Source organism: Stenotrophomonas nitritireducens (assembly GCF_001700965.1).
Classification (GTDB): domain Bacteria; phylum Pseudomonadota; class Gammaproteobacteria; order Xanthomonadales; family Xanthomonadaceae; genus Stenotrophomonas; species Stenotrophomonas nitritireducens_A.
In genome coordinates, this window is sequence record NZ_CP016756.1 from 2,791,677 (window position 1) to 2,846,232 (window position 54,556).

The 54,556-nt window shown below is 65.1% G+C and carries 56 protein-coding genes, 3 tRNA genes and 1 pseudogene (2 of these 60 only partly in view); 28 read left to right on the forward strand and 32 right to left on the reverse strand.

The features are described from left to right. From BCV67_RS11745 to BCV67_RS11765, 5 genes are all read right to left on the reverse strand, one after another. Window positions 1-1,051: the 5' portion of a monovalent cation/H+ antiporter subunit D gene (locus BCV67_RS11745; RefSeq protein WP_062170171.1), read on the reverse strand. Its footprint begins 500 nt before the window's first position; 1,051 of the gene's 1,551 nt are visible here — the first part of the coding sequence; the start codon lies at window positions 1,049-1,051; its stop codon lies off the left edge, out of view. Then, entirely contained in the window at window positions 1,048-1,428 is a 381-nt protein-coding gene (locus BCV67_RS11750; protein ID WP_057626447.1) for a Na+/H+ antiporter subunit C, read from the reverse strand. Before BCV67_RS11750 ends, BCV67_RS11745 begins: the two co-directional genes overlap by 4 nt. Continuing rightward, window positions 1,428-4,256: a monovalent cation/H+ antiporter subunit A gene (locus BCV67_RS11755; protein WP_062170169.1), complete on the reverse strand. Its 2,829-nt coding sequence runs from the start codon at window positions 4,254-4,256 to the stop codon at window positions 1,428-1,430. The genes BCV67_RS11750 and BCV67_RS11755 overlap by 1 nt, the downstream gene beginning before the upstream one ends. A 714-nt stretch (window positions 4,257-4,970) precedes the next feature. After that, the gene (locus tag BCV67_RS11760; RefSeq protein WP_057626445.1) at window positions 4,971-5,444 is read right to left on the reverse strand and encodes a DUF962 domain-containing protein; all 474 of its coding nucleotides are present in this window, start codon (window positions 5,442-5,444) and stop codon (window positions 4,971-4,973) included. Between the two features lie 92 nt (window positions 5,445-5,536). Beyond that, window positions 5,537-6,463, reverse strand: a complete 927-nt coding sequence (locus tag BCV67_RS11765; protein ID WP_057626444.1) for a phosphoribosylaminoimidazolesuccinocarboxamide synthase — start codon at window positions 6,461-6,463, stop codon at window positions 5,537-5,539. Between the two features lie 165 nt (window positions 6,464-6,628). Between BCV67_RS11765 and BCV67_RS11770 the strand changes: the two genes are divergently transcribed. From BCV67_RS11770 to BCV67_RS11825, 12 genes are all read left to right on the forward strand, one after another. Beyond that, a complete protein-coding gene (locus BCV67_RS11770) occupies window positions 6,629-6,958 on the forward strand; it encodes a J domain-containing protein (protein ID WP_062170167.1) in 330 nt (109 codons plus the stop codon). Window positions 6,959-6,969: 11 nt separating this feature from the next. After that, complete coding sequence (gene rpe / locus BCV67_RS11775; RefSeq protein ID WP_062170166.1) at window positions 6,970-7,644, forward strand: ribulose-phosphate 3-epimerase; 675 nt, start codon at window positions 6,970-6,972, stop codon at window positions 7,642-7,644. A gap of 3 nt (window positions 7,645-7,647) precedes the next feature. Continuing rightward, window positions 7,648-8,139 carry a GNAT family N-acetyltransferase gene (locus BCV67_RS11780; protein ID WP_062170164.1) on the forward strand — a complete coding sequence of 164 codons (492 nt, stop codon included), beginning with the start codon at window positions 7,648-7,650 and terminating at the stop codon, window positions 8,137-8,139. Window positions 8,140-8,651: 512 nt separating this feature from the next. Next, a complete protein-coding gene (gene yegS, locus BCV67_RS11785) occupies window positions 8,652-9,581 on the forward strand; it encodes a lipid kinase YegS (RefSeq protein WP_062170162.1) in 930 nt (309 codons plus the stop codon). A gap of 185 nt (window positions 9,582-9,766) precedes the next feature. Further along, complete coding sequence (gene trpE / locus BCV67_RS11790) at window positions 9,767-11,257, forward strand: anthranilate synthase component I (RefSeq protein WP_057626440.1); 1,491 nt, start codon at window positions 9,767-9,769, stop codon at window positions 11,255-11,257. A 1-nt stretch (window position 11,258) separates the two neighbouring features. After that, the gene (locus BCV67_RS11795; protein WP_156455879.1) at window positions 11,259-12,026 is read left to right on the forward strand and encodes a hypothetical protein; all 768 of its coding nucleotides are present in this window, start codon (window positions 11,259-11,261) and stop codon (window positions 12,024-12,026) included. A gap of 13 nt (window positions 12,027-12,039) precedes the next feature. Next, window positions 12,040-12,624: an anthranilate synthase component II gene (locus BCV67_RS11800; RefSeq protein WP_062170157.1), complete on the forward strand. Its 585-nt coding sequence runs from the start codon at window positions 12,040-12,042 to the stop codon at window positions 12,622-12,624. Further along, on the forward strand, window positions 12,618-13,268 hold the full coding sequence (locus BCV67_RS11805; protein WP_062170156.1) for a LysE family translocator: 651 nt from the start codon (window positions 12,618-12,620) through the stop codon (window positions 13,266-13,268). Before BCV67_RS11800 ends, BCV67_RS11805 begins: the two co-directional genes overlap by 7 nt. Beyond that, on the forward strand, window positions 13,265-13,777 hold the full coding sequence (locus BCV67_RS11810; protein ID WP_062170153.1) for a DUF1543 domain-containing protein: 513 nt from the start codon (window positions 13,265-13,267) through the stop codon (window positions 13,775-13,777). Before BCV67_RS11805 ends, BCV67_RS11810 begins: the two co-directional genes overlap by 4 nt. A 14-nt stretch (window positions 13,778-13,791) precedes the next feature. Continuing rightward, on the forward strand, window positions 13,792-14,832 hold the full coding sequence (gene trpD, locus BCV67_RS11815) for an anthranilate phosphoribosyltransferase (RefSeq protein ID WP_062170151.1): 1,041 nt from the start codon (window positions 13,792-13,794) through the stop codon (window positions 14,830-14,832). A gap of 52 nt (window positions 14,833-14,884) precedes the next feature. Beyond that, window positions 14,885-15,679 carry an indole-3-glycerol phosphate synthase TrpC gene (gene trpC, locus BCV67_RS11820; RefSeq protein WP_062170149.1) on the forward strand — a complete coding sequence of 265 codons (795 nt, stop codon included), beginning with the start codon at window positions 14,885-14,887 and terminating at the stop codon, window positions 15,677-15,679. After that, window positions 15,676-16,398, forward strand: coding sequence for a haloacid dehalogenase-like hydrolase (locus tag BCV67_RS11825; RefSeq protein WP_062170147.1), 723 nt, complete (start codon window positions 15,676-15,678; stop codon window positions 16,396-16,398). Before trpC ends, BCV67_RS11825 begins: the two co-directional genes overlap by 4 nt. A 463-nt stretch (window positions 16,399-16,861) precedes the next feature. Here BCV67_RS11825 and BCV67_RS11830 read toward each other — a convergent pair whose 3' ends face one another. Both BCV67_RS11830 and crp read right to left on the reverse strand, forming a co-directional pair. Then, entirely contained in the window at window positions 16,862-17,623 is a 762-nt protein-coding gene (locus tag BCV67_RS11830; RefSeq protein WP_062170145.1) for a sulfite exporter TauE/SafE family protein, read from the reverse strand. A gap of 886 nt (window positions 17,624-18,509) precedes the next feature. After that, window positions 18,510-19,199: a cAMP-activated global transcriptional regulator CRP gene (gene crp / locus BCV67_RS11835; RefSeq protein WP_062171836.1), complete on the reverse strand. Its 690-nt coding sequence runs from the start codon at window positions 19,197-19,199 to the stop codon at window positions 18,510-18,512. A 150-nt stretch (window positions 19,200-19,349) separates the two neighbouring features. Here crp and speD point away from each other — a divergent pair, with 150 nt between their 5' ends. Both speD and BCV67_RS11845 read left to right on the forward strand, forming a co-directional pair. After that, window positions 19,350-20,144: an adenosylmethionine decarboxylase gene (gene speD, locus BCV67_RS11840; protein WP_057626430.1), complete on the forward strand. Its 795-nt coding sequence runs from the start codon at window positions 19,350-19,352 to the stop codon at window positions 20,142-20,144. A 140-nt stretch (window positions 20,145-20,284) separates the two neighbouring features. Continuing rightward, window positions 20,285-20,599 carry a DMT family transporter gene (locus BCV67_RS11845; protein ID WP_057626429.1) on the forward strand — a complete coding sequence of 105 codons (315 nt, stop codon included), beginning with the start codon at window positions 20,285-20,287 and terminating at the stop codon, window positions 20,597-20,599. Between the two features lie 228 nt (window positions 20,600-20,827). On the opposite strand, the gene coq7 is transcribed toward BCV67_RS11845, so the two are convergent. After that, window positions 20,828-21,472, reverse strand: coding sequence for a 2-polyprenyl-3-methyl-6-methoxy-1,4-benzoquinone monooxygenase (coq7, locus tag BCV67_RS11850; protein WP_062170143.1), 645 nt, complete (start codon window positions 21,470-21,472; stop codon window positions 20,828-20,830). Between the two features lie 206 nt (window positions 21,473-21,678). Here coq7 and rplM point away from each other — a divergent pair, with 206 nt between their 5' ends. Both rplM and rpsI read left to right on the forward strand, forming a co-directional pair. Beyond that, on the forward strand, window positions 21,679-22,107 hold the full coding sequence (rplM, locus tag BCV67_RS11855) for a 50S ribosomal protein L13 (protein ID WP_062170141.1): 429 nt from the start codon (window positions 21,679-21,681) through the stop codon (window positions 22,105-22,107). Between the two features lie 2 nt (window positions 22,108-22,109). Continuing rightward, a complete protein-coding gene (rpsI, locus tag BCV67_RS11860; RefSeq protein ID WP_062170138.1) occupies window positions 22,110-22,502 on the forward strand; it encodes a 30S ribosomal protein S9 in 393 nt (130 codons plus the stop codon). A 201-nt stretch (window positions 22,503-22,703) separates the two neighbouring features. Here the strand turns inward: rpsI and BCV67_RS11865 are convergent. From BCV67_RS11865 to BCV67_RS11875, 3 genes are all read right to left on the reverse strand, one after another. Next, a tRNA-Gln gene (locus BCV67_RS11865) sits at window positions 22,704-22,778 on the reverse strand. Between the two features lie 113 nt (window positions 22,779-22,891). Next, window positions 22,892-22,966: transfer RNA gene (locus BCV67_RS11870), tRNA-Gln, on the reverse strand. A gap of 26 nt (window positions 22,967-22,992) precedes the next feature. Beyond that, window positions 22,993-23,069, reverse strand: a tRNA-Met gene (locus tag BCV67_RS11875). A gap of 118 nt (window positions 23,070-23,187) precedes the next feature. Here BCV67_RS11875 and BCV67_RS11880 point away from each other — a divergent pair. From BCV67_RS11880 to bfr, 3 genes are all read left to right on the forward strand, one after another. Then, window positions 23,188-23,799: an RNA pyrophosphohydrolase gene (locus BCV67_RS11880; RefSeq protein ID WP_062170136.1), complete on the forward strand. Its 612-nt coding sequence runs from the start codon at window positions 23,188-23,190 to the stop codon at window positions 23,797-23,799. A gap of 79 nt (window positions 23,800-23,878) precedes the next feature. Then, complete coding sequence (locus BCV67_RS11885; protein ID WP_062170135.1) at window positions 23,879-24,079, forward strand: (2Fe-2S)-binding protein; 201 nt, start codon at window positions 23,879-23,881, stop codon at window positions 24,077-24,079. Window positions 24,080-24,192: 113 nt separating this feature from the next. Continuing rightward, window positions 24,193-24,663, forward strand: coding sequence for a bacterioferritin (gene bfr, locus BCV67_RS11890; RefSeq protein WP_062170132.1), 471 nt, complete (start codon window positions 24,193-24,195; stop codon window positions 24,661-24,663). 16 nt (window positions 24,664-24,679) lie between these two features. Here the strand turns inward: bfr and BCV67_RS11895 are convergent, their stop codons facing one another. The 3 genes from BCV67_RS11895 to BCV67_RS11905 are packed head-to-tail and all read right to left on the reverse strand — an operon-like array spanning window position 24,680 to window position 29,594. Then, window positions 24,680-27,115, reverse strand: a complete 2,436-nt coding sequence (locus tag BCV67_RS11895) for an ATP-binding protein (protein WP_062171834.1) — start codon at window positions 27,113-27,115, stop codon at window positions 24,680-24,682. Between the two features lie 2 nt (window positions 27,116-27,117). Further along, a complete protein-coding gene (locus BCV67_RS11900; RefSeq protein WP_062170130.1) occupies window positions 27,118-28,938 on the reverse strand; it encodes an EAL domain-containing protein in 1,821 nt (606 codons plus the stop codon). Window positions 28,939-28,952: 14 nt separating this feature from the next. Beyond that, the gene (locus BCV67_RS11905; RefSeq protein ID WP_057626420.1) at window positions 28,953-29,594 is read right to left on the reverse strand and encodes a DUF4126 domain-containing protein; all 642 of its coding nucleotides are present in this window, start codon (window positions 29,592-29,594) and stop codon (window positions 28,953-28,955) included. Between the two features lie 163 nt (window positions 29,595-29,757). Here BCV67_RS11905 and BCV67_RS11910 point away from each other — a divergent pair, with 163 nt between their 5' ends. The 5 genes from BCV67_RS11910 (at window position 29,758) to ampE (ending at window position 33,283) form a co-directional block, all read left to right on the forward strand. After that, window positions 29,758-30,498: a DUF6776 family protein gene (locus BCV67_RS11910; protein ID WP_062170128.1), complete on the forward strand. Its 741-nt coding sequence runs from the start codon at window positions 29,758-29,760 to the stop codon at window positions 30,496-30,498. Window positions 30,499-30,500: 2 nt separating this feature from the next. After that, complete coding sequence (locus tag BCV67_RS11915) at window positions 30,501-30,935, forward strand: bactofilin family protein (RefSeq protein ID WP_062169733.1); 435 nt, start codon at window positions 30,501-30,503, stop codon at window positions 30,933-30,935. A 32-nt stretch (window positions 30,936-30,967) separates the two neighbouring features. Continuing rightward, window positions 30,968-31,354, forward strand: a complete 387-nt coding sequence (gene erpA, locus BCV67_RS11920) for an iron-sulfur cluster insertion protein ErpA (RefSeq protein ID WP_062169731.1) — start codon at window positions 30,968-30,970, stop codon at window positions 31,352-31,354. A 65-nt stretch (window positions 31,355-31,419) separates the two neighbouring features. Next, on the forward strand, window positions 31,420-32,325 hold the full coding sequence (gene nudC, locus BCV67_RS11925; protein ID WP_062169730.1) for an NAD(+) diphosphatase: 906 nt from the start codon (window positions 31,420-31,422) through the stop codon (window positions 32,323-32,325). A 73-nt stretch (window positions 32,326-32,398) separates the two neighbouring features. Next, window positions 32,399-33,283 carry a regulatory signaling modulator protein AmpE gene (ampE, locus tag BCV67_RS11930; protein WP_062169728.1) on the forward strand — a complete coding sequence of 295 codons (885 nt, stop codon included), beginning with the start codon at window positions 32,399-32,401 and terminating at the stop codon, window positions 33,281-33,283. Between the two features lie 184 nt (window positions 33,284-33,467). Here ampE and BCV67_RS11935 read toward each other — a convergent pair whose 3' ends face one another. The 5 genes from BCV67_RS11935 to BCV67_RS11955 all read right to left on the reverse strand — a co-directional run bounded on the left by BCV67_RS11935 (window position 33,468) and on the right by BCV67_RS11955 (window position 37,505). Beyond that, window positions 33,468-33,854 (reverse strand): DUF2752 domain-containing protein, encoded by a 387-nt coding sequence (locus tag BCV67_RS11935; protein ID WP_428999518.1) that lies wholly within the window; start codon window positions 33,852-33,854, stop codon window positions 33,468-33,470. A gap of 75 nt (window positions 33,855-33,929) precedes the next feature. Then, entirely contained in the window at window positions 33,930-34,211 is a 282-nt protein-coding gene (locus BCV67_RS11940; RefSeq protein WP_062169724.1) for a CD225/dispanin family protein, read from the reverse strand. Between the two features lie 21 nt (window positions 34,212-34,232). Next, the gene (locus BCV67_RS11945) at window positions 34,233-34,565 is read right to left on the reverse strand and encodes a hypothetical protein (protein ID WP_062169722.1); all 333 of its coding nucleotides are present in this window, start codon (window positions 34,563-34,565) and stop codon (window positions 34,233-34,235) included. A gap of 95 nt (window positions 34,566-34,660) precedes the next feature. Further along, window positions 34,661-36,550, reverse strand: coding sequence for an MFS transporter (locus tag BCV67_RS11950; protein ID WP_062169720.1), 1,890 nt, complete (start codon window positions 36,548-36,550; stop codon window positions 34,661-34,663). A gap of 82 nt (window positions 36,551-36,632) precedes the next feature. Next, window positions 36,633-37,505: a LysR family transcriptional regulator gene (locus BCV67_RS11955; protein ID WP_062169719.1), complete on the reverse strand. Its 873-nt coding sequence runs from the start codon at window positions 37,503-37,505 to the stop codon at window positions 36,633-36,635. Between the two features lie 96 nt (window positions 37,506-37,601). Between BCV67_RS11955 and BCV67_RS11960 the strand changes: the two genes are divergently transcribed. After that, window positions 37,602-38,813 (forward strand): MFS transporter, encoded by a 1,212-nt coding sequence (locus BCV67_RS11960; RefSeq protein WP_062169716.1) that lies wholly within the window; start codon window positions 37,602-37,604, stop codon window positions 38,811-38,813. A 452-nt stretch (window positions 38,814-39,265) separates the two neighbouring features. Here BCV67_RS11960 and yccS read toward each other — a convergent pair whose 3' ends face one another. Next, complete coding sequence (gene yccS, locus BCV67_RS11965; RefSeq protein WP_062169714.1) at window positions 39,266-41,461, reverse strand: YccS family putative transporter; 2,196 nt, start codon at window positions 41,459-41,461, stop codon at window positions 39,266-39,268. A 120-nt stretch (window positions 41,462-41,581) separates the two neighbouring features. Continuing rightward, a pseudogene (locus BCV67_RS11970) lies at window positions 41,582-42,622 on the reverse strand (LysR family transcriptional regulator); the annotation flags it as partial. Between BCV67_RS11970 and BCV67_RS11975 the strand changes: the two are divergent. Further along, on the forward strand, window positions 42,555-43,550 hold the full coding sequence (locus BCV67_RS11975; RefSeq protein WP_062169710.1) for an aldo/keto reductase: 996 nt from the start codon (window positions 42,555-42,557) through the stop codon (window positions 43,548-43,550). The pseudogene BCV67_RS11970 and the gene BCV67_RS11975 sit on opposite strands and share 68 nt — an antisense overlap. A 143-nt stretch (window positions 43,551-43,693) precedes the next feature. Here the strand turns inward: BCV67_RS11975 and purD are convergent, their stop codons facing one another. From purD to prmA, 7 genes are all read right to left on the reverse strand, one after another. Beyond that, window positions 43,694-44,980: a phosphoribosylamine--glycine ligase gene (gene purD, locus BCV67_RS11980; protein WP_062169708.1), complete on the reverse strand. Its 1,287-nt coding sequence runs from the start codon at window positions 44,978-44,980 to the stop codon at window positions 43,694-43,696. 21 nt (window positions 44,981-45,001) lie between these two features. Beyond that, a complete protein-coding gene (locus BCV67_RS11985; protein WP_062169706.1) occupies window positions 45,002-45,412 on the reverse strand; it encodes a hypothetical protein in 411 nt (136 codons plus the stop codon). Then, entirely contained in the window at window positions 45,412-46,239 is an 828-nt protein-coding gene (locus BCV67_RS11990) for a hypothetical protein (RefSeq protein WP_062169704.1), read from the reverse strand. Before BCV67_RS11990 ends, BCV67_RS11985 begins: the two co-directional genes overlap by 1 nt. Window positions 46,240-46,261: 22 nt before the next feature. Next, window positions 46,262-47,845 (reverse strand): bifunctional phosphoribosylaminoimidazolecarboxamide formyltransferase/IMP cyclohydrolase, encoded by a 1,584-nt coding sequence (gene purH / locus BCV67_RS11995; protein ID WP_062169702.1) that lies wholly within the window; start codon window positions 47,843-47,845, stop codon window positions 46,262-46,264. A 208-nt stretch (window positions 47,846-48,053) separates the two neighbouring features. Further along, window positions 48,054-48,326 carry a DNA-binding transcriptional regulator Fis gene (gene fis / locus BCV67_RS12000; protein ID WP_057626401.1) on the reverse strand — a complete coding sequence of 91 codons (273 nt, stop codon included), beginning with the start codon at window positions 48,324-48,326 and terminating at the stop codon, window positions 48,054-48,056. Window positions 48,327-48,424: 98 nt separating this feature from the next. Next, window positions 48,425-49,237: a DUF3426 domain-containing protein gene (locus tag BCV67_RS12005; RefSeq protein WP_062171832.1), complete on the reverse strand. Its 813-nt coding sequence runs from the start codon at window positions 49,235-49,237 to the stop codon at window positions 48,425-48,427. A 29-nt stretch (window positions 49,238-49,266) separates the two neighbouring features. After that, on the reverse strand, window positions 49,267-50,181 hold the full coding sequence (prmA, locus tag BCV67_RS12010) for a 50S ribosomal protein L11 methyltransferase (protein ID WP_057627668.1): 915 nt from the start codon (window positions 50,179-50,181) through the stop codon (window positions 49,267-49,269). A gap of 145 nt (window positions 50,182-50,326) precedes the next feature. Here prmA and BCV67_RS12015 point away from each other — a divergent pair, with 145 nt between their 5' ends. Both BCV67_RS12015 and BCV67_RS12020 read left to right on the forward strand, forming a co-directional pair. Continuing rightward, a complete protein-coding gene (locus BCV67_RS12015; protein WP_062169700.1) occupies window positions 50,327-51,286 on the forward strand; it encodes a hypothetical protein in 960 nt (319 codons plus the stop codon). Next, complete coding sequence (locus BCV67_RS12020; RefSeq protein ID WP_062169698.1) at window positions 51,283-51,642, forward strand: hypothetical protein; 360 nt, start codon at window positions 51,283-51,285, stop codon at window positions 51,640-51,642. Before BCV67_RS12015 ends, BCV67_RS12020 begins: the two co-directional genes overlap by 4 nt. A gap of 208 nt (window positions 51,643-51,850) precedes the next feature. Here the strand turns inward: BCV67_RS12020 and accC are convergent, their stop codons facing one another. The 4 genes in view from accC to aroQ are tightly spaced (at most 55 nt apart) and all read right to left on the reverse strand, a layout consistent with a single transcriptional unit that may run on beyond the window. Further along, on the reverse strand, window positions 51,851-53,218 hold the full coding sequence (accC, locus tag BCV67_RS12025; RefSeq protein ID WP_062169696.1) for an acetyl-CoA carboxylase biotin carboxylase subunit: 1,368 nt from the start codon (window positions 53,216-53,218) through the stop codon (window positions 51,851-51,853). Between the two features lie 10 nt (window positions 53,219-53,228). Further along, on the reverse strand, window positions 53,229-53,705 hold the full coding sequence (accB, locus tag BCV67_RS12030) for an acetyl-CoA carboxylase biotin carboxyl carrier protein (protein WP_062169694.1): 477 nt from the start codon (window positions 53,703-53,705) through the stop codon (window positions 53,229-53,231). A 55-nt stretch (window positions 53,706-53,760) separates the two neighbouring features. Further along, on the reverse strand, window positions 53,761-54,189 hold the full coding sequence (locus tag BCV67_RS12035) for a lysozyme inhibitor LprI family protein (protein ID WP_062169692.1): 429 nt from the start codon (window positions 54,187-54,189) through the stop codon (window positions 53,761-53,763). Then, a protein-coding gene (aroQ, locus tag BCV67_RS12040) for a type II 3-dehydroquinate dehydratase (protein WP_062169690.1) crosses the window boundary here: on the reverse strand, window positions 54,186-54,556 show its 3' portion. 76 nt of this gene lie beyond the right edge of the window; the window shows 371 of its 447 coding nt (coding positions 77-447); its start codon lies off the right edge, out of view; it ends in the stop codon at window positions 54,186-54,188. Before aroQ ends, BCV67_RS12035 begins: the two co-directional genes overlap by 4 nt.

A 54,556-nucleotide genomic window follows, 5' to 3' on the forward strand; every position in this document is an offset into this window, starting at 1 on the left:
CGGCGATCAGGAACAGCGCAGCGGCGGCGAAGGTGCTGTGCGGCAGGTAATACAGGCCGGCGGAAATGGTACCGGCATTGCCCAGCGCGAAAGCGATGAACAGCGTCGCCGCCGAGACCACCACCAGGTAGGCCACCAGCACGCTCATGCGGGTGGCTGCCAGCGCACCCAGTGCACCAACCACCAAGGTGGCGATGCCGGCCCATAGCAGCCAGTCGCTGCCATAGCCGCTCATCGCGCCGGCGTCGGCATCGAACCACAGCGAGGTCACCCGCAGCACCGAGTACAGGCCAACCTTGGTCATGATTACGAACAGCGCGGCCACCGCCGCCGGTGCGCGTGCATAGGATTCGGGCAGCCACAGGTACATCGGCAGCAGCGCCGCCTTGGAGCAGAACACCAGCAGCAGCAAGCCCAATGCGGCCTTGGCCAGCTTCAGGTGCGAGGGCGGCAGCTCGGCCACGCGCTGGCCGATCTCGGCCATGTTCAACGAGCCCAGGGTGGCATAGAGCATGCCCAGCGCGATCAGGAACAGGGTCGAGGCGGTGACGTTGAACACCACGTAATGCAGGCCGATGCGCATGCGCAGGCCACGCCCGCCGGACAGCAACAGGCCGTAGGAGGCGATCAGCATCACCTCGAAGAAGACGAAAAGGTTGAAGATGTCGCCGGTCAGGAAGGCACCGTTGAGGCCGACCAGCTGGAACTGGAACAGCGCATGGAAGTGCGGTGCGCGCCGGTCCCACCCGGTGCAGGCGTACAACAGGCAGGGGATGGCCAATAGCAGGGTGGTGGCCAGCATCCAGCCGGCCAGGCCATCGGCCACCAGGGCGATGCCCAGCCGTGCCGGCCAGTCACCCAGTAGATAGGCCGAGATCTGGCCCTGGCTGGTCTGCGCGACCAGCAATGCCACTGCTACCGCCAGCGCCGCCATGCTGGCCCAGGCCACGCTGCGCTGCACCTTGGGGCCATAGCGGCGGTGTTCAATGAAAAGGGACAGTGCGGCGCCGAGCAGCGGAATCAGGATCGGCAGGATCACCAGATGGTTCATGCGCCGGCTCCCGGCTTGGCCGCATCGTCAGCCGGCAACTCGGGCTCGTGGGCGTCCACATGATCGCTGTTGTTGTCGCTGCGGCTGCGCATGGCCAGCACGATGCTCACCGCGGTCATCGCAAAGGCGATCACGATGGCGGTCAGCACCAGCGCCTGCGGCAATGGGTCGGTGTAATGGGCCAGGCTGGTGGCCACGCCATCCTTGAGCACCGGCGCCTTGCCGATCACCGGCCGGCCGGCGCTGAAGATCAGCAGGTTGGTGGCGTAGGACAGGAAGGTCATGCCCAGGATCACGTCGAAGCTGCGCGCACGCAGCAACAGGTAGATGCCGATGCCGGCCAGTACGCCGATGGCGCTTGCCAGTGCCAGTTCCATCAGTGCATCTCCCCGGTGCGTGCCGAACGGCGGTGGATATCGATTTCGCCATTGCGGGCATTGCGGGTGCGCGAGGGCTTGATGGTGCCCATCATCGACAGGATCAGCATCACCCCGCCGAACACCACCAGGTACACGCCGGTATCAAAACCAATGGCGCTGGCCAGCGGCACGGTGCCGATCAAGGGCAGCTCCAGGTCCAGGTGGCCACTGGTCAGGAACGGCACGCCGAACAGCATCGAGGCCGCGCCACTGAGCAGGGCGATCAACAGGCCCAGGCCGATGCAGCGGATGTAGTCGAAGCCGAAGCGCGACTCCACCGACACGGTGCCTTGAATCACGTACTGGATCAGCAGCGGCACCGCCAATACCAGGCCGGCGATGAAGCCACCGCCCGGCGCGTTGTGGCCGCGCAGGAACAGGAAGATCGACACCGTCAGGGTCAGCGGGAACATGATCTGGGCCAGATCGGCCGGCACCGGCAGCTTGATCGGCGGGCCCGGCATGATCTGTTCCGGTGCCATCCGCGTGCGTCGCAACATGGCGTGCACCACCAGCGCGGCGATGCCGAACACGGTGATCTCACCGAAGGTATCGAAACCACGGAAGTCGACCAGGATCACGTTGACCACGTTGTGACCGTAGGCCTCGGGCAGCGAACGCAGCAGCATTTCGCCGGACATGGTGTTGGGCGGCAGGGTCATCAGCGAATAGGCCAGCGCGGCGATGCCGCCGCCCGCGATCACCGCGAGCAGCGCATCGCGGCGCTTGCGCCAGCGCGAGTGCTCCGGCGGTGACTGCGTCGGCAGGTAGTTCATGCCCAGCAGCATCAGCGCCAGCGTCACCATCTCCACCATCAGCTGGGTCAGGGCAAGATCCGGGGCCGACAGGAATACGAAGGTCAGCGCCACCATCAGCCCGGTGCCGCCCATCACGATCACCGCCAGCAGGCGCTGCTGGTAGAGGAACAGGCCGGCAAACGCGCAGGCCAGCATCACCAGCCACAGCGTCCAGCCCAGCAGCGGCATCGACTGCGGTGCCGGCCAGACCGGCATGGCCGGGTTGGCCATGTACGGTGCGGCGGCCACGATCACCGCCACCAGCACCAGCGCAAACAGCATGCGCTGCAGGCTGCCGTTGGCCAGTGCGGTGGTGACGCGGTGGGCGAAGCCGAACAGCAGGTCCAGCGCGCGGTGGAACAGATGCTTGCCGGTGGGCCGGTTGCGCGCCGCGTACAGGTCGGTGAAACGACGCAGGCCGAAGTACAGCGCAACACCGCCGACCACGCCGACCGCACTCATCGCTAACGGCAGATTGAAGCCATGCCACACCGACAGGCTGTACGCCGGCATCGCGGTGCCGAGGATGGAAGCGGCCGCCGTTTGAAGTACCGGCGCGATGGTCAGCGCCGGGGCAATGCCCACCGCCAGGCAGATCACCACCAGCACTTCCACCGGCACCTTCATCCAGCGCGGCGGCTCATGCGGCACCACGTCGATGTCGAGCGGGCCCTTGCCGAAGAAGGTGTCGTGCACGAAGCGCAGGCTGTAGGCCACGCCGAGCACGCCGGCGAGCAGGGCGGCGGCGCTCATTGCCGAGCGCATCCAGTCCGGGCCCTGCGTGGCGAGTGCTTCGGCGAACAGCATTTCCTTGGACAGGAAGCCGTTGAGCAGCGGGATGCCGGCCATGGCCAGCGAGGCGACGATGGCCAGTGCGCTGGTGATTGGCATCAGCTTGCGCAGGCCACCGAGCCTGCGCATGTCGCGGGTGCCGGTCTCATGGTCGATGATGCCGGCGGCCATGAACAGCGAGGCCTTGAAGGTGGCGTGGTTGAGGATATGGAACACGCCGGCGACCACCGCCATCGGCGTGGACAGGCCGAACAGCAGGGTGATCAGGCCCAGGTGCGAGATTGTCGAATAGGCCAGCAGGCCTTTGAGATCATGCTGGAAGATCGCATTCCAGGCGCCGACCAGCAGCGTGATCGCACCGATGCCGCTGACCACGTAGAAGAACAGTTCGGTGCCAGCCAGGGCCGGGTGCAGGCGCGCCAGCAGGAACACGCCGGCCTTCACCATGGTGGCCGAGTGCAGATAGGCCGACACCGGGGTGGGCGCGGCCATCGCCTGCGGTAGCCAGAAGTGGAACGGGAACTGCGCGCTCTTGGTGAAGATACCGGCCAGCACCAGCAACAGTGCCCACGGGTACAAGGCGCTGGCGCGGATCAGGTCACCGGAGGCCAGCACCACGTCCAAATCAAAACTGCCGACGATGCGCCCGATCAGCAGCACGCCGGCCAGCAGCGCCAGGCCACCACCGCCGGTGACGATCAAGGCCATGCGGGCACCTTCGCGGGCGTCCTTGCGGTGCGACCAGAAGCCGATCAGCAGGAACGAGCTGATGCTGGTCAGTTCCCAGAACACCATCAGCAGCAGCAGGTTGCCGGCCAGCACCATGCCGAGCATCGCGCCCATGAACAGCAGCAGGTAGCTGTAGAAGCGGCGCGCGCTGTCCTTGGCCGACAGGTAGTAGTGCGCGTACAGCACCACCAGCGCACCGATGCCCAACACCAGGCCGGTGAACATCCAGGCCAAGCCATCCAGGCGCAGGCTGAAGTCCAGGCCGATCTGCGGCAGCCATTGCCAGCTGTTGCGGATCACCTCGCCATCGATCACCGCCGGCGTCACGCTGCCCAGCAGGGCTAGGCCCAGCACGGGTGCGGCTGCGGCCAGGCATGCGGCTGCACCACGTGACAGGCGGCCTGTCAGGGCAATGGCCGCTGCCAACAGAAAGGGCAGCGCAAGCAGCAGCAACAGGACTGGCGTCATGTAGGGCGCGGTTCAGAAAGGGGTTTTGCAGTCTAACAGGCGATTTTTTCGATCCGCGACTTTTTATGAATGATCCGTTCGGGTTAGATCGCTCAAGCCAATGCTGTCAGTGGCTGCGGCCGGTAAACGTGAAAATGCGACCTTGTGGCTAGCGGCCGGGGCTCCCTCCGATCCGCTGGAGCGGGCCGACAGCGTGTAGGAGCGGCGTAAGCCGCGAAGCAGGCAATGCCGGAACCACCAAGGTAGAGCCGAGCCATGCTCGGCTGAAGCTTTACCGGTGACGCCGCTTGCCGAGCGTGGCTCGGCACTACAGGGCCGCGTCGCTCTGTTTGTAGGAGCGGCGTAAGCCGCGAAGCAGGCAATGCCGGAACCACCAAGGTAGAGCCGAGCCATGCTCGGCTGAAGCTTTCCCGGTGACGCCGCTTGCCGAGCATGGCTCGGCACTACAGGCCGCGCCGCTTTATTTGTAGGAGCGGCGTAAGCCGCGAAGCAGGTAATGCCGGAACCACCAAGGTAGAGCCGAGCCATGCTCGGCTGAAGCTTTCCCGGTGACGCCGCTTGCCGAGCATGGCTCGGCACTACAGGGCCGCGCCGCTCCCACAGAATGACGGCTCAGTCGCGCTGGCGGCTGCGGAATCAGGTGAGGCTTGGCCTATCTTTCCCTCAATGGAGAACGACATTCCCGCGGCAGGTGCAAGGGATGTCTCTGCGCGCTCAGTAACGCCATCCAAACTGCCGGAACAGCTTGGCCAGCACCCAGATCGGGCCGATCAGCAGATAGGTCAGGTCGGTGAGGAAGCTGGGGCGGCGGCCTTCGATCTTGTGGCCGATGAACTGCGCTATCCATGCCACCACGAATACGCCGATGGCGATGTACAGCAGCATCTGGATGCCTAGCCGGTCTTCCAACAGGCGGCAGATGCAGCCGAACACGAAGAAGATGATCAGCATGCCGATGCCCAGCGGGCGCGACAGGCGGTTGTAATAGGCCCAGGTGCCGAACATGGCGAATGCGGCCCAGATGCCATGCTGGAACCACGGCACCAAGGGTGGAATGCACCACAGCAGGGCAATCACCGACCACAGGATCGCGGGTACCGCGAACACGTGAATGGCCTGGTTGGTGTGGTTGACGTGATCGCCGGAGTAGCTGGCGAAGTAACGATCCACCGGTCGCGCAATACTCATTCCACGTCCCTCCCGGGTTGAGCGGCAGAGCATAGCGCGGCTTCCCTACGGATGCGCACGGTGGCCGTGCGCATCCGTGATGGGCGGCGCGATCAGTCGACGCTGATGCCTGCCAGCTTGTCCAGCGCCTCGGCGTACTTGGCGCGGGTGCGCTCGATCACCTCGGCCGGCAGCGCCGGGCCCGGGGCGGTCTTGTCCCAGTCCAGCGTCTCCAGGTAGTCGCGCACGAACTGCTTGTCGTAGCTGGGCGGGCTGATGCCCACCTGGTATTCGTCAGCCGGCCAGTAACGCGAGGAGTCCGGGGTCAGCATCTCGTCCATGATGTACAGACGGCCGTCGGCGTCGGTGCCGAACTCGAACTTGGTGTCAGCCAGCAGGATGCCGCGCTCGGCTGCGTATTCGGCAGCGAACTTGTAGATGCGCAGCGTTGCATCGCGCACCTTTTCAGCCATGTCCGCACCCACCGCCTTGACCATCGCATCGAAATCGATGTTCTCGTCGTGGTCGCCCACCGCCGCCTTGGTGGACGGGGTGAAGATGGCTTCGGGCAGCTTCTCAGCCTGCTGCAGGCCGTCGGGCAGGGCGATGCCGCTGATCTTGCCGGTGCGCTGGTAGTCCTTCCAGCCGCTGCCGATCACATAGCCGCGGGCAATGGCTTCCACCGGTACCGGCTTGAGCTTCTTGGTCACCACCGCACGCTTGGCATACAGCGCCGGGTCCACGCCTTCGGGCAGCACGCTGGCCACGTCGATGCCGGTCAGGTGGTTGGGCATCAGGTGCGCGGTCTTGGCGAACCAGAAGTTGGACACCTGGCACAGCATCTCGCCCTTGCCCGGGATCGGGTCGGGCAGCACCACGTCGAACGCCGACAGGCGATCGGTGGCAACCATCAACAGGTATTCGCCCGGGGGAGTACCGGCTGGCAGACGTTCGCGCGGGATATCAAACACATCACGCACCTTGCCGCGATGGCGCAAGGGCAGGCCGGGAAGATCGGATTGCAACAGCGTGGTCGGCACGGGCACTCCTGGGACTTGGCAATGAATGCCGCCGGCTTGGAGGACCCGGGTCTGGAGGACCCGCAGGGCCCGCGGCTGGTCGGCGGGCGGCCTAGTGTACGGCCGGATCGGGCCGCTGTGGCATAAAATGCTCGTCTTGATTGTCCACAGGCCATTCACCCACCCATGCGCTGGTACGGAAAACTGTTCGGCTTCATCGCCGGGGCCCTGCTTTTCAGGCCCAACCCCTTGTTTGGCGGGATCATCGGCCTGCTGCTGGGCCATGCCTTCGACAGCGACTGGTTCAAGCTGGGCAAGGATCTGCCGTACCGTGAACTGGGGGTCACACGTGAGGCCACCGACGCCGAGATCGACCTGGCCTACCGCCGCCTGATGTCCCAGTACCACCCCGACAAAGTAGCCGGTGCCGCGCCTGAACTGCGCGCCCAGGCCGAGAAGAAGGCCCGGCAGATCAACGCCGCCTACGACCGCATCAAAACCCTGCGCAAGCGCTGAAAGGCCCCGTCATGTCCAACTGCATCATTGCCCCGTCCATTCTTTCGGCCAATTTCGCCAAGCTAGGCGAGGAGGTCGACAACGTCCTGGCGGCCGGTGCCGACTGGGTCCATTTCGACGTGATGGACAACCACTACGTGCCCAATCTGACCATCGGCCCGATGGTCTGCCAGGCCCTGCGCAAGCACGGCGTGACCGCGCCGATCGACGTGCACCTGATGGTCGAGCCGGTCGATCGCATCGTGCCGGACTTCGCCGAGGCCGGTGCCAGCATCATCAGCTTCCACCCGGAAGCCAGCCGCCACGTCCACCGCACCATCCAGCTGATCAAGTCGCACGGCTGCAAGGCCGGCCTGGTGCTGAACCCGGCCACCCCGGTCGAGGTGCTGGACTGGGTGCTGGAAGACCTGGACCTGGTGCTGCTGATGTCGGTGAACCCGGGCTTCGGTGGCCAGGCTTTCATCCCGTCGACGCTGGACAAGCTGCGTGCAGTACGGGCGATGATCGACAAGCTCGGCAAGCCGGTGCTGCTGGAAGTCGATGGCGGCGTCAAGGCCGACAATATCGGCGAAATCGCCGCAGCCGGCGCCGACGCCTTCGTGGCCGGTTCGGCCATCTTCAACGCACCTGACTACGCCGCGATGATTGCCAAGATGCGCGGCAATGTTGCTGCGGCGCGGGGCTGAGTGATGGGCGCGGCTGACGTGCAGATTCGTCCGGCAGTTGCCGATGACGCAGGCCTGATCCTGCACTTCATCCGCGAACTGGCCATCTACGAGAAGGCCGAATCCTCGGTGCAGACCGATGAGGCCGGTATCCGCGCCAGCCTGTTCGGCGCCGATGCCAAGGCACAGGCGCTGATCTGCGAACGCGATGGCCAGGCGATTGGTTATGCGGTGTTTTTCTACAACTACTCGACCTGGCTGGGCCGCAACGGCATCTATCTGGAAGATCTGTACGTCAGCCCCGAGTCGCGCGGTAGCGGCGCGGGCAAGGCCTTGTTGCAGCACATCGCGCGTTTGGCGGTGGAGCAGGGTTGTGGCCGCTTCGAGTGGTCGGTGCTGGACTGGAATACCCCGGCCATCGAGTTCTACAAGGCCGCCGGTGCCGTCGCCCAGGACGAATGGACCGTGTATCGCCTGCAAGGCGATGCATTGCAGAAATTCGCCAAAGGCGACTGAGGTAGTGCCGAGCGATGCTCGGCAGAGGCGTTATCGGTAGTGCCCCAGCCGAGCATGGCTCGGCTCTACAAAAACCGTCGCAACGTCATCGGGCGGCCCAGGACTCAAGCCTCCCAGCCTTGCATTGGCTATGCAAAAAGAAGCTGCCCGCGTAGTGCCGAGTCATGCTCGGCAGAGGCTTCGCCGACGACATGTCAGCGCCGCGATTTCGTGGGAGCGGCGTAAGCCGCGAAGCTCGTACATCTTCTGATCGCCTGTACCCCGTTGTTTGATCGCTGCTTGCTTCGCGGCTTATGCCGCTCCCACAACGGAAGCGGGTGGTTTTCTGAAGGCAAAAAAAAAGCCGCAACGTCACCGTTGCGGCCGGGGAATGATATGGGAGGCTGATCCTGCCTCCATCCGTCGTCCTTGCTATGGCCTTTCATTCTCCGGATGCCCCGTGACAAAGGCGTGACATTCATCTGCCTGCAGTGAGCCGCTTGCTAGGCTGAGCGCCTTCCCTGGAGAACGGCATGCAAGCAAGCCCCTGGTTCCTCATCCTCAACGGCAAATCCGCCGGCGACGACGCTGTACGTGAGGCGGTTGCGCAGCTTCGCGAGCAGGGTCAGGACGTGCGGGTCAGGGTGACCTGGGAAAGCGGTGACGCAGAACGCTACGTACGCGAGGCAATCGCCGCGCAGGCGCCGCTGCTGATCGCCGGTGGCGGTGACGGCACCCTCAGTGAAGTGGCCGAGGCCATGGCGCATACCGGGCAGGATGCAGCGCAGCTTCCGGCGCTGGCCTTGTTGCCGCTCGGCACCGCCAACGACTTCGCCACCGCCGCCGGCATTCCCCCCGAGCCGCTGGCCGCTTTGCAGCTGCCAGGCCAGACGCCGGCGCGGCTGATCGATCTGCTGCGGGTTGACGGTGATGGCAGGGTGCATTGGTGCGCCAATCTGGCCAGCGGTGGCTTCGGCACCGAAGTAACCGTGGAAACCCATGACGGACTGAAGAAGATGCTCGGCGGCCTGGCCTATGTCATTACCGGCATCGCCAAGCTGGGCCGGATCGAGCCGATCCAGGCGCGCATCCACGCGCAGGGTTTCGACTGGCAAGGCGGTTTCATCGCGCTGGGGGTCGGCAACGGCCGGCAGGCCGGCGGCGGCCAGCAACTGTGCCCCGAAGCGCTGCTCGACGACGGCCGCCTGGACCTGACCGTGGTGCCGGAGTTGTCCGGCGAGGTGATGTCGACCTTGGGCACCTTGTTCAGCGAAGGCAAGCACGCCGCGCTGGAGCAGGTAGCTGAACGGGCGCGGCTGAGCGAGGTCTGGATCGAGGCCGAACAGCCGCTGACACTGAACCTGGACGGCGAACCCCTGCAGGCCCGGCGCTTCCACCTGCAATGCGTGGCCGGCCGGGTTCGCATGCATCTGCCGGCCGATACGCCCCTGCTGGGCGGGTGAATCGTTGCCGCTGCAAGCATCTGCGCATGCTGCGGATGCACACCGGGCGGCCATCTTGCGGTAAAGTTGGGCGGTGCCCATTTTGACGACCAAGCGTTCCCTTTCTTCCGCTCGCCGCTGGTGGCGATGGTGGCCCGTTGCCGTCGTCCGTACCGCCATCGTCGAATCCCGGAAGGAAAGCCGTCTTGATCACGCAAGAGCAGTTCCAGCAGCTGGCCGCTGAAGGCCACACCGCACACCCGCATAATTTCGTACCCGTCGTCCGCGAAGTGCTGTCCGACCTGGACACGCCGCTTTCGGTCTATCTGAAGCTTGCCGACGGCCCGTATACCTATCTGTTTGAATCGGTCGAAGGCGGCGAGCGCTTTGGGCGCTATTCCATCATCGGCATGCCGGCGCGCCGCATCTACAGCTTCCGTGGGCATACGCTGGAAGTCAGCGAGTTGGGTGAAGTGGTCGAGCGCCGTGAAGTGGCCGATCCGTTGGCCGAAGTGGAAGTGCTGCGCAAGCAGTATTCGGTGCCACAGCTCGATGGCCTGCCGGGCTTTACCGGTGGCCTGGTCGGCTGGTTCGGCTTTGAGTGCATCCAGTACATCGAACCGCACCTGGGTGCGGGCGAAAAGCCCGACGAACTGGGCACGCCCGACATCCTGTTGATGCTGTCCGAAGAACTGGCGGTGTTCGACAACCTCAAGGGCCGCCTGTACCTGATCGTGCACGCCGACCCGGCGCAGCCGCAGGCCTGGGCGCGGGCCAACCGCCGCCTGGACGAGCTGGCTCATCGCCTGCGCCAGGGCGGTGCCGGTTACCCGCAGTCGCAGGTATCCGATGCCATCGACGAGCAGGATTTCCAGTCCTCCTTCACTCGCGAGGAATACCACGCGGTGGTGCGCAAGGCGCAGGAATACGTGCGCGCCGGCGACATCTTCCAGGTGGTGCCGAGCCAGCGCCTGCGCGTGCCGTTCCGCGCGCGGCCGATCGACGTCTATCGCGCGCTGCGAGCATTGAACCCGTCGCCGTACATGTATTTCATCGATGTCGGCGGCACCCAGGTGGTCGGCTCCTCGCCGGAAATTCTGGCGCGCCTGCGCGATGGCATCGTCACCGTGCGTCCCATCGCCGGCACCCGCCCACGCGGCGCGACGCCGGAGCTGGACAAGGCGTTGGAAGTTGAATTGCTGGCCGATCCCAAGGAACGTGCCGAGCACGTGATGCTGATCGATCTGGGCCGCAACGATGTCGGCCGCGTCGCCGAGCCGGGTTCGGTCAAGGTCGGCGAGCAGTTCGTGATCGAACGCTACAGCCACGTCATGCATATCGTCAGCGAAGTCACCGGCACCTTGAAGGCCGGCCTGAGCTATAGCGACGTGATGCGCGCGACCTTCCCGGCCGGCACCGTCAGCGGTGCGCCGAAGATCCGCGCGCTGGAAATCATCCGCGAGCTGGAGCCGGTCAAGCGCAACGTCTACTCCGGCGCGGTCGGTTACATCGGCTGGAATGGCGATGCCGACACCGCCATCGCGATTCGCACTGCGGTGATCCAGGACGGTTATCTGTACGTGCAGGCCGGCGGCGGCGTGGTCTACGACTCCGACCCCGATGCCGAATGGCAGGAAACCATGAACAAGGGCCGCGCGTTGTTCCGTGCGGTGGCGCAGGCGGCGAAGGGTTTGTGAGGTGAACGGTCCGATTGCCAATGGCCTGCGTTCTGCGCTGCTCATGGCAGCGATGGGCTTGGCATCCGTGGCATCAGCCGAGCAAACCGAGGCACGCGCGAACGATCAACTTGCAGTGATTCGTTCACAGGGCGCGGTTCTCCATTTCGACGGGCGCATAGCGCCTGAATCGGTTGGCAAGGTGCGTGCGTTCCTGGATGCGGACCATGCGCTGACAGAGCTGGCCATTCGATCCGGCGGCGGCGATGTCGAGGCGGGGATGGCGTTGGGTCGAATGATCCACGACCGCAGGATGGATGTGCGTGTGGTTGGCGACATCTGCATGTCGTCTTGCGCGAACTACGTGTTCCCGGCAGGTCGGCACAAAGTCGTGGAAAGTGGAGCATTGGTGATCTGGCACGGTTCCATGCTGCAGAAGAATCTTCGCGAGGGCTTTGATTATTCGGGGATTGAAAAGCAGCTTGGTCGGCCACTCAACTGGCTGGAACGATGGTCAATGAGGCGTACTGCGAACAGGTGGTTTCGTCGGGTTTCTGTGGAACAGGTTGCGTTCTACGGAAAGATTGGGGTTGATCCTGCAATAACGGTTCTTGGCCAGGAACAGGGCTGTGCATGCAATTGGACGGTACCGGTTGCGGACATGGCGAAATTTGGAATTGGCTCGGTGAGTGCGGATACCGACTATGCGGCCCCGGGCTATGCACGCTGGGATGGGGAATGGCAGCTGATTACACGCATCGACGAAGCACCGACGGCTACACGACAATGATGAGAGATGAACCATGCTGTTGATGATCGACAACTACGACAGCTTCACCTTCAACCTCGTGCAATACCTGCAGATGCTGGGTGCCGAGGTCAAGGTGGTGCGCAATGACGCGATGAGCGTTGCTGAAATCGCCGCGCTGCAGCCTTCGCACATCGTGGTATCGCCCGGCCCGAAAACGCCGAACGATGCCGGTGTGTCGCTGGAAGTGATCCGCCAGCTGGGCCCGACGATTCCGCTGTTCGGCGTGTGCCTGGGCCACCAGGGCATTGGCCAGGTCTACGGCGGTGATGTGATCCGCGCCGGCAACATCATGCATGGCAAGACTTCGCCCATCCGCCATGAAGGCAAGGGCGTGTTTGCCGGCCTGCCGGACCGCTACGAGGCCACCCGATACCACTCGCTGGTGGTGGACAAGAAAACCTTGCCGTCGGTGCTGGAAATCACCGCCTGGACCGAGAATCCGGATGGCTCGATGGAAGAAATCATGGGCCTGCGTCACCGTGAGTATCCGGTCGAAGGTGTGCAGTTCCACCCCGAATCCATCCTCACCCAGCACGGCCACGCGCTGATGAAGAACTTTCTGGATCGCACATGTTGATCGAGCCGAGCCAGCTGCTGCTGTTCATGCTGGCCGGCTGGTTGTTGAACCTGACGCCGGGCCCGGATGTGCTGTACATGGTCAGCCGTTCGCTGCGCGGTGGCCGCCGCGCCGGGTTTGCCGCGCTCGCAGGCATCATCAGCGGGTGCCTGGTGCATGTGGCGCTGGCTTCGTTGGGGCTGGGCGTGTTGCTGGCGACCTCGGCCACGCTGTTCACGGTGATCAAGTGGATCGGTGCGGCCTATCTGTTGTGGGTGGGCGTGCGCTTGCTGCGCAACACCGGTGAGTCCACGCTGCAGGCGGATGTCGCCGCGAGCAGCGGCAGCGCCGGCTCGTTCTGGCAGGTATTTGCCGGTGGCTTCCTGACCAATGTGCTGAACCCGAAGGTGGTGCTGTTCTTCCTCGCCTTCCTGCCGCAGTTCATCGCGCCGTCCGTGCAGAACAAGCCGCTGGCGTTTGCGCTGCTGGGCCTGATATTCACTGTCAACGGGCTGCCGATCAGTGCGGCTTATGTGCTGGCCGCCGACCGCGTGCGCAGCAGCCGCTGGGCCGCGCGTGGTCTGCAATGGCTGGACAAGCTGGCCGGCGTTCTTTTCATCGGCTTTGGCCTGCGCCTGGCCCTTACCGCGAGGCCTGTGGCATGAGCCTGGAGAATCTCCGTCTGTTCGTGGTCATGCTCGGTGGCCGCCACGCGCGTGCCAATACCGAAGTGCACGACGTGGTGTTCGCAATCGGCCCCAGCATCGAACAGACCTATCCGCAGCTGCGCCAGCAATGGTTCGGCGAGGCGGCCGGCCTGCATCTGGATTCGTGGATGACAGTGGATGGCGTCGAGGACTGGCAGGTGCGCCTGTCGCAGGACGCACCCGCTGCCGATGCGCCGACGCTGTTCTTCGTCAATCTCGGCGGCTATGTCGAAGGCGAATTCGGCGAGGCCCACAGTTATCTGCTGGTGGTTGCCGGCGACGCGGCCGAGGCCAAACGCAAGGCGCTGGCGCGGGCCCAGGCGCAGTGGATCAAGCCGCACCGCGATGCGCTGCTGGAAGTGGACAGCTGCCTGCCGGTGGGGCCGATCGGTGGCCTGCATGTGCAGCTGCGCGCTGGCGCACACGCCGGCATCCACAGCCAAAGCGATTACATCGTTATTTCCTGATTCTTGGAGTTGTCATGACCATCACTGCGCAGGAAGCCCTGCAACGCACCATCGAGCACCGCGAGATCTTCTTCGACGAGATGGTCGATCTGATGCGGCAGATCATGCGCGGCGAAATCTCGCCGACCATGACCTCGGCCATCCTCACCGGCCTGCGGGTCAAGAAGGAAACCGTGGGCGAGATTGCCGGCGCGGCGACGGTGATGCGCGAATTCGCGCTGCCGGTGCAGGTGGCCGACAAGACCCATCTGGTCGATATCGTCGGCACCGGTGGTGACGGCTCGCATACCTTCAACATCTCCACCTGTTCGATGTTCGTGGTGGCCGCAGCAGGCGCCAAGGTGGCCAAGCACGGCAACCGCAGTGTCTCCTCCAAGTCGGGCAGTGCCGACGCGGTGGAAGCACTCGGTGCGGTGATCGAGCTGCAGCCCGCGCAGGTAGCCCGCGCCATCGAGCAGACCGGCATCGGCTTCATGTTCGCGCCCATGCACCACCCGGCGATGAAGGTGGTTGCGCCGGTACGCCGCGAGATGGGCGTGCGCACCATCTTCAACATCCTCGGTCCGCTGACCAACCCGGTGGGCGCTACCAACATCCTGATGGGCGTGTTCCATTCCGACCTGGTCGGCATCCAGGCGCGCGTGCTGCGTGAGCTGGGCGCCGAGCGTGCGCTGGTGGTGTGGGGCCGCGACAACATGGACGAGATCTCGCTGGGCGCCGGCACCCTGGTCGGCGAGCTGCGCGACGGCAAGGTGCGCGAGTATGAAATCCATCCCGAGGATTTCGGCATCGCCATGTCGGCCAGCCGCAACCTCAAGGTCGAGAACCCGGAGGAATCCATCGCCATGCTGCGCGCGGTGCTGGACAACCAGCCGGGCCCGGCCAACGATATCGTGGCGCTCAACGCCGGTGCCGCCCTGTATGTGGCTGGTGTGGCCGACAGCATCGCCGACGGCTTGGCCCGCGCCCGCGCGGTGATTGTCGATGGCGGTGCGCGTGCGCGCATGCAGCAGTACGTGCAGGCCAGCCGCGTGCTGGCCGGCAATCCCCGATAATTCCCTCCCGATACTCCGCGTCCGCAACGCCCGTCTTCCAGGAAGCAGATCCATGAGCGACATCCTCAACACCATCCTCGCCCGCAAAGTGCAGGAGGTAGCCGAGCGCCGCAGCCGCGTGCCGCTGGCCGAGTTGCAGGCGCGCGTGGGCGATGCCTCGCCGGTGCGTGGCTTTGCCAATGCGCTGAACGCGGCCATCGCCAATGGCGATCCGGCGGTGATCGCCGAGATCAAGAAGGCCAGCCCGTCCAAGGGCGTGATCCGCCCGGACTTCCATCCGGCCGATATCGCGGTGAGCTATGAGCTGGGCGGCGCCAGCTGCCTATCGGTGCTGACTGACGTGGACTTCTTCCAGGGCGCCGACCTGTACCTGCAGCAGGCCCGCGAGGCCTGCACGCTGCCGGTGTTGCGCAAGGATTTCGTCATCGACCCGTACCAGGTGGTCGAGGCGCGCGTCTTGGGTGCCGACTGCATCCTGCTGATCGTCTCGGCGCTGGACGACCGGCAGCTGGCCGGGCTGTCCGACCTGGCCATGCAGCTGGGCATGGACGTGCTGGTGGAAGTGCACGACATCGACGAACTGGAACGCGCCATCCAGGTGCCGGTGCCGCTGGTAGGCATCAACAACCGCAACCTGCGCACCTTCGAGGTGTCGCTGGACAACACCTTGTCGATGAAGGACGCGGTGCCGCGTGACCGCCTGCTGGTCACCGAGAGCGGCATCATGGGCCCGGCCGACGTCAAGCTGATGCGCGATGCGGGCGTCAACGCCTTCCTGGTCGGTGAGACCTTCATGCGCGTTGAAGAGCCAGGTGAGGGTCTGCGTCAGCTATTCTTCCCCGCATGACTGAGCCCTATCCGACCCCCCGCGACGACGCGCAGCTGGTCGTCTTCGACTTCGATCACACGCTGTATGACGGTGATTCCGGCAGCCACCTGTTCGCCTGGCTGATCAAGCGCAATCCGCTGCGGCTGCTGGCGGCCATCCTCGCCACGCCATTGCTGGGGCCGTTGGTGGCGCTGCTGCCGACGCGCCGTTTCGGCATTTCCGGCTATGTCTGGATCGCCACCTTCGGCCTGCACCAGGCGCGTGACTTCAACAAGGTGATCGACCAGTACGTGCTCAAGCACGAGCCGCAGATCCGCGAGCACCTGCTGCCGCATGCGCTGCAGGTATTTGCCGCGCACCGCCGTGCCGGTGACCGGGTGATCGTGGCCACCGGCGCGCCGCCGGAGCTGGCGCGCGCCATTCTCGCCTTCGTGGCCGAGCAGGGTGTGCCGGTGATCGGCAGCGAGGTCGGCCCGCGTCTGGGTGCGATGGGTGCCACCCGCCACTGCCACAACGAAGAGAAGATGCGCATGCTGCGCGAGCGCGGTTACGGCGATGTCGCCATCGCCTACTCGGACAGCACCGCCGACCTGCCCCTGCTCAAGGCGGCCAAGGCACCGGTGGTGGTGAACCCCAAGCATTCGCGTGTGGCGTACTTCGGCAAGGTACTGCCCCCCGGCACGCCGATCCTCAACTGGGGCTGCCCCGGCCGCGGCGGCAAGCCGCTGCCGAACTGATCCAAAGCGGAGCCAATATCCCTTCTCCCGTTTACGGGGTTAAGAACAGGCGTTCACGAGCCAAAGGCTCGTGACTGTTCGTACGCCCCGCGTGCTACGCGGGGCCGGGGCGCGGAGCGAGGTGCCCGAAGGGCGGATGAGGGCGCTTTTGAGGCACCTGAAGAGCCTACCGGAGCCGACATCCCTTCTCCCGTTTACGGGAGAAGGTGCCCGGAGGGCGGATGAGGGGAGCTTTTAGAGCTAAAAAGCGCCCTCACCCCAACCCCTCTCCCGTAAACGGGAGAGGGGCTATCAGATTGCAGGCATGTGGAAATCTCCCTTCTCTCGCTTGCGGGAGAAGGTGCCCGCAGGGCGGATGAGGTGAGCTTCTCAAGCTTTTAGAGCTTAAAAGCGTCCTCACCCCAACCCCTCTCCCGTGAACGGGAGAGGGGCTCAGAAAGTCCGCGCGTTGCTTGGCGGCACCTCACTCTCCGCGCAGCTTCGCCACCGCCATGCCGATCTGGAACAGGCTGATCGACAGCACCAGCACGCCGACGCCGATCAGCACCCAGCGCTCCTTGACCCGCTTCACCAGCAGGGCCGCCACCGGCGCGGCCATCATTCCGCCGACCAGCAGGCCGGCGACGATGGACAGGTGCTGCAGGCCCATCGACAGCAGGAAGGTGGCCGAGATCGACAGGGTCACGATGAACTCGGCGGCGTTGACCGAGCCGATGGTGGTGCGTGCCTGGCCGCCACGGGCCAGCAGGGTGGAAGTGGCCACCGGCCCCCAGCCGCCGCCGCCGGTGGCGTCCAGCAGGCCGGCGAAGAAGCCCAGTACCGGCACCCGTTTCACTTCCTGCTTGGCCATGAACTTGCCCGCCGCGCGCGCCAGGATGAAGATCGCCAGTACCAGCAGGTACAGGTAGATGAAGGGGCGCACCACGTCGCCCGGGAGTTGGGTCAGTACATACGCGCCGATCGCGCCGCCAATGGCGCCGGGTATGGCCAGCCGGAAGAACAGGCGCTTGTCGACGTTGCCGGCGGCCAGGTGCGAGACCCCGGACGCGCCGGTGGTGAAGACCTCGGCGGTGTGGATGCTGGCACTGACCGCCGCCGGTGGCAGCCCCATGCTCAGCAGGACCGAGGACGAAATCAGCCCGAACGCCATGCCCAAAGCGCCGTCCACCAGCTGTGCGCCCAGGCCAATCAGGATGAACCAGTAAAATTCGCTTCCAAATTCCATTCCCCAAGCCTGCGGTGCGAGGCAGGTCAGGTCAAGGAAAGTTGCAACGCAACGTAGTGGATTGGGTTGATTTCCTACCTGTATCAGCGCCAAAAAACACGTAATTTGCCGTTATATGTTCAATTTCCGCGTCATTCGAAATCGCGGTGTGCAGCAGTAGCGAGAATCGAGAAAACAGGCTAGTTCGCAATGCCTAATGAGATTTACGGTGCCGACAGAGTTCACAGTTTTAAAGTGCCTTTTTCGTTGTCGTATCTGCATGTCCTCAGGGTGTTCCTCGCCTCGGTAAGGCCAGCGAAGGCTACTGCTGATGACACCAGAATCAACATTCGTGGTGGTGCTGCCTGGGTGAGGCGTTTTTGCGATCCCGGCGTGCCCCAAGCCCCGGCTGCGCGTTTCCGTCCTGCCGGATAGCCCAACGAAGATGCGCCGCAAGCAAGGTTCCGCCGGGAACCCTTGGGCAAAGGTTGCACGCGAGGGAAGGGGGTACGGCGGATGGTCAGCTTCGCAGCCGAGGGAGCGCAGCTCCGTGGTCCTGGCTAAGCGCAGCGCACTCTGGAAGCTGGCAGAAGCGATATTGGCGGGCGGAGGAGACCGTTGGGGCCATGCCGCCAATCTGTCCACGGCTTCCCAAGGGGCGTGCCGCAACCTGGGTTGCCGGCCTGTCTGGCGGCGATCTGTGCCCGAGCGGGAGGCGCGCGGGCCCCTCAAGAAGGGGCGCGCGGACAGGTGCGCTAGGGGCCAGAGGCTACGCCTGCGCTTGAGCAGGCTGAAGGTGGCGCCCTGTCAGGCGCGCGTCGCCACGCGCCTGCAGCCGCGTGGCCCGTGGCGCTGTCCGGCAGCGCGCGAACCACGAGGTTGATACGTGAATACGTATTCGCGCGGGTCAGCGCGTTCCGTACAGCACAACGGTCTTGCCGCGGGCATGCAGCAGCCCATCGGCCTGCAGCTTCTTCAGGACACGGCCGGCCATTTCCCGCGAACACCCCACCAGGCGGGCGATTTCCTGACGCGAGACGCGCAGCTGGGTGCCCTGGGGGTGGCTCATCGATTCCGGTTCCTTGGACAGGTCGTGCAGGGTCCGCACGATGCGGTCGGTCACGTCTAGGAAGGCCAGGCGGCTGGCCTTGCGGCTGGTGTGCAGCAGGCGGCGGGAGATCTGTGAGCCAATGGCGTACAGCAGCTTGGGCGCATCCACTGACAGTGGCCCAAGGAACAGCTGGTGCAGCCTTTCGTAACTGATTTCAGCCAGTTCACAGGGGGTCCGGGTGCGCAGGATCACCTCGCGCTTGTCCGATTCTATGAACAGGCCCATCTCGCCGACGAACTCCCCTGCGCCGAAATAGCCCAGTACCAGTTCACGGTCGTCGTCTTCCTCGGCAATGATGCTGACTGAGCCGCTGATCACGTAATACATGGTTCCGGCGGGGTCCCCGGGGCGGAACACATCGGTCCGCGCAGGGTAGCGGCGCCGGTGGCTGTGGGCCAGAAAGCGGTCAATGGTAGCAATGTCCAGCGCCAGCGGGCTGGAGGCAAGACGCACGTTGGACACGGTGTTGGCGTTACCTGGGCTCATGATGGCGTTCACAGTTTGGATGAACTTGCTTAATGGGCAAGCTTAACGAGGCCGAGCATAAGGGGCAAACGTGCATCACGGAGCAAGTATCACAGGGAGACACTTTGCCCCATACTTCCGCCTTTCCCACCATCTACAGGATCGACCGCCGTGGTCAAGCCGTTGCCTCGCCTGAGGTTGCAAGGATTCAACAACCTCACCAAGGCCTTGAGCTTCAACATTTATGACGTCTGTTATGCGCGTACCGAAGAGGAGCGCCAGCGTTATATCGAGTACATCGACGAGGAATACAACGCCGATCGACTCACGCAGATCCTCACCGATGTGGCTGAAATCATCGGTGCGAACATCCTGAACATCGCGCGTCAGGATTACGACCCACAGGGTGCCTCGGTCACAATTCTCATTTCCGAGGAACCGGTGATCGACAAGAAGCAGGCCGGCAAGGAGTTGATCTCCGACGCCGTGGTCGCGCACATGGACAAGTCGCACATCACCGTGCACACCTATCCGGAAACGCACCCGCAGGAAGGCATCGCAACCTTCCGCGCCGATATCGACGTGGCTACCTGTGGCGTGATTTCGCCGTTGAAGGCGCTGAACTACCTGATCGAGAGTCTGGAATCAGACATCGTGATCATGGATTACCGCGTGCGTGGCTTCACCCGTGATGTGAAGGGCAAGAAGCACTACATCGATCACAAGATCAACTCGATCCAGAACTTCCTGGCCAAGAACATCAAGTCGCGTTACGAGATGTTCGACGTCAATGTCTATCAGGAAAATATCTTCCACACGAAGATGCACCTGCAGGACTTTGACCTGGACAAGTACCTGTTCGAAGAGAAGGCCAAGAACCTGTCCTTCAAGGAACGCATGAAGATCGAGGCGCTGCTGCGCCGCGAGATCGAAGAACTGTTCCACGGCCGCAACCTGGCCGAGTAAGCAGCACCTGCGCGGGCCGGCATGCCTGTCTGCGCAAAAACAGGCGGGACGGCCCGCCCTGCATCTGCTGCAGACGTTTGCCGACGGCGGCCCGGTGTGAACTCACCGGGCCGCCGTCTTTTTTGTAAAGGAAGTTGGCGATGCCCTGGATCTACCTGCTGCTTGCGGGCCTGTTCGAGATTGGATTTGCGCTGGGCCTGAAGTTCAGCGAAGGCTTTACCCGGCTCTGGCCGAGTGTGTTCACCGTGGTATTTGCCGGCATCAGCCTATGGTTGCTGACCCAGGCGCTGCGCACGATACCGGTAGGTACCGGCTATGCGATCTGGACGGGTATCGGCGCCGTTGGCGTGGCGATCGCCGGCGTGATCCTGTTCGGGGACAGCGCCAGCTGGCCGCGCCTGCTGTGCATCGGCCTGATCGTGACCGGCGTCATCGGCCTGAAAATGGTCAGCTGAGCAGTAGTGCCGAGCCATGCTCGGCAAAGGCTCCATGCATGAGCCTGAGCATGTAGTGCCGAGCCATGCTCGGCAGGGGCGTTTCCCGGTAAGGCCCCAGCCGAGCATGGCTCGGCACTACAGCGATGCTTTCACGGTAAGGCCCCAGCCGAGCGTGGCTCGGCACTACAGGTGATGCGTTCCCGGTAAGGCCCCAGCCGAGCATAGCTCGGCGCTACAGGTGAGGCCTTAAATCCGGTACGCCACGGCTTTCATCGCCTTGGAAGCCAGCGCCATCACCGACGGGATCGGGAAGGGCAGCTTGCGCGCGCCGGCATGTTCGGCATGCTCGGCGTGGCGCGCTTCATCGATCTTCATCACCTTGAGGATCTCGCGGCTGCGCTGGTCGGCGGGCGGCAGGGTTTCCAGGTGTTCGTCCAGATGCGCTTCCACCTGGCGCTCGGTCTCCACCACGAAGCCCAGGTTCCAGCCATCGCCGCGCAGGCCGGCCAGGGTGCCGATGGTGTAGCTGCCGGCATACCAGAGCGGGTTGAACAGGCTGGGGCGGCTGTCCAGCTCGCGCAGGCGGTCAGCGCACCAGCTCAGGTGGTCAGTCTCTTCCTGCGCGGCTTCCAGCAGGTGTGCGCGGGTGGCGGGGTCGCGGGCGACCGCTGCCTGGCCGAAATACAGGCCCTGCGCGCAGACCTCGCCGACGTGGTTGATGCGCATCAGGCCGGCGGCGTGGCGGACCTCGGCCGGCTCCAGCACCACTTCGGGGGTGTCGCCGGCCGGGTTGGGGCGGGCGGCCGGCGGATTGCCGAACACCGTGTCCAGCGCGCGCTGGGCTTCGGTCAGCAGGTGGTCCAGGGGCGTTTGTACGCGGGCGGTTATCATGGCGGCCGTGCAGTGGGGTATGTGGCGATTCTCGCCGCTGGCCCTGGGCCTGCCAAGGCCGCGGCAGGTCAGCCGTTCAGGCGCGCAACTTGCGCCGCGGGCGTACGGCCAGTACAATCCCGCCTCTTCTGTTTCACCTTCACAACGCGTGGCAAAGTTCCGGTGGTTCATCTCGCCGAAATCAGCCCGACCTACCTGAGTTCTTTATGAGCACTTTCACTGCAAAGAACGAGACCGTCCAGCGCGACTGGTACCTCGTTGACGCCGCCGGCAAAACGCTGGGCCGTCTCTCCACCGAGCTGGCTCGCCGCCTGCGTGGCAAGCACAAGCCGGTTTACACCCCGCATGTTGACACCGGTGATTACCTGGTCGTCATCAATGCCGACAAAATTACTGTTACCGGCAAGAAGCTGAAGGACAAGAAGTACCATCGCTTCACCGGCTACATCGGTAACCTGAAGACCGAAACCCTGGAGCAGGCGCTGGAGCGTCACCCGGAGCGCGTGATCGAGATCGCCGTCAAGGGCATGCTGCCGAAGGGCCCGCTGGGTCGTCAGATGTACCGCAAGCTCAAGGTCTATGCAGGCACTGAGCATCCGCACGCAGCACAGCAGCCGCAGGTTCTGGATATCTAATCATGGCTATCACTCAAAACTACGGCACTGGCCGCCGCAAGTCCTCCACCGCTCGCGTGTTCCTGCGCAAGGGCACTGGCAACATCACCGTCAATGGCCGTCCGCTGGACGAGTTCTTTGGCCGTGAGACCGCACGCATGATCGTGCGTCAGCCGCTGGAACTGACCCAGAACACCGAAAGCTTTGACATTCTTGTCACTGCTGCTGGTGGTGGCACCACCGGCCAGGCCGGTGCGATCCGTCTGGGCATCGCCCGTGCGCTGGTCGAGTACGACGAAAGCCTGAAGTCCGAGCTGCGCAAGGCTGGCTTCATGACCCGTGACGCTCGTGAAGTCGAGCGTAAGAAGGTCGGCCTGCACAAGGCGCGTCGCGCCACCCAGTTCTCCAAGCGTTAATCGCTTCTGGGTGGGGTTCTTCGGAATCCCACTGGGAAAGCAAAAGCCCGGCTTCGGCCGGGCTTTTGTCGTTTCTGCATTGTGGTGTGGTGTGGTTGCGGTGCGGGTGGGTTCAAGTTGTTCGAACATCCCGTGTCGGATCACAGCGCAAAAATCACCGCACAAAAAAAGACCCGATCTTTCGATCGGGTCTTTCGTATGTGGCAGCCCCGGAAGGATTCGAACCTCCGAATGTCTGAGTCAGAGTCAGATGCCTTACCGCTTGGCGACGGGGCTATGGTGCGCTGTGATTATCGCACATCTGGCCGATGGGTTGGCCTGGGTGTGGCGACAGGTGTGGCGGGATGAAGCAGAAAGGGCCTGATCTTTCGATCAGGCCCTTTTGTGTCTGGCAGCCCCGGAAGGATTCGAACCTCCGAATGTCTGAGTCAGAGTCAGATGCCTTACCGCTTGGCGACGGGGCTGTAGTGCAGGTCAAACCTGCGTCCCTTGGTGGCTATGGGTGGACTCGAACCACCGACCCCAGCATTATGAGTGCTGTGCTCTAACCGGCTGAGCTACATAGCCTTGGGAGCCGGTAATTCTGGTGGTGGCGTAACTTTTTGTCAACAGGTTTTTCTGTGCTTGTGGCATTACAGCAGCCATGGCAGAGTCGTCGACAGTAGAAATTTTAGGAGTCCGCATCGTGATCGATCCGGACGGCTATCGACCGAACGTCGGCATTGTGCTGATGCGGGAAGACGGGCAGGTGTTCTGGGCACGACGTGTGCGCCGGGATGGCTGGCAGTTCCCGCAAGGCGGCATGAATACCGACGAGACCCCGGTCGAGGCCATGTATCGCGAATTGCAGGAAGAAACCGGCCTGCTGCCTGAACACGTTGAAGTCCTGGGGGCGACCCCCGGTTGGCTTCGCTACCGGCTGCCTACACGGGCCATCCGGCATACCGAGAAGCAGGTCTGCATCGGCCAGAAGCAGGTGTGGTTCCTGCTGCGCCTGACTGGCGACGAGGCCCATGTGCGCCTGGATGAAACCGACACGCCGGAGTTCGATCACTGGCGCTGGGTGGACTTCTGGTATCCGGTGGAACACGTGGTGATCTTCAAGCGAGGCGTCTACGCCCGCGCGCTGCGCCACCTGGCGCCGCTGGCGCGGGGTATCGCCGGGCAGGGCGTGCAGGCGATGCCGGCGGCCGCGCAGGAGGCGTGGATGCCTGGCAGCAGTGCCGGCCACGAGCGCCCGCGCAAACGCCCGCGGCGGCCGGGAACTTGGCGCGGCAAGAAGATTAATAATGATTAACGTCCGAAATTGACAACCATTCGCATTTGCGATTGAATGCTGACACGGCCGATGGGGCCGGGTTCAGGGGCGTCAAGCCGTGTACGTTTGCATCTGCACTGGGGTTACCGATCACCAGATCCGTGAAGCCGCGCTTGCCGGTTGTGACAGCGTGTCCGAACTGACCATGCGTACTGGCTGCGGTTCCAATTGCGGCTCCTGCCTGGACATGGCCGCCGGCCTGCTGGAACAGGCGCGCGCCAGCCGCGATCTGCCACTGCCCTTGCTGCGGGCGGCCTGAGCAGGCCTTGCCGCCAGCGCCAGCGGCGTTGGCTAATGATCACGATTCGCGTTCCTTCATTGTCTGCCGGCAACCGGTAAAGTGCGCTCGTTCCAATCGTCGGAGTCAGCGCCATGAAAGGCGACGCCAAGGTCATCGAATTTCTCAACAAGGTCCTCTACAACGAGTTGACCGCCATCAACCAGTACTTCCTGCACGCCAAGATGCTGAAGAACTGGGGCTTGAACGAGCTGGCCGAACACGAATACAAGGAATCGATCGACGAGATGAAGCACGCCGATGTGCTTTCCGATCGCATTCTGTTCCTTGAAGGCCTGCCCAACTTCCAGGCGCTGGGCAAGCTGCGCATCGGCGAAAACCCCACCGAAATCCTCAAGTGCGATCTTGCGCTGGAGAACGAAGCGGCCGCGGTGCTGCGCGATGCGGTGGCCCATGCCGAATCGATCAGCGATTACGTCAGCCGCGAGCTGTTCGTGAAGATCCTCGAGTCCGAGGAAGAACACATCGATTGGCTGGAAACCCAGCTCGATCTGATCGCGCGCATCGGCGAGCCGAACTACCTGCTCACCAAGCTGGAAGACTGATCGCGCCGCAGCCGGGTCAGTACCCCTGCTGCTGTCCGCGCTGGCTGGCCTGATAGTCGGTCAGCGCGACGCGCGCACGCCCGAACTCGGCCACGATCAAGGCCACCATCACCGTTGGCCGTTCCAGTGTGCCGCTGCGTGCGCCGTGCTCAAGCCGGCGTGCGGCTTCGGACAGGGCCAGCACGCCGACATTGGCGCTGGAGGATTTGAGGCTGTGCGCCAGTTGCCCCAGCCGCAGCAGGTCGGGCATTACCGCCGCTTCCTGCAGGTCTCTTACCAGTTGCGGGGTTTCTTCCAGGAACACGTCGATGATGGCGTTGATTTCCTCACCGGCAATTTCAAACAGTTCGTCCAGCACGCTGCGCTCCAGCACGGAGGCGGTGATGCCGTCGGTATGTGCGGTGGAGGCGGCGGCCAGTGCATTGGCGGAAAGGTCGGTGGTGTGCATGCTGGTAACCGGATCGTGGGTTGCAGTTGATGCTGGCTTGAAGGTCAGCAGGCAGGACAGAAGCTGCGCGCGCGAGATGGGCTTGGACAGGTATTCGTCCATGCCGCTGTCCAGGCAGCGCTGGCGGTCGCCGGCCATGGCGTTGGCGGTGATCGCGATGATGGGCAGGCGCGTCGGCGCAGCTGTTCCGGCTTCATGCTCGCGCCAGCGACCGGTGGCGGCAAAGCCGTCCAGCACCGGCATCTGGCAGTCCATCAGCACCGCGTCGTAGCGCTTGGCGTGCATCCTGTCCAGCGCGATGGCGCCGTTTTCGGCCGTGTCCACGTCGCAGCCCAGGATCTTGAGCAGCTTCTGCGCGACCATCAGGTTGACCGAGTTGTCCTCGACCAGCAGCACCTGCATGCCAGCAAGGTCGGCTGCCGCTGTGGCGGGGCCGGGCGCTGCGCGTGCGGCTGCCGGGGCCGCGACTGGCGTCATCTGGGGAATTGCAGTGGCGGTGTCGGCGGCAATCCCCGTAGATGCGATTGTGGCTGTGGCGGGCACGGCGGTGATGGGGGCGGCGATATCGCTGTCGCCCCATAGCAGCAGGGCAGGGTCCGGGCTCAGTGCAACCTGCAATGGCTCGGCCAAGGCGTTGCGCAGCTGGGCATCGGGCAGCTGCCTGGGCAACAGGGTGGCGCTGTCGCGCATGGCCTCGGCGATCGGCGCATCACCGTACAGCCAGAGCAGGCGCGGGCGGTTCTGCTCCATGCGCTCCATTGCACGTTGCAGGGCCGGGGCGCTGTTGCGCAGCGGTTCCAGGTCGCCGATCACCGCATGGAAGATGCCGGAGACGGTGGGCTTGCGCAGGCGTTCCAGCGCCTCCTGCAGGTTGTTGGCGATCACCGGCTGATAGCCCCAGTTGGGCAGCACCAGCTGCAGCCGCTGGCGCAGCCGTGGCTCGGGGGTGACCACCAATACCTGGCGTACGTTGCGCAGGTGTTCGGGCTGGTGCAGGTCGCCAATCACCTTCAACAGCGAAACCTCGAACCAGAAGGTCGAGCCGCGCAGTGGTTCGGATTGCACGCCGATGCTGCCCTGCATCAGGTCGACGATGCGCTTGCAGATGGCCAGGCCCAGCCCGGTGCCGCCGTAAAGGCGGGTGGTGGAGGCGTCGGCCTGGGTGAAGGCGTTGAACAGTCGCTGCGCCTGGCTGGCGTCCAGGCCGATGCCGGTATCGCGTACCTCAAACCGCAGGCGATGCTGCGCGGCGGTTTCGCCCAGGCGCTTGACGTGGATGCTGATCTCGCCCAGTTCGGTGAACTTGATCGCGTTGACCAGCAGGTTGCCCAGCACCTGGCGCAGCCGCACCGGGTCGCCGCGCACCGACAGGCGTACCGCCGGGTCGATCTGCAATGACAGGCGCAGGCCCTTGTGCTCGGCGGCGCGCTGCATCAGCCGCAGCATGCCGTCCAGGGTCTCGCGCAGGTTGAAGGTGGTGATTTCCAGCTCCAGCCGGTTTGCTTCCAGCTTGGAGTAGTCGAGGATGTCGTCGACGATGCGGAACAGCTGCCGCGAGCTCTCGGTGGCCGTGTCCAGCATGTTGCGTTGTTCGAGGCTCAGCTGGCCTTGGGCAACCAGTTCCAGCATCGGCAGGATGCCGTTCAAGGGCGTGCGGATCTCGTGGCTCATCGTGGCCAGGAATTCGCCCTTGGCCAGGGTGGCGGCCTCGGCGGCCTGCTTGGCCTGCAGCAGTGCCTGTTCCAGCGTGCTGTGGTCCTGCGCTGCAACCTGCAGGCGCTTGTTTTCCAGCTGCCCTTCTTCGATCCGCAACTGCAGTGCCTGCGCCAGGCGCATCTGCCGGCCGGCGCTGAGGGCAGCCAGCAGTGCGGCGACCGTGGCCACGGCGGCGCAGCCGGGGACGGACAGGGCCGGTGCTGCCGGAACAAACACCAGCGCGCCTGCAGCCGCGGCGCTGCCAGCTGCAAGCAGCGCCCAGCCGCGCGAGGCCGCCGACACGGGCACGCTCACAGCACCGCGTTCTGGAAGTCGAAGTTGAGCTCGCTGCCTGCGCGTTGCACCACGTTGCCCTGGATGAAATCGATGCCGCCCATCCACATCGCCGCGGCGGCCTGCGGGTCTTCGATCTGCTGGCCGATGATCTGCAGGTTGGCGCGGTGGGCCAGGTCGATCGCGCCGCGCAGTTCGTCGCGCAGCTTCTGGTTGGTGTGGCTGTCGGCGTAGCGTGCGGCCATGCGCACAAAGCTCAGCGGCAGCTGGGTGAGCAGGGCATTGGCTTCGGCGCCGGGTTCAAACTGGCTCAGGCAGAACTGCACGCCGGCCGGCATCAGCTGCGCGCAGAACTGCTGCAGGCTCACCGCATGCACCAATGCATCGGATAGACGAACGTCGATGACCAGGCCGTTGCCGGCCACCTGGCGTTCCTGCAGCGCATTGAGCAGCCATTCGGCATAGGCGCTGCGCGCCAGACTGCGCATCGACTGGGAAAGGAACAGGCGCATCGGCGGCTGTGCGAACTGGTACAGGTGCAGCAGCCCCAGCGCGTGCTCGACCACCTGCTGGTCCAGGTCGGCGATGCGCCCGGCCGCTTCGGCGGCGGGAATCACCTGGCCGGCGGACAGCAGCGTGCCGTTGCTCTGGCGCAGCCGCAGCAGCACCTGGTACTGGGCGGTATCGCCGCCGGCAACGGCGACGATGGGCTGGTAGGCCAGTTCGATCTGGCCCTCCAGCAGGGCCAGGTGTTCGTTGTTCAGGGCGACGTCGCTGCTTTCGTAGGCGGCTATGCCGGCGGTGCTCAGCCGCGCCTGCAGGGCAGTGCGCTCCACCGCTTCCAGCGCGGCATCGGCATCGCTGAGGTCCTGCGACAGGTTGGCATGGCCGACCACGCAGCGCAGGAATACCGATTCATCCTCGCGCGGCGCAAACGGCTTCGCCGACAGGCCATCGCGCACCTGCTGCGCAAGCGCCGGTACATCGGCTTCATCGATGCCGCGGCTGAGCAGCAGGAAGCTGTTGTCATTGAGCCGGGCCAGCAGGTGCGGGCGCAGGTTTTCGGCCAGGCGTTGCCCGGCCTGCACCATCAGCCGTTCGTAGCTGGCGTAGCCATAACGCTCGCGCAGGCCCAGCGCACTGGCGATCTCGATGAACAGCAGGCCGGCCGGTTGCTGTTCGGCAATGGCAGCCTGCAGTTGCTGCATCACGTTGTGGCGGGTTGGCAGGCCGGTCTCGGGGTTGTTCATCAGCGGGCCGGCGTCGGCCTTGCCCAGCGGCTGCATGCGGTTGCGGCGGATGCGGTTGGCCACAGCGGCGACCAGGTGGCGTGGACGGATGGGCTTGACCAGCACGTCATCGGCGCCGCAATCGAGTACCTCGAACTGACGGTCGGGGTCGGCTTCGCCGGTCAGGAACACGATCGGCAGCAGCTGCTGGTGCGGCTGCTGGCGGATCATCGCGGTCAAGCGCATGCCGTCCAGCCCGGGCATGTGCAGGTCCATCAGGATCAGGTCGGGGCGGTGCTCGCTGATGGCCTGCTGCACGCCTTCAACGTCCATCTGCACGAAGGCCTGCATGCCGGCGCCGTGCAGCACGCTCTGCGCGAACAGGGCCTGCGAGCGGTTGTCCTCGACGATCAGTACCCGGTACGGGGTGTCATCGCCGACATCGCTGGCCAGCGCTGCCGCACCGCTGCCTTCGCCGGTCTTGAGCTGCGCCTGCACCGCTTCGGTGGGCGGCGCATTGCGCACGCTCCAGCGCTGCGAGTAATCGGCAGGAGGAGTTTCCGCGCGGAGCGGGCGGGCAGATGCGTTGAGTGTATCGGTGCTGGCCATCAGGGGATTATGGTTCAGGGGGCGGGCGGCAGCGAGTGGTCGCCGGGCGTTGAGGTTGCCGATGCTGGCGTGTCAGCGCTGGCGAACATGCGCTTGAGCCCGCGCCACAGCGTGCGCCACACCAGCCAGACAACCAGGGCGCCGATGACGCTGGCACTGATCACGAAGATCAAGGCCAGCCAGGGATGGGCAAAGGCCAACGCCAGGGCACCGATCACCACGCTGTCTTCGGCAAACGAGGCAACCCAGTTGCTGGCCGGTTCGGGTGAGGTGTTGAGCAGGGCGCGGGTGCCGGCCTTCAGACCATGGCTGGTCAGTGCGATGCCGGCACCGGCGGCCAATACCCCGGTGCTGAGTTCGCCATTGGGCGACAGCGTGGCGGCGGCAAGAAAGGCGCCGGCCGGGACGCGCGCCAATGTCTGCAGCAGGTCCCAGATCGAATCCACGCCGGGGATCTTGTCGGCAAAGAACTCGGCCACGGCCAGCGCGCCGGAGGTGCCAAGCACCCACCAGGACTCGGTGGCCTGCAGCGCCGGGGGCAGGTCCACCCAGCCCATCAGGCCGGCCATGCCGACGCCGAAGACGGTCAGGTAGACACGGATGCCGGCCAGCCAGGCCAGCAAAATGCCGATGACGAATACATGGGCTTCGGTCATGGGGGAGTCCGGCCGGGTACTGTGAGCAGGATCGCAACTATCGAGCATGGCTGCGGTGATTGCCAGCCATCCACCCGCCAGCGCGTGTACATGCGTGTCGTTTACACTGATCCGTCGTTTCAGACTGAGCACACGTCGCCCTCACGGGCCACTGGAGCCTGCCATGACCCACCGACCTTCTTCACGTTTCCAGATCACCCCGCGTGGCGCGACGCGCGCGCGCCCGGCCTGGCTTCCGCTTGCCATAGTGGCTGTTGCCTGGGTGCTGTCGCTGCTGCTGGTCGGCTGGCTGGCGGCGCGTTACGCCTCGCCCGATGCCGGCGGCATGCGCGAAAAACTACGTCAGAGCGAGGCGCTGGTCAGCCAGCAGCGCAGCCAGCTTGATGAGCTGCGCCAGCGCCAGGCCACGCTGGAGGCCTCGGACAAGATCAGCCGCGCCGCCAACAACGAAGTTCAGGCCTCGCTGGGCGAGCGCGACGAGGAGATCGCCGGCCTGCGCGCCGACGTGGCCTTCTATGAGCGGCTGGTGGGCTCCACCAGTCAGCGCAAGGGCTTGAACGCGCACTCGGTGGAGTTTTCGCCGGAAGCGGCCGGCACCTGGCACTACAGCGTGGTGCTGACCCAGAACCTCAATCGCGGTGCGATCAGCCAGGGCCAGCTGCGGTTTTCGGTTGAGGGTGTGAAGGACGGAAAGCTGACAACAGTGAGCTGGGATGACCTACATCAGCGCAAGGGAGCGCCGGGGCAGGATTATTCCTTCCGTTATTTTCAACAACTGGACGGTAGCGTGATGCTGCCCCGGGATTTCACGCCGCAACGTGTGCGAGTCTCCCTGACCGGAGCCGGGGGGAGCTCCAGCCAGACATTCGATTGGAAACTCGCCGGCAACGGCAGAGGGGAGTAAGCATGTTCAAGAGCAAATCCAAGCACGACGGCGACATGGCCGTAGACGCCCTCATCGGCTCGCAGGTGGAAATCCGCGGCGACGTGGTGTTCAGCGGCAGCCTGTACGTGGAAGGCCGCATCATCGGTAAAGTGGTGGCCGAGGAAGGCGCCAAGGCAATGCTGACCCTGGCCGAGCACGGCCGGATCGAGGGCGAAGTGCGCGCTGCGGTAGTGGTGCTTAGCGGCACCATGGAAGGTGACGTGCATGCCAGCGAGCGCATCGAGCTGACGCCGAGTGCGCGTGTCACCGGCAACGTGCATTACACCGTGGTCGAAATGAGCGCCGGTGCCCAGCTCAATGGCCGCCTGCTGCACACCGCGGCGATGGCAGCGCTGCCGGCGCCGGAGGCCAAGGCTGCCGAGAAATCCAAGAAAGCTGAAGCCGCTGCGGCTTGAAACAGGGGCTTGCCGGCCCCATCCTGAGCACCATGAGCACCCTAGTTTCCCTGCCCGGCGTTCAGCCGGCGCCTGATTACCAGTCCCTGGACCGCCCGCTGAATTTCACCCCGGCGGCTGCGGCCAAGGTGCGTGAGCTGATCCAGGACGAGGGCAACGATGCACTCGCCCTGCGTGTCTATATCCAGGGCGGCGGCTGTTCCGGCTTCCAGTACGGTTTCGAGTTTGATGAGAACCGTGCCGAGGACGACCTGTCGGTGGTCACTGAAGGCGTCACCCTGTTGGTCGACCCGCTGAGCCTGCAGTACCTGATGGGTGCCGAGGTGGATTACAGCGAAAGCCTGACCGGCGCGCAGTTCGTGATCCGCAACCCCAATGCCCGCACCACCTGCGGCTGCGGCAGCAGCTTCTCGGTCTAAGCCGTTCCGCGCATGGTAAGTGACCGCGCTTGCGATGGTGGCGCTTTGTCGTCAGGCTCTGGCGGATGCTGAATTCTGAATCCCGTTTTGCCGGGCACGCCTTTGTCGGCGCGCCGCTGGACCGTGCCGATGGCGTGCGTGGTGATGCCGATGCGCTGGCGGCCTTGTGGCCGAATGCACAGGTCCTGATATTGGATGCCGATGGCACCGCGTTCGCCGATGATCAGGGCGGGCCGGCGCTGTTCACTGGCAGCGCGCTGGGCGGTGGCCCAGGTGTGGCGATCTTTCTCGGGCTGCGTGAGGGCCGGGCCTGGTTCGTGGCCGAGGCGGCAACGCTGACGGTGCAGGCGCCGCAGCGCATGGATCTGCGCCAGGCAGCGGTGAACTGGCCCGCCGAGGTGGCCGACGTGTTCTGCTATGCGCGCGGCATGTCGTACTGGCATTCGCGCAACCGGTTCTGCGGGGTGTGTGGCTCGGCGGTGCGTTTTGGCCGTTCCGGTTTCATTGGCCATTGCGACCAATGCCGTACCGAGCATTACCCGCGCGTGGACCCGGCGGTGATCGTCGCCGTCGAGAACAACGGCCGGCTGCTGCTGGGCCGGCAGAGCAACTGGATCGCGCGCCGCTATTCGGTACTGGCCGGGTTTGTCGAGCCGGGTGAGACCTTTGAACAGACCGTCGCCCGCGAGGTATTCGAGGAAGCGCGGGTGCGGGTGACCCAGGCCCACTATCTGGGCACCCAGCCCTGGCCCTTCCCGGGTGCATTGATGGTCGGCTTCCGGGCCAGCGCGCACGATGATGTGCCGACTGTGGACGGCGAGCTGGAGGACGCGCGCTGGTTCAGTGTCGAGGAAGTGGGCGCGGCCCTGCAACGTGACACCGACGATGACGGGCAGGGCATCCTGCTGCCACAGCGCTTGTCGATTGCACGCACCCTGATCGAGCACTGGTACCAGAGTCAGCGCCCGTGAACGTGCCCTGGCAGGTACCGGGTGGGCCGGAACAGCAGCGGCTGGGCCTACAATCGCAGGCCGGAGGAAGCGCATGTTCACAACCTTGGTAGCGGTCATCGCAGCACTGGTACTTGGCCATCTGGCGCCCGCGCTGCTGGCCACAGTGCGCGACTGGCGTTGGTTCGGGCGTTACCTGGGCTGGTGGCACGCGCAGTTGGGCGAATCGGCCGGGCACTATGCCGTGCTGGTGGCGATCCTGCCCTGCGTGCTGCTGATGGGCCTGCTGCAATGGGCTCTGGATGGGCGATTGTTCGGGTTGCCCGCGCTGTTGTTCGGCATCGTGGTGCTGGCCTTGTGCTGGGGCCCGCGTGACCTGGACCGTGACGTCGAAGCGGTGATCGATGCCGAGGACGGGCCCGCCGCCGCGCTGGCCGTGTCCCGGCTGCAGTCGGCCGGCGGCAGCCTGCGCGAGGACGCGCCGGGTCTGGTCGAAGCAACCGTGATCAACGCACTGCGGCGCTGGTTTGCGCCGCTGTTCTGGTTCCTGTTGCTGGGCCCGGCCGGTGTGCTGCTGTACCGGCTGTTGGCGCAGGCGTCGCAGGGCGCGCAATCGGCGCTGCTGTCCAGTGACGAGCGGCGGGCGGGGGATGGGCTGCTGGCGGTGCTGGAATGGCCGGTGGCACAGCTGATGACGCTGTCGATGGCGCTGGTGGGCAATTTCGATACGGTGTTTTCGGCCTGGCGCCGCGCCGCGGGTAATCGCTGGGCGCTGCAGCTGGGCTTTCTGGCCGAGGCCGCGCGTGCCAGCGTCGGTGCCGAACTGGTCGAAGAAGCCGAAGCGGCGCGCCTGCAGGGGCTGGTGCCGGCGGACGAACGCTACCCGGAACTGCGCGATGCGATGAGCCTGGTCTGGCGCATGTTGCTGCTGTGGATGGCGGTGCTGGCGCTGCTGGTGATTGCTGGCTGGGTAGGCTGAGCCAAGCGCCAATCGGAAGCGGCAGTAGCCCGGGTAAGCGCAGTGCACCCGGGAAGCAGGAGTCTGGTTGGATTCAAGGCTGTTGGCTGTTGGCCGGTGCCCTCGGGTGCGCTGCGCTTACCCGGGCTACGCGAACTGTACCGGATGCACTGCGCTTGGCCGGGCTATACCAATCCGGCGGTTTTCAGCCCGGTGCCAGCAGGTTGAACGGGTACCAGGGCAGGTTGCGCAGCAACCAATAGGAAACGATCAGCACCAGCCACGGGATCGGCCGTGCGAACAGCCGTACCAGCCAACTCAGCTTTGCCGGCAATAGCCCGGCCCCGTGCAGCGCCATGACCAGCACGGGGATGATCGAGACCACCAGCAGCGGGTTCATCGCCAGTGCCTGGGGCAGATCCAGGTGCACCAGCGCATGCAGGCAGCGGGTGCTGCCGCAGCCCGGGCACCAGAGTCCGGTCAAGGCATAGAAGGGGCAGGGCGGGAGCGGGTTACCCGGAACATTCGGGTCGATCCGGCCCAGTACCGCCACCGCGCCCACGCTGATGCCGGCAATCGCGGCCAGGGGCATGTAGCGCAGCAGGTGTTGCGGGAACTGCATAGCAGGACAACAGGTCGGCCGGATCCGGCCGACCTGTCGGTTTCATCAGTAGCTGGAGGCGCCAGTCATTGCGCCGCCCACACCGAGCACCATGACCAGCACGATGTACACAACGAAGACGACGATGCCGGCAACGGCGGCGTAGATGGCCCACTTCTTGGCCTTGTCGGCCGCTTCGCGGGCGCCGGCGATATCACCAGCAGCCAGCAGACCGTTGACCTTTGCTGCCTGGACGATGGAGACAATGCCCAGCGGTATGCAGCAGAACAGGGTGGACAGGATGGCCCAGACGAGGTTGTTGGATACGGCGGGACTGCTTGTATTCACGTAAAACTCCTTGTTGAAAAATCAGCGTGACCTGCAGGCATTCGCCGCCGTCAGCGACGAGATGATCATTGTGGCAACCCAGGTTAGCGGCCACGTGATGAAACCGATGAAGACAAAGCACAGCAGGAAGTTGACGAACGACAGCGCCCAGTAGCCGAACATGATGATCAGCCCGGTGGCGACATTGCCCGCATACAGGTGGCCGATGCCGAACACCTGGAAGAACCCCGGCAGCACCTCCAGCAACGCGGCTACCCCGCCGGATTTCTGCGGATGGTAGTAGTGGTGCACCTGCTGCGGCGCCGGTGGCGGCGCAGACGGTACCGCTGGCAGTGATGGCGTGGTGCTGTCCATGTATCCCCTTGCTCCCGAGCTGTGCTGCATTCCCCGCAGCCACATTGGGCGTTAGCCTAGCCACTTGTCCTATTTCTGGAAAGAGGTATTCCTACTCAAGCCTCATCCCCGCGCAGCTTGCGGACCAGATCTTCCAGCTTGGCGGCATCGGTGGCGCGCCCCTCCACCGGCGGCCCGGCCACCACGTTGATGTGCGCGCGGAAGCGCCGCGGCACGCGCATCCGCCCCAGCCGGGTATCGCGCCGGCTCCACATGCTGGCCCACATGCCCTTCAGGGCCATCGGTACCACCGGCACCGGCCGCCGCGCCAGGATCTTCTCCACGCCGGATTTGAAGGCGGCTATTTCGCCATCCTTGGTCAAGGCGCCTTCCGGAAAGATGCAGACCAGCTCGCCGTCAGCCAGCGCCGCGTCCACCTCGTCGAAGGCCCGCTGCATCAGCGCGGCGTCCTCCCTGGGGCTGGCGATGGGGATGGCCTTGGCGGTCGTGAAGATCCAGCGCATCACCGGGATGTTGAAGATCTTGTAGTACATGACGAAGCGCGCCGGGCGCGGGATCACCGCCGACAGGATCAGCGCGTCCATGTAGCTGACGTGGTTGCAGACGATCAGCGCCGCGCCCTCGTCCGGCACATTTTCCTCCACGCCCTTGACCCGCAGCCGGTACAGCGAGCGCACCATCACCCAGCTGAGGAAGCGCATCAGAAACTCGGGCACGATGCTGAAGATGTAGACCGCGACCACGATGTTGGCGATGGCCAGTGCCAGGAACAGCTGCGGGATGCTCCACTTGAGCAGGCTCTGGGTGAGCAGGCCGAGCACCGCCGCCAATACGATGAAGCCCGAGTTCTGGATGTTGAGCGCGGCGAACACGCGCGACATCTCCGACTTCGGCGTGCGGCTCTGGATCAGCGCGAACAGCGGCACCACGAAGAAACCGGTGAACAGGCCGATGCCGAGCAGGTCGATGATGATGCGCCAGCTGCCCGTCTGCTGGATGAAGCCGGCCACATCCAGGCCAGCGGCGGCCACCGCGCCGGTACGCGCGAAATACAGATCCAGCAGGAACGCGCTCATGCCGAACGCGCCCAACGGCACCAGGCCGATCTCGACGATGCGCCCGGACAGCTTCTCGCATAGCAGCGAGCCGACCCCGGTGCCCAGCGAGAACAGTGCCAGCGCGAAGATGTACAGCACCTCGTCGCCGCCGAGGTTCACCACCGCATAGGTGGGCAGCTGCGAGGTCAGGACGGTGCCGAAGAACCAGAACCACGACACACCCAGAATCGCGTTGCGCACGGCCTTCTGCTTCTTGGCCAGGCGCAGCACCACCAGCGATTCGCTGATCGGGTTCCAGTTGATCTTCAGCTCCGGCGCACCGGCATCCACGCGCGGAATCATGCGTGCGGTGAAGTTGCCGATCAGGGCCAGCGCGATGATGGCGACAGCGGCCACGATCGGGCCGTAGGCACCGGCCAGGGCGAAGATCATGCCGCCGGCGATCATGCCGGTGAGGATGGAAATGGAGGTGCCCATTTCCACCAGGCCGTTGCCGCCGGTCAGTTCCTCAGGCTTGAGGATGGACGGCAGCACCGAGTATTTGACCGGGCCGAACAAGGTGGACTGCAGGCCGGTGCAGAACAGTGCGATCAGCAGGACCGGCATGTTCTGGGTGAGGAAGCCTACTGCGGCCAGCGACATCACCACGATCTCCATGGTGGTGGTGATCACGATGAGCTTCTGCTTCTCGAGTTTTTCGGCGATCTGCCCGGCCAGGGCGGAGAACAGGAAGTAGGGCAGGATGAACAGCGCCGGCGCCAGGTTGGTGTACAGCGTGCGTTCCTCGCTGCTGACGCCCAGGTAGAACAGCAGCCCGATGATTGCCTGACGGTAGATGTTGTCGTTGAACGCGCCCAGCGCCTGGACGATGAAGAACGGAAGGAAGCGGCGCTGCTTGAGCAGGGCGAACTGGTTATGGCCGGACATCGTGTCTCCTCGGTGCTGCGCGGCACATTAGCAGAACCGCATGTCGCTATTGATCAAGCCGGGCATGCATTGCAGAGGGCTCTCAAGCCTGGTTTGCGGGCAGCAGCCCGAGCAGGGCGCGGGCTGCCGGCGTGGGGTCGGCCCGCCACACCGCACAGGTACGGAAATGGAAGTCCTCGACCAGCGGCCGCACCACCGTGCGTTGCATGCGGGCGGCCATGCTGTCGGGCACCACCGCCACGGCCAGCCCGGCGGCGACCAGCTGCTGCTGCAGTTCGCTGTGGGTGACCTCGTATTGCAGCTGCGCCTGGATGCCGCGTTCGTGCAGCGCGTCATCGAGCATGCGCCGCACTCCGGCACCGGGCACCAGCGCCGCCAGCGGCAGGCCCTGCAAGGCCTGCAGCGGGATGGTGCGGTGCTGGGTGAGCGGGTGGTCGATGGGCATCACCAATGAGAGGCCTTCCTCGTGCAGCAGGCGGTGCTGGGGCGGCAGGCTTATCTGCGGGCCGACGCCGACCAACGCCACATCCAGCCGGCCGTCCTCGAGCTCGGCCAGCAGCACATCGCTCATGCCGACCTTCAGATGCACCTCCACGGCCGGATGGGCGGCACGGAAGGCCGCCAGCAGGGCCGGCACGTCGACCACGTTGAGCGAGGTGATCTGGCCGATGTTGATGCGCCCGCGCACCGTGCCCAAGGTCAGTGCCATCTCTTCGTGCAGGCGCGCCGCCGCCTGCAGGGTGAGCCTGGCGTTGTGCAGGAACACCTCGCCGGCGGCGGTGGGACGCACCCGCCGGTGGCTGCGTTCGAACAGACGTGTGCCAAAGGCCTCTTCGAGCCGCGCGATCTGGTGGCTCAACGCCGACTGCACGGTGTGGCAGCGCGCCGCGGCGGCGGTGAAACCGCCTTCCTCGGCCACGGCGACGGCAAATTCGAGCTGGCGCAGGGTGAACATGCCATCACTGAAGCAGATGGATGGAATGAAAACAATACATTTGTGTCATCAATGGCAGCGGCCCAGACTGAGCCCCGTACCCCCTCAGGCCCACCCATGAATACCCCCGCATCCCCGTCCGCCCACCGTCCCCTGAGCCAGGCGCAGGTCCTGCTGCTGGCGCTGGCCACCGGCCTGATCGTGGCCGGCAACTACTACGCCCAGCCGCTGCTGCAGATCCTGGCCGACGCGTTCCATATCGGTGCCGAGCAGGCTGGCTGGGTGGTGACCGTCGCGCAGCTAGCCTATGCCGCCGGCCTGCTGCTGATCGTGCCGCTGGGCGACCGGCTGGAGCGCCGCCGTCTGATCGTTGGCTTGTTCGTGCTGGCGGCGGTGGGGCTGGCGATCAGCGCCAGTGCAACGCACTTCGTGCAACTGCTTGTGGGCACCGCCTTGTCCGGGCTCAGCGCGGTGGCCGCGCAGGTGATCGTGGCGCATGCGGCAGGCCTGGCCGCGCCGGAGCATCGCGGGCGGGTGGTCGGCACCATCATGGCCGGGTTGCTGCTGGGCATTCTGCTCGCGCGTACGGCCTCTGGTCTGCTGGCCGGGTTTGGCTCCTGGCACACCATCTATTGGGTGGCGTGCGTGGCGCTGCTGGTGCTGGCGGTGGTGTTGGCGCGGATGCTGCCGGCGCATCAACCCAGTGCGCGGATGTCGTATCCACGGTTGATCGGATCGGTGCTGCTGTTGTTGCGTGATGAGCCGCTGCTGCGCCGGCGTTCCTTGCTGGGTGCGTTGTTGTTTGCCGGTTTCAGCGTGTTCTGGACGCCGCTGGCGTTCCTGTTGTCGGGCCCGGCGTATGGCTATTCGATTGCCGCGATCGGTCTGTTTGGCCTGATCGGCGCGGCCGGTGCATTGGCCGCCAGCAGTGGTGGCAAGTTGACCGATCGCGGCCATGGCCGCGCGGTAGCGGTAGGCGGTCTGCTGATGATGCTGCTGTCGTGGCTGTTGCTGGGTTTCGCGCCGGTGTCGCTGGCGGCGCTGATCATTGGCGTGGTGTTGCTGGACATTGCCGTGCAGGCGGTCCACATCAACAACCAGAGCGTGATCTATCAGTTGGACGAGGGCGCGCGCAGCCGCATCACCTCGGCCTATATGACCTGCTATTTCATCGGTGGCGCCAGCGGTTCGGTTGCCAGCACGATGGCCTGGACGCGGCATGGCTGGAATGGTGTCTGCGTGCTGGGTGGCGTATTGGCACTGATCGGCCTGCTGGTGTATTTCCTGCCGGTCCGCAAGCCGGCGGGCAAGCCTGTGGGAGCGGCGTGAGCTGCGAAGCCTCAGTAAGCACTGGCCCTGCAGCTGTGGGAGCGGCGTAAGCCGCGAAGCTAGCGACAGTGCGCGGTCGATGTGTATGCAATCTGAGGATGCGTGAGCCAAGCGGCTTCGCCGCTTCCCCTCTCCTGCCTTCGGCATCCTCTCCCGCAAGGGGAGAGGAGAAGAGCACTAGCCAAAGCCAAAGCCAAAGCTAGATCCAAAGCTGTGGGAGCGGCGTCAGCCGCGAAGCTCGTATTGCCAACGTTGGCGGTGACCCAACGTTTGTAGGAGCGGCATAAGCCGCGAAGCTGGCAACAGTGCGCGATCGATACGTATGCAATCTGAGGATGTATGCGCCAAGCGGCTTCGCCGCTTCCCCTCTCCTGCCTTCGACATCCTCTCCCGCAAGGGGAGAGGAGAAGAGCAACAGCTAAAGCGAAAAGCCCACTCCACCCAACAACAGCTCAACGCGCTGTTGCTGCGGCTCCCGCCGACGCTGGCAACATCGCCTCTTCCGCAGCCGCGCGCAGCTTCGGCAACAGGCGCAGCATCAGTGCCAGCTGGGTGCGCACCAGCCGCGACTTGTCGTCAATCTCATCGGACATCTGCTCCAGCGCATCGGCCAGGGCGATCTCATCTTCCTGCGGTTGGGCAGGCTGGCGCGTGGCCAGGGCTTGCGCCAAGGCGGTCAGCGATTGCTGCAGTTGCCGGTGGCCGCTGGCGACCAGTGCATCTTCATTGACCGCATCGGCCTGCGCGCGGTGAGCACCCAAGGCTGACAGATAGCCCAGCAAGGTGTTCGACAAGCCCAGGAAGCGGAAGCCCGCGTCCAGGTTGCCGCGCGCATAACCTGGTTCGCGCAGCATGTTCGACAAGGCCACCGACAGCGCCACGTCGGCGTTGTGCATGTCACGACGGGCGATGCGGTAGGGCAGATCGTCGCGCATGCCGCTGCGGTACTGGCCGAGCACCGCATCAAGATAGGCGGTGCTGCTGGCGATCACCTGCGCCATCACCTTGTGCAGGCGCCGGCCTTCCCAGTCCGGCAGGATCAGCAGCGAGGCGATGGCGGCGATGGCGCAGCCGATCAGGGTATCCAGGAAGCGCGGCCAGATCAGCACGAAGCCGTTGCCGATCAGGTTGAAGCACAGCAGTGCCATCACCGTGATCGCTGCCGTCGCCAGCAGGTAGCGGTCGGTGCGCGTGATGAAGAACAGCAGCGCCGCCGCCAACGCCAGCAACAACTGCAGGCCGGTGCCGGGGAACAGCTGCATCAGTGCCCAGGTCACGCCCAGGCCGAGCAGGGTGCCGGCAATACGCTGCACCAGCCGCAGGCGGGTTGCGCCGAAATGCGGGCGGCAGACGAAGACGATGGTCAGCAGGATCCAGTAGCCGTTTTCCGGGTGCACCAGCTTCAGCAATACATAGCCGGCAATCAGCGCCAGCGCGATGCGTACGCCGTGGCGGAACAGCAGCGAGCCAGGCGTCAGCGCCTGGCGCAGGCGTGTGCCCATCTCGCGCAGGGTGTGCGGTGAGGAATCGCGCAGACGGGTGTCGATGCCTTCCAGTGGTGTATCAGCCAGGGCGGCTTCGGACAGCTGCCGCTCGATGTTGGTCAGGTTGGCGGCCAACAGCTGCAGCGAACCGAGCAGGCGCGTCCATTGCGGGTTGCGCTGCTCGCGCAGGTACTGCAGCGAAGACTGCAGGTCCTGGCCGGCGATGCGGGTGCGCTCGCCGTAGTCGAAGGGTTGGCGCAGCCGGATGGCCTGGCCCAGGCTCTGGCAGGCCTTGCCTTGCAGGGACAGCAGGCGCCGGCAGCGGTACAGCACGTCGCTGTGGAAGAAGGCCTCGGCCAGTGCTTCGTAAGGGTAGTGCGAGGAGCTGGCGCGTTCGTGGAAATCCTGCGCCATGTAATACAGGCGCAGGTACAGGCCAGACTGCACGCCGGGCCGGCCGGAGCGGCCAAAACGGCTGAGGATGGCAGTCTTGGCGATGTTCAGCGCCTGCACCACGCGCACGTTCTGCTCGGCCAGGGCCAGCCGCCGCGCCTGCAGGTTGCCATGTCGCACCGGTTCGAACAGATCGGCCTTGAGCTGCAGGTAGTGGCCGAGTTCGAAGAACAGCCGCGCCAGCCGCTCGCGCACCGGGCGGTTGGCGAACATCGCCGTCCACAGGATCGACAACAACCCGTACCAGGCCGCGCCGACCAGCAACGGCAACACTTCGCGCAGTGCCTGCTGCTGGTTGACGTTGTGGTGCTGGTCCAGCGCGATCATCGCGTAGATCGCCAAGGTCACCGTGGCCTGGCCGATGGAGGCGTAGCGTTCGCCCAATGCGCCGAGCAGGGTCAGGCCTAATGCGGCCAGTGCCAGGCTGGCGATGAACGGCAGGGGGTGCGGGAACAGCACGATGACTGCCGCCGCGGCGGCGGCAAAACACAGCAGCGACAGCAGCACCGATTTGGTGCGACCCCACCAGTTGTCATCGGTCTCGGCGATGGCGCTGGCGATGATGCCCAGGAACAGGCCGGGGATGGCTTCGATGTGGCCGTCGTACCAGCCATAGGCGATGGCGGCAGTGAGTGCGATGAACACCCGCAGCCCATAGCTGGCTTTTTCGTGGGCCCAGAGCTGGCCCAAGTGACGGTCGAGGCGGCGCATGCCGGAATCGGGTGCTCGCGGAGGCAGTGGGCTATCAGCTTGCGGTGCTGTCGCGATACAGGCAAGCACGACACGTCCGCAAAGCAGCGCTCATGCCGCGTTCGCGTTGGCCGTACGCATGAAATCAAGGAACACGCGCAGCTTTGGCGCCAGTTGTTCGCGCGAAGGGTAGTACAGATGGAAGCCGGCAAACGGTGGCTGCCAATCATCGAGCAAACTGTGCACGCGGCCGGCCGCGAGGTCGGCACGGGCGATGGCCTCGAACACCTGCAACAGGCCGACACCATCGCGCGCGGCCTGCAGGGCCAGGGTGCTGTCGTTGAGCAGCAGCGGCCCACTTACATCCAGGGTGAAGTCACGGCCATCGCGGCTGAACTCCCAGGGCATCACCCGGCCATTGCTGTTGCGGTGGCGGATGCAGGCATGGCCGATCAGCGCTTCCGGTGTCTGCGGCGTGCCGTGCTGTTGCAGATAGCTTGGTGCCGCGACAACGGTCCAGCGCAGCGGCGGACCCAGCGGCAGCGCGATCATGCCATCGGCCAGCGCCTCGCCCAGACGGATGCCGGCATCGAACCCTTCGCCCACCACATCAACCAAGGCCGCCTGCATCGCCAGTTCCACCTCCACCTGCGGGTAGGCGGCATGGAAGGCGGGCAGGTGCGGCAGCAGCAGGTATTCAATGGCGAAACGCGGTGCGGTGACGCGCAGCTGGCCGGTTGCGACATCGCGGTTGGCTTCCACCGCGTACAGGGCTTCGCCGATGCGGGCCAGGGCCGGCGCGGTGTCCTGCAGCAGGCGCTGGCCGGCTTCGGTCAGGCCCACCCGGCGCGTGGTCCGCTGCAGCAGGCGGGTGCCCAGGCGGCGCTCCAGGTTGCGGATGGTCTGCGACAACGCCGATGGCGACACCGCCAGTTCGATGGCGGCATGGCGGAAGCTGGCATGCCGCGCCACGCAGGCAAACGCGGCCAGGGCCGGCAGCAGGGAGGGTTCTACTGTGAAGTCAGGCTTCATGGTCAGTGCTAAGTATCCGCCTTTATCAACATAGTGGCGAGCGCTTACAGTGGCTCTCCCCGTTCCTGAGCTGGAGTTGCCAATGAAAACCCGAGTGCTTGGCCGTGATGGCCCGGTTGTTTCCGCGTTGGGCCTGGGCTGCATGGGCATGAGCGCGTTCTACGGTGGCCGTGGCGATGATGCCGCCTCGATTGCGGTGATCCACCGCGCGCTGGAGCGGGGCGTGACCCTGCTCGACACCGCCGACATGTATGGCCCGCATACCAACGAGGTGCTGGTGGGCAAGGCCATCGCCGACCGTCGCGGGCAGGTATTCCTGGCCACCAAGTTCGGCGTGCGGCTGGATGCCCGCGATGCGCAGGCGCGTGGTGTGGATGGCCGTCCCGAATATGTGCAGGCGGCCTGCGAGGCCAGCCTGCAGCGGCTGGGCGTGGATCATATTGACCTGTACTACCAGCACCGCGTTGATCCGCAGGTGCCGATCGAAGATACCGTTGGTGCGATGGCGCGGCTGGTCGAGCAGGGCAAGGTGCGCTATCTGGGCCTGTCCGAGGCCGCGCCGCAGACCATCCGCCGCGCCCATGCGGTGCACCCGATCACCGCGCTGCAGACCGAGTATTCGCTGTGGTCACGCGAGCCTGAGCAGAACGATGTGCTGGCGACGGTGCGCGAACTGGGTATCGGTTTCGTACCGTACTCGCCGTTGGGTCGTGGTTTCCTGACCGGTGCGATTCGCAGTCCTGCCGACTTCGAAGATGGTGATTACCGCCGCCATTCGCCGCGCTTCCAGGGCGAGAACTTCGCACGCAACCTGGTTCTGGTGGAGCAGGTCAATGCGATTGCCGCCGACAAGGGCGTCAGCCCGGGGCAGTTGGCACTGGCATGGGTGTTGGCGCAGGGCGATGACCTGGTGCCGATCCCGGGCACCAAGCGTTTGGCGTACCTGGAGGAAAATCTGGGTGCGCTGGATGTGGTGCTCAACGCCGATGACCTGGCGCGGATTGATGCGGTGTTCCCGGTGGATGCGGCGGCCGGCCTGCGTTACCCGGCGGCAAGCATTGGCAGCGTGCATCGCTAGAGCCCAGCGATGCGCGGCTGGGGCTTTCAGATGTAGAGCCGAGCCATGCTCGGCTGGGGCATTACCGGTAAAACCTCTTCCGAGCATGGCTCGGCACTACGCTCCCTCCCTTGCACGAAGTGCAGGGGAGAGGTGAGATCCGCTTACTGCTGCTCACGCGCGATCGCGCGCCAGCCAATGTCGTTGCGGTGGAACTCGTTGGCCCAGTGGATTTTGGCCACGCCCGCATAGGCATGCTTCTGCGCATCGCTCACGCTGTCGCCCAAGGCCGCAACGCACAGCACGCGGCCGCCGGCGCTGACCACGTTGCCGTCGGCGTCCAGCGCGGTGCCGGCATGAAAAACCTTGGCACTGGCCGGTACGTCGCCCAGGCCGCTGATCACATCACCGGTGATCGGCGTTTCCGGGTAGGGTTTGGCCGCCAGTACAACGCCCAGCGACGGGCGCGGATCCCACTGCGCGTCCACGCCGGCCAAGGCGCCATCAATGGCCGCTTCTACCAGATCGACCAGATCCGACTGCAGGCGCAGCATCACCGGTTGGGTTTCCGGGTCGCCGAAGCGCACGTTGAATTCGATCACCTTCGGTGCGCCGTCGGCATCGATCATCAAACCGGCATACAGGAAGCCGGTGAACGGCACGCCGTCGGCAATCATGCCAGCCACGGTCGGTTCCACCACCTCACGCATCACCCGTGCATGCACTTCCGGCGTCACCACCGGGGCGGGTGAGTACGCGCCCATGCCACCCGTGTTCGGGCCAGTGTCGCCATCGCCCACGCGCTTGTGGTCCTGGCTGGTGGCCATCGGCAATGCGATGCGGCCATCGACCATCGAAATGAAACTGGCTTCCTCGCCTTCGAGGAATTCTTCGATCACCACGCGTGCGCCGGCATCGCCGAACGCATTGCCGCTGAGCATGTCGTGCACGGCGGCCTCGGCTTCTTCCATCGTCATCGCCACGATCACGCCCTTGCCGGCCGCGAGGCCGTCGGCCTTGATGACGATGGGCGCGCCCTTCTCGTGCAGATAGGCCAGTGCGGCATCAACCTCGGTGTGCACGGCGTAATACGCAGTGGGAATGCCGTGGCGTGCCAGGAAATCCTTGGCGAAGGCCTTGCTGCCTTCCAGCTGCGCGGCGGCAGCGGTAGGCCCGAAGATGCGCAGGCCGGCATCGCGGAAGCGATCGACCACGCCGAGTACCAGCGGTACTTCCGGGCCAACCACGGTCAGGCCCACGGCCTCGTCCTGTGCCAGCTTCAGCAGGCCATCGATGTCGTTGACCTTGATCGCGACATTGCGGCACTTGCCTTCGGTGGCGCTGCCGGCGTTGCCGGGGGCGACGATCACTTCGCTTACGCGCGGCGACTGCGCCAACTTCCAGGCCAGGGCGTGTTCGCGGCCGCCAGAGCCGATGACGAGGATTTTCATGGGGTCAGTTCCTGTGGGGCATCAATGGGTACTGCAATCGGAGGCTTTCAGCGCGACGTTGAAGAACACTGCACCATCGGCATCCACGAAGCGGCGCTGCACGCCACCGCCGGCGGCGAATACCGGCTGCAATGCCGGCTCCGCGCACAGCTGGGCGATGGCCTGGTTCTCATCACGGCGCAATGCCGCGAACACATCGGGTTTGGCCTTGGCCATGGCCACGCTTGCATCGGGGAAGCGCACCACCAGCACGATGTCATCCGCATGCCGATGTGCGGAGTCGGTGATCAAGCCGTCGCGGTAGGGCGCGGGCAGTTGCGTTCCCAGCGTAGCAAGCGCGGTGTGCTGGGCATCGCGCAGCGCGGAGTTGCCGCAACCGGCAAGCAGCACGGCGCAAAGGCTGGCGCTCACCGTTAGGAGGACATTGCGCATCAGTTGCACGCCTCAAGCTGCATGGTTGCAGGAATCAGATAGCGCGACTGGGTGCTGTCGTAGGCGATGCTGTGGCTCTTGTTGACCGCGCCAGCACAGCCGCGGCCTTTTTCCTGCACGCGCAGCGGCCAGTAGGCGAGCTGGGGCTGGCCTTCATCGGGAACGGCATCGAAGTTCAGGTCCAGACGGCCATGCGAACAGTTGCCTGACGCATTGCAGTCAATGGCATTGTGATCATCCAGATGGCTGCGCAGCCAGCCCGCGTTCGACAGCGTCTTGTCGCCGTCGAACAGGTACCAGGCGCGGTTGCGCATCAACGCACCAACCACCACCAGCTCGTCATCGACCTGGAAACCCCAGGCGTTGGCACCCATCTGCAAGGTGGTGACGCTGCCCGGCTTGCCGCCGGTGCCACTGCCCTGGCCGAGCAGTTCGGCGGCAACGCTGACGCCGTCATCGGCGGCGCGGTGCAGCACGATGAAGTCGGTGCTGCCCAGTTCGATCGGGCTGGCGTCGTCGTAGCTGGTGCAGATTGCCAGCATGCGGTAGTTGCCGTTCTGTACGGTGATGCTCTGGTCGGCGCAGATATCGCGATGCACCGCACGTGCCTGACCCAGATCGGCATCACTCAGTTGCTGCGTCCATTGCCCCTGCAGCTGCACGGTGCTGCCATAGCGTTCCTGCAGTACGGCCATCACCCCGGCCTCGTAGCTGAGTTTCGGTTTTGCTGCTGGAGCATCGTCCTGTGCGGGCGTGCCCTGCTGGCACGAAGCCAGCAGGGCGACGGCGAGCAGGGAAATCAAGCGCGGGAAAACCCTGGTCGCCATGTGCCAGCTCTCGGTAACGGAATCAGTGACGGAAGTGGCGCACGCCGGTGAACACCATGGCGATGCCATGTTCGTCGGCGGCGGCGATCACTTCGTTGTCGCGCATCGAACCACCCGGCTGGATCACCGCGGTGATGCCGGCTTCGGCGGCGGCATCCAGGCCATCGCGGAACGGGAAGAACGCGTCCGATGCCATCACCGAGCCCGGCACCACCAGACCTGCATCGGCGGCCTTGATGCCGGCGATGCGTGCCGAGTAGACGCGGCTCATCTGGCCGGCGCCAACGCCGATGGTGCGCTCGTCCTTGGCATAGACAATCGCGTTGGACTTGACGTACTTGGCCACGCGCCAGGCAAACAGCAGGTCACGCAGTTCGGCTGCGGTCGGCGCGCGCTGGGTGACGGTCTTCAGTTCGTTGGCGCTCATGCCGCGGTTGTCGGCGCTCTGGATCAGCAGGCCCGAACCAATGCGCTTGGTGTCGTAGTTGTTGCGGGCATCGCCGGCCGGAATGCGCAGCACGCGCACATTGGCTTTCTTGGTGGCGTAGTCCAGCGCGGCCGGTTCGTAGTCCGGGGCGATCAATACTTCGACGAACTGGCGGTCGAGGATGGCCTTGGCGGTGGCCGCGTCCAGCGTGCGGTTGAAGGCGAGGATGCCGCCGAAGGCGCTGGTCGGGTCGGTGTTGTAAGCCATCTCGTAGGCGGCGCCGACATCGGCAGCCACGGCCACACCGCAGGGATTGGCGTGCTTGACGATGACGCAGGCCGGCACATCGAACTGACGCACGCATTCCCATGCGGCATCGGCGTCGGCCAGGTTGTTGTAGCTCAGTTCCTTGCCCTGCAGCTGCACGAAGGTCGCCAGGGTGCCCGGCACCGGGTACAGGTCACGGTAGAACACGCCGCTTTGGTGCGGGTTTTCGCCGTAGCGCAGGTCCATGACCTTGATGAAGGAGGAATTCATCTGCGCCGGGTATTCATTGCGCACCGGCACCGCAGCGCTGGTGTCGGTGACGGCCGACAGATAATTGCTGATCGCCGCGTCGTACTGGGCGACGCGGTTGAACGCGGCCACCGACAGTTCAAAGCGCTTGGCCGCCGACAACTGACCGTCGTTGTTGGCCAGCTCGGCTAGCAGCGCATCGTATTGATCCGGGCTGGTGGCCACGGCAACGCGGGCGAAATTCTTGGCCGCGCTGCGCAGCATCGCCGGGCCACCGATGTCGATGTTTTCCACCGCGTCGGCCAGGCTGCAATCGGCCTTGGCGGTAACCGACTCGAACGGATACAGGTTCAGTACCAGCAGATCGATCGCGGCGATGCCGTGTTCGGCCATCACCGCATCATCGGTGCCGGCGCGGCCGAGCAGGCCGCCGTGGACCATCGGGTGCAGGGTCTTGACCCGGCCGTCCATCATCTCCGGGAAGCCGGTGACATCGGACACGTCCTTGACCGGCAGGCCGGCCTCGCGGATCGCCTTGGCGGTGCCGCCGGTGGACAGCAGCTCGACGTTGCGGGCAGCCAGGGCACGGGCCAGATCGATCAGGCCGGTCTTGTCGGAAACGGACAGCAGAGCCCGGCGTACGGGCAGCAGATCAGAAGACATGGGGAGGCAGGGGGGAAGCGGAAGCGGGCCCGTATTGTAGCCGCGCGGTCACATCCGTGGCCGGACAGAACTGCTCCTGTAGTGCCGAACCGTGCTCGGCAAGGGCTTTACAGGCAATGCAAGGGGCTTTGCCCGCGATGCACGACGGCAGGGGTCACCGGTAAGGCTTCTGCCGAGCATGGCTCGGCACTACAGGTGAGGCGGGGGCTTACGCCAGCCCGTATTCCTTCAGCTTCTTGCGCAGGGTGGCGCGGTGGATGCCCAGCAGCGCGGCGGCGCGGCTCTGGTTGCCCTCGCAGTGATTCAGTACTTCCACGAACAGGGGAATTTCCATCTCGCGCAGCACGATCTCGTACACGTCGTCCGCGTCACAGCCGTCCAGGTCGCGCAGGTAGCGCCGAACGGACTGGGCAACGTGTTCGCGGAGCGGCGGCTTCGGAGCGCCACGACTGGTGTCAGGACGGGTGGGGGCAGCGTTCAAGGAAGTTCCCGGATTCAGCAAAGTCGGACGCATTGGCCCGGCGTGGGGGAGGGAGTCTAGCGCGTGGGCCGCCGGCCTGCCACGCCATTGGCCCGTGGTTATTGAAATTCAAAGCTGAAGGCGACGGTGGCGGCGGCCGGTTCGCGCAGCCGGAATGACACCTGCGCGCTCTGTCCGGGTTCCAGCCGCGCCTGCGGATCGGCGCCGGGTCCCAGGTATTCGGCGGCCTGCAGGGTGCGCCGGCCGATCACCCGGCCATCGGCATCGGACAGCGACAGCCGCAGGGCCGGCCAGGCCTGCGCCCAGCGCGCGTCATTGCGGAAACTGGCTTGCACCTGCAGCGCACCGGCCTGCCCGGGCACCGGGCGGATATCGCGGCTGAGCATGCTGAACGCGCTGGGCTCGTGCCACGGCGGCAGCGTGCAGCGCAGCACCGTGCACAGCGCACTGACCAGCGGCCGGGTGCCGGCATCAGCGGCCAGCTTGGCGCGGTCGGACAGGATGATCTGCAGGCCGAGCAGCAGGGCCAGTGCCAGCACCACTCCCCATTGCCAGCGCGGGGTATCGGGACGGGCTGCCGCGGGCCTGGCGCTGGCGCGGGCGAAGCTGGGGGCGGCCACGGCCGGCGGCGCCTCGGCTTCTGCCGGGGCGGTGTCATCGAAGCGTTCCACTGTGGTGCCGGTGCTGCCAGCAATGCTGTCGGCTTCGAGCTGTGCGCTGGTCTGCGTCTCCACTTCCGCCGCGGCCGCGTCGGGCAGGTCCTTCGGCGCAGGCAGATCAAGCGCCAGGGTGGCCTGCGCGTCGGCGGCCGGCGCCGGCGCCTCTTGCGGCGCAGCGGGCGGTTCGGCAGCGGCTGGACCTTGCAGGAAGGTGGCCAGGGAAGGGCGGGCGGGCTTGGTCTTTTCAGTCATGGCAGGGCAGGCCGAGGCACTGTCGCCATTCAAGCACGGCGCACGCCGGTGATGCGCATCCAATCGCCATCCTGGGTGGCTTCAAGCTGATCGAACCATGCCGCGTAGCGTTGCAGTAGTTCGTCTTCCTGGCCATGCAGGATGCCGGACAGGGCAATCTGCCCACCGGCTGCGACGCGTGCGGCCAGCAGTTCGGCCAGTGCGTCCAGGGCCGAAGCCAGGATATTGGCCACCACCACCGGATAGGTGGCGACCGGCTCGTCTTCGGGCAGGTAGGCGGCGATATGCACGCCATTGCGCTCGCCGTTGTCATGGGTGGCAATCAGCGCCTGCGGATCGTTGTCCACGCCCACCGCGGCGGCGGCACCGAGCTTCAGTGCGGCCAGCGCGAGGATGCCCGAGCCGCAACCGAAATCCAGCACGGTGTTGCCGGCCAGCTTGCCCTCGGCCGAGAGCTGGTCCAGCCAGCGCAGGCACAGCGCGGTGGTCGGATGGGTGCCCGAGCCGAAGGCCAGGCCCGGGTCGAGCCGGACGATGGCGGCGTCGGCTGCCTGCGCGGCCTCGGGCAGTTCGTGGTTCCACGGCACGATCCAGGTGCGCTGGCCGAACTGCATGGGCTGGAACTGGTCCAGCCAAGCGCGCTCCCAGTCTTCGTCCTGCACCGCGCGGAAGCTGGCGTTGGTCCACTCCAGGCCCGGGTCGAAAGATTCCAGCGCGGCCAGCAGGGCCAGCGCATTGGTGTCGGCCGGGAACAGCGCGGTCAGGGTCAGCTCGTTCCACAGCGGGGTTTCACCCACGCCCGGTTCCAGGATCGCGCGTTCGTTGCTGGTGTCTGCGTCGGCGTCGAGCATGGTCACCGCCAGCGCGCCGACGTCGTCGAGGGCGTTCTCGTAACGGGGCTGGGTGGCTTCGGTGCAGCGCAGGGTCAATTCAAGGAAGGGCATGGCGGCGTACGGCAACGGCGGGACAGGGGACGCATCCTAGACGAGGCGGCCACCAATTGCGCGTTCAGCTGGCGGGTTCACCGAGGCGGCCCTCAGCCTTGTTAGAATCCCGGCCCTGTACCTGTCTCCCAGGCTACCGCCGCCCATGTTCTCCCTGCTGGCCAGAAAACCCTGGTACCTGTTGGTGCTGCCTGCGGCGGTGCTGATGGCTGCGTTGGGCGCGCGCAGCGGCAGCAGCTTGCAGGCAGGCAATGCGGAAGCCGCTGTGGTGGCCGCGGCCAGTGACAAGAACACCGCCGGTGTGGCCACGTCGATGCTGGGTGCCACCACGCTGATGGCCGAGCGCTCCACTGCGGTGGCTGCGGGCCTGCCGCTGGATCTGCGCGCAGCACTGGAAGCCGGCACCGATTTGTTCGCCTATGCACAGCAGCTGCAGGCTGCGGCAGACGCGGGCAACGCTGAAGCCGGCTGGGTTGCCAGCCGCATCTACGATCACTGTGGCGTATTTGCGATGGACCCGTCCGGCTATGCGCTGGACAGCGCCGCATTGCAGCGCATGGACCTGGATGCCATTTCAGCGATGCTGGCCGCACGCGGCAGGGTGCGGCAGAGCTGCGCCGGCTTCAGCGCGGCCGATGGGCTGGGCCGTGGCCGCCTGCTGCAGCAGCGGTTGGCTTCGGCCAAGGCCGGCAACCTGGCGGCTGAAGCGGCCTTGCTGTCGATGGGCGAGCCCTTGAGCGACGCGCCCGAGTACCGGCGTGCGCTGGTGGAGCGGGTGCAGTCCTCGCAGGACCCGGAAGCCTTCCTGGCCATATCAGGTGCAATGGGCACCGCAGCGGCCGGTGATGAGGCCTACAGCGGCCTGGTTGCCGGCACCCAGTTCAGCCAGCTGGCCTGGCAGGTTGCCGCCTGCCAGCTGGGGCTGGCCTGCGGCCCGGACAGCACCTTGATGGTGGCCTATTGCGCCAATGGCGGGATCTGCTCGCGCGATCCCCGACAGGATTTTGAGTCATTTGTTTACGACGCTGCGGTATCGCGGCAGGGTATGGAAAAAATGAACGAGATGGTCAGCAGCTTGCGCAAAGCGCGCCGAGGTGTGCGATGAACTACCGACGTTTCATGCATGGGGCGAAGTTCTGGATCTGGGTGGTGCTGTTCGTGGCCTATTCGGCCGGCGCCGTGGGCGTGGTGTTGATAGACACCTACGAAGACCGTTACCGAGCCCTGTCCAAGATCAAGCTGACCAGCGTCAAGTCCGAAGCGGACCTGCGGCGTGCCGGCGCGACCCAGGCGGCCGCAGTGTACCGCGCGCAGAGTGGCATGCCGTTCAACACCTTGCAGCCGGGCAGCAGCTTCCAGATCGTATGGCCGGATGGCTCTGTGGAAACGGTGACGGTGATGGATCCGTCCTCGCCACTGGGCACCGAGCCGGTCAAGGCCACCGTGGTGGAAGCCGAGTAAGCAGGTTTCCATCAGGCACGAAAAAGGCGGGGATTCCCGCCTTTTTTGTGCCTGCGTGTAATGCCAGGCAATGATCGGCCGAGCGTCACCTGTAGTGCCGAGCCATGCTCGGCATGGGGCGTTACCGGTAGAGCCTCTGCCGAGCATGGCTCGGCACTACAAAAAGACAGAAAGCAGGTGCCGGGCATTGCCCGGCAACCGCCTTCAATCAGGTCAGCGCGATCGACTGGTTCTTGCGTTCGGCCAGGCGCTTTTCCAGGTAGTGGATGTTCTGCCCACCGGCCTGGAAGCCCTTGTCGCGCATGATGCGCTGCTGCAGGGCGACGTTGGTCTTGATGCCGTCCACCACCATCTCGCTCAGCGCCACCCGCATGCGGGCAATGGCGGTTTCGCGGTCCGGGCCGTGCACGATCAGCTTGCCGATCATCGAGTCGTAGTTCGGCGGCACCTTGTAGCCGGCATAGATGTGCGTATCCACACGCACGCCAGGGCCGCCCGGCGGATAGAAACCGGTGATCAGGCCGGGGCTCGGAATGAAGGTTTCCGCGTCCTCGGCGTTGATGCGGCATTCGATGGCGTGGCCATGCAGCACCACGTCGCTCTGCTTGATGGTCAGCTTCTGGCCGGAGGCGATGCGCAGCTGCTCGGCCACCAGATCGATACCGGTCACCATCTCGGTCACCGGATGTTCCACCTGCACGCGGGTGTTCATTTCGATGAAGTAGAACTTGCCGTCTTCGAACAGGAACTCGAAGGTACCGGCGCCGCGGTAGCCGATGCGCACGCAGGCTTCCACGCAGACCTTGCCGATCTGTTCGCGCAGCTCCGGGGTGATGCCCGGTGCCGGTGCTTCTTCCACCACCTTCTGGTGGCGGCGCTGCATCGAGCAGTCGCGCTCACCCAGGTGGATGGCGTTGCCCTGGCCGTCGGCCAGCACCTGGATTTCCACGTGACGCGGATTTTCCAGGTACTTCTCCATGTAGACCTCACCGTTGCCGAACGCCGCCTTGGCTTCGGATTTGGTGGTCTCGATGGAGGCCTTCAACGCACCTTCGGCATGCACCACGCGCATGCCGCGGCCGCCGCCGCCGCCCGATGCCTTGATGATGACCGGGTAGCCGATCTCACGGGCAATCTTGGTGTTGGCGACGATGTCTTCACCCAGCGGGCCGCCCGAGCCGGGCACGCACGGCACGCCGGCGGCCTTCATCGCGCGGATCGCTTCCACCTTGTCGCCCATCAGGCGGATGGTTTCCGCACGCGGGCCGATGAAGATGAAACCGGACTGCTCCACGCGCTCGGCGAAGTCGGCGTTCTCGGACAGGAAGCCGTAACCCGGGTGGATGGCCTGGGCGTCGGTGACCTCGGCCGCCGCGATCAGCGCCGGGATGTTGAGGTAGCTTTCCGACGACGGGGCCGGGCCAATGCAGACCGACTCGTCGGCCATGGCCACGTGCTTGAGATTGCGGTCAACGGTGGAATGCACCGCAACCGTACGGATGCCCAGGGTATGGCACGCGCGCAGGATGCGCAGCGCGATTTCACCCCGGTTGGCGATGACGACTTTATCCAGCATGGGCGGCGCCTCAGGCAATCACGAACAGCGGCTGGTCGAACTCAACCGGGCTGCCGTTCTCACCGAGGATGGCCACCACGGTGCCGGATACTTCGGCCTCGATCGGGTTGAACATCTTCATCGCCTCGATGATGGCCAGGGTTTCACCGGCCTTGATGGTCTGGCCGACGCTGACGAAGGCCGGCTTGTCCGGCGAGGACGAGGAGTAGAAGGTGCCGACCATCGGCGCGCGCTGCACGTGGCCTTCCGGCAGGGCATTGCCGGCCTTGGCGGTGCCGCCGGTGGAGGCTTCGGTCGGGCCGCTCATCGGCATGGCCGGGGCAGCCGCTGCGGCCGGGGCGGCATACACCGGTGCCGGCGCCGGGACATAGGTGCCTACCGGGTTGCGCGACAGGCGTACGGATTCTTCGCCTTCCTTGATCTCGATTTCGGCCAGGTTCGACTCTTCCAGCAGGTCGATGAGCTTCTTGATTTTGCGCAGATCCATGAGGGCCTCTTTGGGTTGCAGTAAGTCGGTAAGGAGAAGGCGCGGGGCGCCCGGGTCAAAGTTCGTAGAAATCGCGCAGCTGCCGCGTACGGTCCTGCGCGTGGGTGGTAAGACAGCGCATCTGCGCACCATTGCGCGATGTGCCGTCGGCATTGAAGGCGTAGATCGCGTCGCAGTCCTTGTCGCGCAGCTGGATCCAGGCGCGTTGCGCTGCGATCAGCTGCTGCTCGGCCTCGGCGCAGTGCGTGCAGCTGCCATCTGCGGCCTGTTGCTGCAGCTGGTGGCGGGCCTGCTTGTAGGTGGCGTTCAACAGCGCATCGGCATCGGTAGCACGGTCGGAGGCGCACAGGTCGCTTTCCATCGTGCTGGTCACATTCGCGCAGTCGATGCCTTCGGCGTCGCGATCCAGGTTCTGTGCATGGGCAGCGGCCAGCGGCAGGCACACCACAGCCAGTCCCGACAGCAACCGCGGCAGCGCTTTCACGCGCTTACCCCAACGCGAGCCAGCGCCGCATCCATCGCATAGCGGTAGCTGTCGGCGCCAAAGCCGCAGATCACGCCGACGGCTTTGTCACTCAGGTAGCTGTGTTGGCGGAACGGCTCGCGCGCGTGCGGGTTGGACAGGTGGATCTCGATGAACGGAATCGCCACCCCGGCCAGCGCATCGCGCAGGGCCACCGAGGTATGGGTGAAGGCGGCGGGGTTGATCAGGATGAAAGCGGTTCCATCGGCGCGCGCGGCCTGCACCCGGTCCACCAGCACATGCTCGGCGTTGGACTGCAGGTGTTCGCTCTGGTGCCCCTGTGCCTGTGCCTGCGCCGACAGCGCAGCGTCGATCTGGGCCAACGTGG

What these genes read in the sequence shown, in the direction of transcription:
- BCV67_RS11750 (WP_057626447.1), bottom strand. Translation starts at nt 1,428, where the DNA reads ATGGAACTGGCACTGGCAAGCGCCATCGGCGTACTGGCCGGCATCGGC.
- BCV67_RS11755 (WP_062170169.1), bottom strand. Translation starts at nt 4,256, where the DNA reads ATGACGCCAGTCCTGTTGCTGCTGCTTGCGCTGCCCTTTCTGTTGGCA.
- BCV67_RS11760 (WP_057626445.1), bottom strand. Translation starts at nt 5,444, where the DNA reads ATGAGTATTGCGCGACCGGTGGATCGTTACTTCGCCAGCTACTCCGGC.
- BCV67_RS11770 (WP_062170167.1), top strand. Translation starts at nt 6,629, where the DNA reads ATGCGCTGGTACGGAAAACTGTTCGGCTTCATCGCCGGGGCCCTGCTT.
- rpe (WP_062170166.1), top strand. Translation starts at nt 6,970, where the DNA reads ATGTCCAACTGCATCATTGCCCCGTCCATTCTTTCGGCCAATTTCGCC.
- BCV67_RS11780 (WP_062170164.1), top strand. Translation starts at nt 7,648, where the DNA reads ATGGGCGCGGCTGACGTGCAGATTCGTCCGGCAGTTGCCGATGACGCA.
- yegS (WP_062170162.1), top strand. Translation starts at nt 8,652, where the DNA reads ATGCAAGCAAGCCCCTGGTTCCTCATCCTCAACGGCAAATCCGCCGGC.
- BCV67_RS11800 (WP_062170157.1), top strand. Translation starts at nt 12,040, where the DNA reads ATGCTGTTGATGATCGACAACTACGACAGCTTCACCTTCAACCTCGTG.
- BCV67_RS11805 (WP_062170156.1), top strand. Translation starts at nt 12,618, where the DNA reads ATGTTGATCGAGCCGAGCCAGCTGCTGCTGTTCATGCTGGCCGGCTGG.
- BCV67_RS11810 (WP_062170153.1), top strand. Translation starts at nt 13,265, where the DNA reads ATGAGCCTGGAGAATCTCCGTCTGTTCGTGGTCATGCTCGGTGGCCGC.
- trpD (WP_062170151.1), top strand. Translation starts at nt 13,792, where the DNA reads ATGACCATCACTGCGCAGGAAGCCCTGCAACGCACCATCGAGCACCGC.
- trpC (WP_062170149.1), top strand. Translation starts at nt 14,885, where the DNA reads ATGAGCGACATCCTCAACACCATCCTCGCCCGCAAAGTGCAGGAGGTA.
- BCV67_RS11825 (WP_062170147.1), top strand. Translation starts at nt 15,676, where the DNA reads ATGACTGAGCCCTATCCGACCCCCCGCGACGACGCGCAGCTGGTCGTC.
- BCV67_RS11830 (WP_062170145.1), bottom strand. Translation starts at nt 17,623, where the DNA reads ATGGAATTTGGAAGCGAATTTTACTGGTTCATCCTGATTGGCCTGGGC.
- crp (WP_062171836.1), bottom strand. Translation starts at nt 19,199, where the DNA reads ATGAGCCCAGGTAACGCCAACACCGTGTCCAACGTGCGTCTTGCCTCC.
- BCV67_RS11845 (WP_057626429.1), top strand. Translation starts at nt 20,285, where the DNA reads ATGCCCTGGATCTACCTGCTGCTTGCGGGCCTGTTCGAGATTGGATTT.
- coq7 (WP_062170143.1), bottom strand. Translation starts at nt 21,472, where the DNA reads ATGATAACCGCCCGCGTACAAACGCCCCTGGACCACCTGCTGACCGAA.
- rplM (WP_062170141.1), top strand. Translation starts at nt 21,679, where the DNA reads ATGAGCACTTTCACTGCAAAGAACGAGACCGTCCAGCGCGACTGGTAC.
- rpsI (WP_062170138.1), top strand. Translation starts at nt 22,110, where the DNA reads ATGGCTATCACTCAAAACTACGGCACTGGCCGCCGCAAGTCCTCCACC.
- bfr (WP_062170132.1), top strand. Translation starts at nt 24,193, where the DNA reads ATGAAAGGCGACGCCAAGGTCATCGAATTTCTCAACAAGGTCCTCTAC.
- BCV67_RS11900 (WP_062170130.1), bottom strand. Translation starts at nt 28,938, where the DNA reads ATGGCCAGCACCGATACACTCAACGCATCTGCCCGCCCGCTCCGCGCG.
- BCV67_RS11905 (WP_057626420.1), bottom strand. Translation starts at nt 29,594, where the DNA reads ATGACCGAAGCCCATGTATTCGTCATCGGCATTTTGCTGGCCTGGCTG.
- BCV67_RS11910 (WP_062170128.1), top strand. Translation starts at nt 29,758, where the DNA reads ATGACCCACCGACCTTCTTCACGTTTCCAGATCACCCCGCGTGGCGCG.
- BCV67_RS11915 (WP_062169733.1), top strand. Translation starts at nt 30,501, where the DNA reads ATGTTCAAGAGCAAATCCAAGCACGACGGCGACATGGCCGTAGACGCC.
- erpA (WP_062169731.1), top strand. Translation starts at nt 30,968, where the DNA reads ATGAGCACCCTAGTTTCCCTGCCCGGCGTTCAGCCGGCGCCTGATTAC.
- nudC (WP_062169730.1), top strand. Translation starts at nt 31,420, where the DNA reads ATGCTGAATTCTGAATCCCGTTTTGCCGGGCACGCCTTTGTCGGCGCG.
- ampE (WP_062169728.1), top strand. Translation starts at nt 32,399, where the DNA reads ATGTTCACAACCTTGGTAGCGGTCATCGCAGCACTGGTACTTGGCCAT.
- BCV67_RS11935 (WP_428999518.1), bottom strand. Translation starts at nt 33,854, where the DNA reads ATGCCCCTGGCCGCGATTGCCGGCATCAGCGTGGGCGCGGTGGCGGTA.
- BCV67_RS11945 (WP_062169722.1), bottom strand. Translation starts at nt 34,565, where the DNA reads ATGGACAGCACCACGCCATCACTGCCAGCGGTACCGTCTGCGCCGCCA.
- BCV67_RS11950 (WP_062169720.1), bottom strand. Translation starts at nt 36,550, where the DNA reads ATGTCCGGCCATAACCAGTTCGCCCTGCTCAAGCAGCGCCGCTTCCTT.
- BCV67_RS11955 (WP_062169719.1), bottom strand. Translation starts at nt 37,505, where the DNA reads ATGTTCACCCTGCGCCAGCTCGAATTTGCCGTCGCCGTGGCCGAGGAA.
- BCV67_RS11960 (WP_062169716.1), top strand. Translation starts at nt 37,602, where the DNA reads ATGAATACCCCCGCATCCCCGTCCGCCCACCGTCCCCTGAGCCAGGCG.
- yccS (WP_062169714.1), bottom strand. Translation starts at nt 41,461, where the DNA reads ATGCGCCGCCTCGACCGTCACTTGGGCCAGCTCTGGGCCCACGAAAAA.
- BCV67_RS11975 (WP_062169710.1), top strand. Translation starts at nt 42,555, where the DNA reads ATGAAAACCCGAGTGCTTGGCCGTGATGGCCCGGTTGTTTCCGCGTTG.
- purD (WP_062169708.1), bottom strand. Translation starts at nt 44,980, where the DNA reads ATGAAAATCCTCGTCATCGGCTCTGGCGGCCGCGAACACGCCCTGGCC.
- BCV67_RS11985 (WP_062169706.1), bottom strand. Translation starts at nt 45,412, where the DNA reads ATGCGCAATGTCCTCCTAACGGTGAGCGCCAGCCTTTGCGCCGTGCTG.
- BCV67_RS11990 (WP_062169704.1), bottom strand. Translation starts at nt 46,239, where the DNA reads ATGGCGACCAGGGTTTTCCCGCGCTTGATTTCCCTGCTCGCCGTCGCC.
- purH (WP_062169702.1), bottom strand. Translation starts at nt 47,845, where the DNA reads ATGTCTTCTGATCTGCTGCCCGTACGCCGGGCTCTGCTGTCCGTTTCC.
- BCV67_RS12005 (WP_062171832.1), bottom strand. Translation starts at nt 49,237, where the DNA reads ATGACTGAAAAGACCAAGCCCGCCCGCCCTTCCCTGGCCACCTTCCTG.
- prmA (WP_057627668.1), bottom strand. Translation starts at nt 50,181, where the DNA reads ATGCCCTTCCTTGAATTGACCCTGCGCTGCACCGAAGCCACCCAGCCC.
- BCV67_RS12015 (WP_062169700.1), top strand. Translation starts at nt 50,327, where the DNA reads ATGTTCTCCCTGCTGGCCAGAAAACCCTGGTACCTGTTGGTGCTGCCT.
- BCV67_RS12020 (WP_062169698.1), top strand. Translation starts at nt 51,283, where the DNA reads ATGAACTACCGACGTTTCATGCATGGGGCGAAGTTCTGGATCTGGGTG.
- accC (WP_062169696.1), bottom strand. Translation starts at nt 53,218, where the DNA reads ATGCTGGATAAAGTCGTCATCGCCAACCGGGGTGAAATCGCGCTGCGC.
- accB (WP_062169694.1), bottom strand. Translation starts at nt 53,705, where the DNA reads ATGGATCTGCGCAAAATCAAGAAGCTCATCGACCTGCTGGAAGAGTCG.